The organism is Micromonospora sp. NBC_00617, assembly GCF_045161355.1.
Lineage (GTDB): Bacteria > Actinomycetota > Actinomycetes > Mycobacteriales > Micromonosporaceae > Micromonospora.
The window spans coordinates 6,974,175-7,031,845 of record NZ_CP107751.1 but is presented as its reverse complement, the minus strand read 5'-3'; the positions used below and the strand labels follow the sequence as shown (position 1 = coordinate 7,031,845).

General features: G+C 71.5%; 49 protein-coding genes and 1 tRNA gene (1 of these 50 only partly in view). 14 read left to right on the top strand and 36 right to left on the bottom strand.

What is annotated here, in order from left to right; genetic code table 11:
• Positions 1–515 precede the first annotated feature (515 nt).
• Complete coding sequence (locus OG505_RS32710; protein ID WP_405429871.1) at positions 516–812, top strand: DUF1540 domain-containing protein; 297 nt, start codon at positions 516–518, stop codon at positions 810–812.
• Between the two features lie 15 nt (positions 813–827).
• Here the strand turns inward: OG505_RS32710 and OG505_RS32705 are convergent, their stop codons facing one another.
• Entirely contained in the window at positions 828–2,834 is a 2,007-nt protein-coding gene (locus tag OG505_RS32705) for a protein meaA (RefSeq protein ID WP_405429869.1), read from the bottom strand.
• A gap of 151 nt (positions 2,835–2,985) precedes the next feature.
• Between OG505_RS32705 and OG505_RS32700 the strand changes: the two genes are divergently transcribed.
• Together OG505_RS32700 and OG505_RS32695 are read left to right on the top strand one after the other, a co-directional pair.
• Entirely contained in the window at positions 2,986–3,837 is an 852-nt protein-coding gene (locus OG505_RS32700) for an ABC transporter ATP-binding protein (RefSeq protein WP_405429868.1), read from the top strand.
• Positions 3,834–4,679 carry an ABC transporter permease gene (locus tag OG505_RS32695; protein WP_405429867.1) on the top strand — a complete coding sequence of 282 codons (846 nt, stop codon included), beginning with the start codon at positions 3,834–3,836 and terminating at the stop codon, positions 4,677–4,679. The genes OG505_RS32700 and OG505_RS32695 overlap by 4 nt, the downstream gene beginning before the upstream one ends.
• A gap of 40 nt (positions 4,680–4,719) precedes the next feature.
• Here the strand turns inward: OG505_RS32695 and OG505_RS32690 are convergent, their stop codons facing one another.
• The gene (locus OG505_RS32690; protein ID WP_405429866.1) at positions 4,720–5,568 is read right to left on the bottom strand and encodes a 3-hydroxyacyl-CoA dehydrogenase family protein; all 849 of its coding nucleotides are present in this window, start codon (positions 5,566–5,568) and stop codon (positions 4,720–4,722) included.
• Between the two features lie 75 nt (positions 5,569–5,643).
• Positions 5,644–7,086 carry a UDP-N-acetylglucosamine 1-carboxyvinyltransferase gene (gene murA / locus OG505_RS32685; RefSeq protein WP_405429865.1) on the bottom strand — a complete coding sequence of 481 codons (1,443 nt, stop codon included), beginning with the start codon at positions 7,084–7,086 and terminating at the stop codon, positions 5,644–5,646.
• Between murA and OG505_RS32680 the strand changes: the two genes are divergently transcribed.
• A complete protein-coding gene (locus tag OG505_RS32680) occupies positions 7,085–7,657 on the top strand; it encodes a cob(I)yrinic acid a,c-diamide adenosyltransferase (RefSeq protein ID WP_405429863.1) in 573 nt (190 codons plus the stop codon). The two genes, murA and OG505_RS32680, sit on opposite strands and share 2 nt — an antisense overlap.
• A 379-nt stretch (positions 7,658–8,036) precedes the next feature.
• On the opposite strand, the gene OG505_RS32675 is transcribed toward OG505_RS32680, so the two are convergent.
• From OG505_RS32675 to glyA, 13 genes are all read right to left on the bottom strand, one after another.
• Positions 8,037–8,492 carry a DUF2550 domain-containing protein gene (locus OG505_RS32675; RefSeq protein ID WP_405429862.1) on the bottom strand — a complete coding sequence of 152 codons (456 nt, stop codon included), beginning with the start codon at positions 8,490–8,492 and terminating at the stop codon, positions 8,037–8,039.
• A gap of 12 nt (positions 8,493–8,504) precedes the next feature.
• A complete protein-coding gene (locus tag OG505_RS32670) occupies positions 8,505–8,786 on the bottom strand; it encodes a F0F1 ATP synthase subunit epsilon (protein ID WP_405429861.1) in 282 nt (93 codons plus the stop codon).
• Between the two features lie 89 nt (positions 8,787–8,875).
• Positions 8,876–10,018 (bottom strand): LCP family protein, encoded by a 1,143-nt coding sequence (locus OG505_RS32665; protein WP_405429860.1) that lies wholly within the window; start codon positions 10,016–10,018, stop codon positions 8,876–8,878.
• Positions 10,019–10,238: 220 nt separating this feature from the next.
• Positions 10,239–11,675 carry a F0F1 ATP synthase subunit beta gene (gene atpD, locus OG505_RS32660; RefSeq protein ID WP_405429858.1) on the bottom strand — a complete coding sequence of 479 codons (1,437 nt, stop codon included), beginning with the start codon at positions 11,673–11,675 and terminating at the stop codon, positions 10,239–10,241.
• Entirely contained in the window at positions 11,675–12,610 is a 936-nt protein-coding gene (locus tag OG505_RS32655) for a F0F1 ATP synthase subunit gamma (RefSeq protein WP_405429857.1), read from the bottom strand. Before OG505_RS32655 ends, atpD begins: the two co-directional genes overlap by 1 nt.
• A 4-nt stretch (positions 12,611–12,614) precedes the next feature.
• Positions 12,615–14,267, bottom strand: a complete 1,653-nt coding sequence (atpA, locus tag OG505_RS32650) for a F0F1 ATP synthase subunit alpha (protein WP_405429856.1) — start codon at positions 14,265–14,267, stop codon at positions 12,615–12,617.
• Positions 14,268–14,384: 117 nt separating this feature from the next.
• Complete coding sequence (locus tag OG505_RS32645; protein WP_405429855.1) at positions 14,385–15,206, bottom strand: F0F1 ATP synthase subunit delta; 822 nt, start codon at positions 15,204–15,206, stop codon at positions 14,385–14,387.
• Positions 15,206–15,745, bottom strand: a complete 540-nt coding sequence (locus OG505_RS32640) for a F0F1 ATP synthase subunit B (protein WP_405429853.1) — start codon at positions 15,743–15,745, stop codon at positions 15,206–15,208. Before OG505_RS32640 ends, OG505_RS32645 begins: the two co-directional genes overlap by 1 nt.
• Before the next feature lie 28 nt (positions 15,746–15,773).
• A complete protein-coding gene (locus OG505_RS32635; protein ID WP_091405890.1) occupies positions 15,774–16,007 on the bottom strand; it encodes an ATP synthase F0 subunit C in 234 nt (77 codons plus the stop codon).
• A 66-nt stretch (positions 16,008–16,073) separates the two neighbouring features.
• On the bottom strand, positions 16,074–16,871 hold the full coding sequence (gene atpB / locus OG505_RS32630) for a F0F1 ATP synthase subunit A (RefSeq protein ID WP_405429852.1): 798 nt from the start codon (positions 16,869–16,871) through the stop codon (positions 16,074–16,076).
• Positions 16,872–16,882: 11 nt separating this feature from the next.
• Positions 16,883–17,119 (bottom strand): hypothetical protein, encoded by a 237-nt coding sequence (locus OG505_RS32625; protein WP_405429850.1) that lies wholly within the window; start codon positions 17,117–17,119, stop codon positions 16,883–16,885.
• A gap of 181 nt (positions 17,120–17,300) precedes the next feature.
• Positions 17,301–17,726: a hypothetical protein gene (locus tag OG505_RS32620; protein WP_405429849.1), complete on the bottom strand. Its 426-nt coding sequence runs from the start codon at positions 17,724–17,726 to the stop codon at positions 17,301–17,303.
• Positions 17,719–19,008 carry a serine hydroxymethyltransferase gene (gene glyA, locus OG505_RS32615; protein WP_405429847.1) on the bottom strand — a complete coding sequence of 430 codons (1,290 nt, stop codon included), beginning with the start codon at positions 19,006–19,008 and terminating at the stop codon, positions 17,719–17,721. Before glyA ends, OG505_RS32620 begins: the two co-directional genes overlap by 8 nt.
• Positions 19,009–19,043: 35 nt before the next feature.
• On the opposite strand from glyA, the gene OG505_RS32610 reads away from it, so the two are divergent.
• Positions 19,044–20,507 (top strand): SDR family oxidoreductase, encoded by a 1,464-nt coding sequence (locus tag OG505_RS32610; RefSeq protein WP_405429846.1) that lies wholly within the window; start codon positions 19,044–19,046, stop codon positions 20,505–20,507.
• A gap of 19 nt (positions 20,508–20,526) precedes the next feature.
• On the opposite strand, the gene OG505_RS32605 is transcribed toward OG505_RS32610, so the two are convergent.
• The 4 genes from OG505_RS32605 to prmC all read right to left on the bottom strand — a co-directional run bounded on the left by OG505_RS32605 (position 20,527) and on the right by prmC (position 24,956).
• Entirely contained in the window at positions 20,527–22,641 is a 2,115-nt protein-coding gene (locus tag OG505_RS32605; protein ID WP_405429844.1) for a transglycosylase domain-containing protein, read from the bottom strand.
• A 108-nt stretch (positions 22,642–22,749) separates the two neighbouring features.
• Positions 22,750–23,361 carry a phosphotyrosine protein phosphatase gene (locus OG505_RS32600; protein ID WP_405429842.1) on the bottom strand — a complete coding sequence of 204 codons (612 nt, stop codon included), beginning with the start codon at positions 23,359–23,361 and terminating at the stop codon, positions 22,750–22,752.
• On the bottom strand, positions 23,362–24,009 hold the full coding sequence (locus OG505_RS32595; protein ID WP_234588740.1) for an L-threonylcarbamoyladenylate synthase: 648 nt from the start codon (positions 24,007–24,009) through the stop codon (positions 23,362–23,364).
• Positions 24,009–24,956, bottom strand: a complete 948-nt coding sequence (prmC, locus tag OG505_RS32590) for a peptide chain release factor N(5)-glutamine methyltransferase (protein WP_405429841.1) — start codon at positions 24,954–24,956, stop codon at positions 24,009–24,011. Before prmC ends, OG505_RS32595 begins: the two co-directional genes overlap by 1 nt.
• A 72-nt stretch (positions 24,957–25,028) precedes the next feature.
• On the opposite strand from prmC, the gene OG505_RS32585 reads away from it, so the two are divergent.
• Positions 25,029–26,576: a diguanylate cyclase domain-containing protein gene (locus OG505_RS32585; RefSeq protein ID WP_405429839.1), complete on the top strand. Its 1,548-nt coding sequence runs from the start codon at positions 25,029–25,031 to the stop codon at positions 26,574–26,576.
• Positions 26,577–26,714: 138 nt separating this feature from the next.
• On the opposite strand, the gene prfA is transcribed toward OG505_RS32585, so the two are convergent.
• Complete coding sequence (gene prfA / locus OG505_RS32580) at positions 26,715–27,803, bottom strand: peptide chain release factor 1 (protein ID WP_405429837.1); 1,089 nt, start codon at positions 27,801–27,803, stop codon at positions 26,715–26,717.
• A 114-nt stretch (positions 27,804–27,917) separates the two neighbouring features.
• Positions 27,918–28,142, bottom strand: a complete 225-nt coding sequence (gene rpmE / locus OG505_RS32575) for a 50S ribosomal protein L31 (protein ID WP_007464546.1) — start codon at positions 28,140–28,142, stop codon at positions 27,918–27,920.
• A 275-nt stretch (positions 28,143–28,417) separates the two neighbouring features.
• Between rpmE and OG505_RS32570 the strand changes: the two genes are divergently transcribed.
• Positions 28,418–29,179 carry an AAA family ATPase gene (locus tag OG505_RS32570; protein ID WP_405429836.1) on the top strand — a complete coding sequence of 254 codons (762 nt, stop codon included), beginning with the start codon at positions 28,418–28,420 and terminating at the stop codon, positions 29,177–29,179.
• Entirely contained in the window at positions 29,176–29,313 is a 138-nt protein-coding gene (locus OG505_RS32565; RefSeq protein WP_405429834.1) for a hypothetical protein, read from the top strand. Before OG505_RS32570 ends, OG505_RS32565 begins: the two co-directional genes overlap by 4 nt.
• A gap of 180 nt (positions 29,314–29,493) precedes the next feature.
• Here OG505_RS32565 and OG505_RS32560 read toward each other — a convergent pair whose 3' ends face one another.
• From OG505_RS32560 to argS, 10 genes are all read right to left on the bottom strand, one after another.
• Positions 29,494–32,997, bottom strand: coding sequence for a phosphodiester glycosidase family protein (locus OG505_RS32560; protein WP_405429833.1), 3,504 nt, complete (start codon positions 32,995–32,997; stop codon positions 29,494–29,496).
• Between the two features lie 289 nt (positions 32,998–33,286).
• The gene (gene rho, locus OG505_RS32555) at positions 33,287–35,410 is read right to left on the bottom strand and encodes a transcription termination factor Rho (protein WP_405429832.1); all 2,124 of its coding nucleotides are present in this window, start codon (positions 35,408–35,410) and stop codon (positions 33,287–33,289) included.
• Between the two features lie 296 nt (positions 35,411–35,706).
• Positions 35,707–36,651 (bottom strand): homoserine kinase, encoded by a 945-nt coding sequence (gene thrB, locus OG505_RS32550; protein WP_405429830.1) that lies wholly within the window; start codon positions 36,649–36,651, stop codon positions 35,707–35,709.
• A gap of 65 nt (positions 36,652–36,716) precedes the next feature.
• A complete protein-coding gene (locus tag OG505_RS32545) occupies positions 36,717–37,961 on the bottom strand; it encodes an MFS transporter (protein WP_405429829.1) in 1,245 nt (414 codons plus the stop codon).
• An 11-nt stretch (positions 37,962–37,972) separates the two neighbouring features.
• Entirely contained in the window at positions 37,973–38,788 is an 816-nt protein-coding gene (locus OG505_RS32540; protein ID WP_405429827.1) for a polysaccharide deacetylase family protein, read from the bottom strand.
• Positions 38,789–38,948: 160 nt separating this feature from the next.
• A complete protein-coding gene (locus OG505_RS32535) occupies positions 38,949–42,242 on the bottom strand; it encodes an efflux RND transporter permease subunit (RefSeq protein ID WP_405429825.1) in 3,294 nt (1,097 codons plus the stop codon).
• A 118-nt stretch (positions 42,243–42,360) separates the two neighbouring features.
• Positions 42,361–43,410, bottom strand: coding sequence for a threonine synthase (gene thrC, locus OG505_RS32530; protein ID WP_405429823.1), 1,050 nt, complete (start codon positions 43,408–43,410; stop codon positions 42,361–42,363).
• A gap of 135 nt (positions 43,411–43,545) precedes the next feature.
• A complete protein-coding gene (locus tag OG505_RS32525) occupies positions 43,546–44,856 on the bottom strand; it encodes a homoserine dehydrogenase (protein ID WP_405434856.1) in 1,311 nt (436 codons plus the stop codon).
• An 8-nt stretch (positions 44,857–44,864) separates the two neighbouring features.
• Positions 44,865–46,250, bottom strand: coding sequence for a diaminopimelate decarboxylase (gene lysA / locus OG505_RS32520; RefSeq protein ID WP_405429822.1), 1,386 nt, complete (start codon positions 46,248–46,250; stop codon positions 44,865–44,867).
• A 4-nt stretch (positions 46,251–46,254) separates the two neighbouring features.
• Complete coding sequence (gene argS / locus OG505_RS32515; protein ID WP_405429820.1) at positions 46,255–47,928, bottom strand: arginine--tRNA ligase; 1,674 nt, start codon at positions 47,926–47,928, stop codon at positions 46,255–46,257.
• 97 nt (positions 47,929–48,025) lie between these two features.
• Here argS and OG505_RS32510 point away from each other — a divergent pair, with 97 nt between their 5' ends.
• The 4 genes from OG505_RS32510 to OG505_RS32495 all read left to right on the top strand — a co-directional run bounded on the left by OG505_RS32510 (position 48,026) and on the right by OG505_RS32495 (position 50,720).
• Positions 48,026–48,823 carry a DUF3105 domain-containing protein gene (locus tag OG505_RS32510; RefSeq protein ID WP_405429819.1) on the top strand — a complete coding sequence of 266 codons (798 nt, stop codon included), beginning with the start codon at positions 48,026–48,028 and terminating at the stop codon, positions 48,821–48,823.
• An 8-nt stretch (positions 48,824–48,831) separates the two neighbouring features.
• A complete protein-coding gene (locus OG505_RS32505; protein ID WP_405429818.1) occupies positions 48,832–49,500 on the top strand; it encodes a DUF305 domain-containing protein in 669 nt (222 codons plus the stop codon).
• Between the two features lie 363 nt (positions 49,501–49,863).
• Positions 49,864–50,556: a winged helix-turn-helix domain-containing protein gene (locus OG505_RS32500; RefSeq protein ID WP_405429817.1), complete on the top strand. Its 693-nt coding sequence runs from the start codon at positions 49,864–49,866 to the stop codon at positions 50,554–50,556.
• A 92-nt stretch (positions 50,557–50,648) separates the two neighbouring features.
• Positions 50,649–50,720, top strand: a tRNA-Arg gene (locus OG505_RS32495).
• Positions 50,721–51,197: 477 nt separating this feature from the next.
• Here the strand turns inward: OG505_RS32495 and OG505_RS32490 are convergent.
• The 4 genes from OG505_RS32490 to OG505_RS32475 all read right to left on the bottom strand — a co-directional run bounded on the left by OG505_RS32490 (position 51,198) and on the right by OG505_RS32475 (position 56,714).
• The gene (locus OG505_RS32490; protein WP_405429816.1) at positions 51,198–53,579 is read right to left on the bottom strand and encodes an ATP-binding cassette domain-containing protein; all 2,382 of its coding nucleotides are present in this window, start codon (positions 53,577–53,579) and stop codon (positions 51,198–51,200) included.
• Between the two features lie 80 nt (positions 53,580–53,659).
• On the bottom strand, positions 53,660–54,142 hold the full coding sequence (locus tag OG505_RS32485) for a helix-turn-helix transcriptional regulator (protein WP_374109285.1): 483 nt from the start codon (positions 54,140–54,142) through the stop codon (positions 53,660–53,662).
• A gap of 98 nt (positions 54,143–54,240) precedes the next feature.
• Entirely contained in the window at positions 54,241–55,200 is a 960-nt protein-coding gene (locus OG505_RS32480; RefSeq protein WP_405429815.1) for a DNA polymerase domain-containing protein, read from the bottom strand.
• Positions 55,197–56,714 carry an MFS transporter gene (locus tag OG505_RS32475; protein ID WP_405429813.1) on the bottom strand — a complete coding sequence of 506 codons (1,518 nt, stop codon included), beginning with the start codon at positions 56,712–56,714 and terminating at the stop codon, positions 55,197–55,199. Before OG505_RS32475 ends, OG505_RS32480 begins: the two co-directional genes overlap by 4 nt.
• 190 nt (positions 56,715–56,904) lie before the next feature.
• Here OG505_RS32475 and OG505_RS32470 point away from each other — a divergent pair, with 190 nt between their 5' ends.
• Together OG505_RS32470 and OG505_RS32465 are read left to right on the top strand one after the other, a co-directional pair.
• Positions 56,905–57,225 (top strand): winged helix-turn-helix transcriptional regulator, encoded by a 321-nt coding sequence (locus tag OG505_RS32470; protein ID WP_405434854.1) that lies wholly within the window; start codon positions 56,905–56,907, stop codon positions 57,223–57,225.
• 100 nt (positions 57,226–57,325) lie between these two features.
• On the top strand, positions 57,326–57,671 hold the 5' portion of the coding sequence (locus tag OG505_RS32465; protein ID WP_405429811.1) for a TetR/AcrR family transcriptional regulator. It continues 206 nt past the right edge of the window; the window shows 346 of its 552 coding nt (coding positions 1–346); its start codon is at positions 57,326–57,328; its stop codon lies beyond the right edge, outside the window.

Here is a 57,671-nt window from a genome sequence, read left to right as displayed (position 1 = left end):
ATTCCCGGGCCCCCACCGGGCCAGGGGGCGAGCCCACGCTCGTTCGGGGGCTGCAACGACCCGGCCCGGCCGGCCATTCCGATCCCGGTCGAGCCGGGCGGGGTGGTCGTGGTCCTGCGATCGTCAGGGTGTGTAACGACCCCCGGCCCGCCACGATTCCAGCCCAGGGATGCGGCCGGTCACACCCCAACGACCCCCAGAAACGGACATCCCGCCCAGCCACGGGTGGGCGGCGACCTTCGACTTCGGCCCGAACGACTGGGGTTACCTGCGCGCCAAGACACCGACCACGCCCGGCCCGCACCGGGACACCCAGGCTGATCGACACCAGATCGGCGATATCGCGGCATCCGGTCGGCGGGACACCCCCACTTCGCCGACACCGTGTCGATCACGCTGACGCGGGGTATCCGGCCCGAGCGCCGGGGCCACCGCTGATCGCTAGGCGGACATATCAGGCATTCGGCGAGCGACAAATGCCTAGGATCGGGACAAGAAGCCTAGAGGAGGTCGGCATGACCACAGCGATGGAGATGCCCCGGGTCCAGGAGTGTGTGGTCGCGGCATGTGCGTACAACCAGGGCGGTGACTGCCACGCCTTCGCGATCACCATCGGCAGCATGGACCACGCGCACTGCCACACCTTCGTCGAGTCGCCCATTCGCGGCGGGGTGGACGGCCTCACCGCCCAGGTGGGCGCCTGCCAGCGTTCCGACTGTCGGCACAACGAGCAGCTGGAGTGCCACGCGTCGTCCATCAGGGTCGGCCCGGACAACGACATGGCCGACTGCATGACGTACGCCAATCGCTGACCCGCGAAAGCGGGCTCAGGGCAGGTCGTTGACCTGCCGGATGACCGTCACCAGGTCGTCGATGATGCCGGTGAGGGCGAAGTCCTTCGGGGTGAAGACCCGGGCCACCCCGGCGGCCCGCAGGGTGTCGGCGTCGCTGGCGGGGATGATCCCGCCCACCACCACCGGCAGGTCCGCCCGGCCGGCGGCGCGCAGCCCGTCGAGGACGGCGGGTACGGCGGCCAGGTGTGAGCCGGACAGCACGGAGAGCCCGACCAGGTCGACGTCCTCCTCGACGGCGGCGGCAACGATCTGCCCGGCGGTCAGCCGGATGCCCTGGTAGACGACCTCGAAGCCGGCGTCGCGGGCGCGTACCGCGATCTGCTCCGCGCCGTTGGAGTGCCCGTCCAGGCCGGGTTTGCCGACCAGCAGCCGCAGCCGGCCGGTGCCCAATTCGCGGGCGGTGGCGGTGACGCGCTCCCGCACGGCCGCGAGGCCCGGGTCGCCGCCGCTGCCGGTGGCGCCAGCCAGGCCGGTGGGTGCCCGGTACTCGCCGAAGACCTGGCGGAGCGCTCCGGCCCACTCCCCGGTGGTCACCCCGACGCGCACGCACTCCAGGGTGGCCGGCATGAGGTTGGCGGTGGTCGCGGCGTCCGCGCGGAGCCGGGCCAGCGCCGCGTCGACGGCGTCGTCGTCCCGACCGGCACGCCATTCGCGTACGGAGGCGACGGCGGCCGCCTCGACCGCGGGGTCGACCTGTTCGACGGCCTCGGCGCCGGCTGCGGTCAGCGGGGAGGACTCGGTCTCGGCGTACCGGTTGACGCCGATCACCACGTCGGCGCCGGACTCCATCCGGCGGCGGCGTTCGGCCAGCGAGGCGACCAGCGCGCTCTTGAGATAGCCGGTCTCCACGGCGGCGACCACGCCGCCCAGCTCCAGCACCTTGTCCAGCTCGACGCGCGCTCCGGTGACGATCTCGTCGACGAGTGCGGTCATCACGTGCGAGCCGGCGAAGAGGTCGGGGTATTCGAGCAGGTCCGACTCGTACGCCAGGACCTGCTGCATCCGCAGCGACCACTGCTGGTCCCAGGGACGGGGCAGGCCGAGCGCCTCGTTCCAGGCGGGCAGTTGCACGGCGCGGGCCCGGGCGTCGCGGGACATCGTCACGCCGAGCATCTCGAGCACGATCCGCTGAATGTTGTTCTCCGGTTGCGCCTCGGTGAGGCCGAGCGAGTTGACCTGCACGCCGTAGCGGAACCGTCGCTGCCGAGCCTCGGTCACTCCGTACCGGTCGCGGGTGATCTCGTCCCAGAGCACGCCGAACGCGCGCATCTTGGCGATCTCCTCGACGAAGCGCACGCCGGCGTTGACGAAGAACGAGACGCGTTGCACCACGTCACCCATCCGCTCGGCGGGCACCTGGCCGGAGTCGCGGACCGCGTCGAGGACGGCGACGGCGGTGGCCAGGGCGAAACCAACCTCCTGTACGGGCGTGGCGCCGGCTTCCTGGAGGTGGTACGAGCAGATGTTGACCGGGTTCCACCGGGGCATCTCCCGCAGCGTGTACGCCACCACGTCGGCGGTGAGCCGCAGGGAGGCCGCGGGCGGGAAGATGTACGTCCCCCGGGACAGGTACTCCTTGATGATGTCGTTCTGGGTGGTGCCGGCGCAGCGGGCCAGCTCCGCGTCCTGTTCGAGGCCGACGGTGCCGTACAGGGCCAGCAGCCACATCGCCGGGGCGTTGATGGTCATCGAGGTGTTCATCTCGGCGAGCGGGATGCCGTCGAAGAGCGCCCGCATGTCCCCGAGGTGTGCCACCGGCACGCCGACCCGGCCGACCTCACCGGCGGCGAGTTCGTGGTCCGGGTCGTACCCGGTCTGGGTGGGCAGGTCGAAGGCGACCGACAGGCCGGTCTGCCCCTTGGCGAGGTTGCGGCGGAAGAGCGCGTTGGTGGCGGCGGCCGAGGAGTGGCCGGCGTACGTGCGCATCACCCACGGGCGGTCCCGCTCGGGCAACCGGCTCGCAGATGGCGTCTCATCCATGGCCGGAGTCTAAGTTACCGTTCAGTAAAACGGGTTGTGGAAAACCACACAGGTCCATGTCGCGGACGACCGGGTCCGAAGCGCTCGCGGTGGCGCTGACCCCCACACCCCGGGCACCCGCCGCTTGCAGCCAGGACGCACACTGGACAGCATGGATGACGAGCTGGCCATCTCCGTTCGCGGACTGCGCAAGGCGTACGGCGACAACGTGGCGATGGCGGGCGTGGACCTCGACGTCCGCCGGGGCGAGGTGTTCGCGTTGCTCGGCCCGAACGGCGCGGGCAAGACCACCACGGTGGAGATCCTGGAGGGTTACCGGCACCGGGACGCCGGCGAGGTCTCCGTGCTCGGCGCGGACCCGGCCAACCCGGCCGCCGGCTGGCGTTCCCGGGTCGGCATCGTGCTCCAGGGCACCGGCGAGTTCGACGAGCTGACCGTGGCCGAGGTGATCCGGCACTTCTCCGGCTTCTACCCGGGTGCGGACGACCCGGACAAGGTCATCGAGCGGGTCGGGCTGGCCGACAAGGCGAAGGCCCGTACGCACACCCTCTCCGGCGGGCAGAAGCGCCGCCTGGACGTGGCGCTGGGCATCGTCGGCCGACCGGAGCTGCTCTTCCTCGACGAGCCGACCACGGGTTTCGACCCGGAGGCGCGCCGCGAGTTCTGGGAGCTGATCCGCGACCTCGCGGCGGCCGGCACCACAATCGTGCTCACCACGCACTACCTGGACGAGGCGGAGGCCCTCGCGGACCGGGTCGGCGTGATCGCCGGCGGTCGGCTGGTCGAGGTGGCCGCACCGAACCGGCTGGGCAACCGGCAGGAGGCCCTCGCCACGGTCTCCTGGCGTACCCCGGAAGGGACGCTGGAAAGCGCGCAGAGCGCGACGCCGACGGCCTTCGTGGCCGACCTCGCCGCGCGTCACGGCGGCGAGGTCCCCGGGCTCACCGTGACCCGGCCGACCCTGGAGGACGTCTACCTCACGATGATCGGACACGCGCGATGACGACCACGACGAAGCCGGCGACGCCGGTCACCGCGAGCCACGGCCGCCGGCCGAGCGCCGGTGCGCTCGCCCTGCGCCAGGGCCGGCTGGAGATCACCCAGTTCCTGCGCAGCCGGGAGTCCGTGGTCTTCACGATGGGCTTCCCCATCATCATGATCCTGATCTTCGCGTCGATCTTCCATGGGACGATCGGTGGCGGGGTCAAGTTCACCCAGTACTTCATCACCGGCATGATCGCGACCGGCCTGATGACGGTGAGCTTCCAGAACCTCGGCATCTGGATCCCGATCGAGCGGGACCGGGGGGTGCTCAAGCGCTACCGGGGCACGCCGATGCCGAAGTGGGTCTGGTTCGCCGGGAAAGTGATCATGGTGGTGGCGATCGGGATCGCCGAGACCGCGCTGCTGCTGGCCGTCGCCGTGGCGCTGTTCGACCTCGACCTGCCCGGCACCGCCGCGAAGTGGTTCACCTTCGGCTGGGTCGCGATGCTCGGGGTGACCGCGTGCACCCTGTGCGGCATCGCCATCTCGTCGCTGGCCCGCACGGCCCGCAGCGGCTCGGCGGTGGTCACCCCGGTCTCCCTGGTGCTCCAGTTCATCTCCGGGGTGTTCTTCGTCTTCACCGACCTGCCCACCTGGATGCAGCAGGTGGCGGCGCTGTTCCCGCTCAAGTGGATGTGCCAGGGGCTGCGCGCGGTCTTTTTGCCCGAGAGCTTCGGCGCCCAGGAGCCGGGCGGGTCGTTCGAGCTGGGCCGGGTGGCGCTGGTGCTCGCCCTGTGGTGCGTGATCGGCCTGGTGCTCTGCCTGACCACCTTCCGCTGGACCACCAAGCGCGACGGCTGAACGGTCGACCGGGGCGGGCAGCCGCCCCGGTCGTCGCGACTCAGTACGTGTAGAAACCCTTGCCGGTCTTGCGGCCCAGGTCACCGGCGGTGACCATGCGCTGGAGCAGCTCCGGCGGGAAGAACTTCTCGTCCGCCGTGTCGGTGTAGATGTTCTTCGAGGCGTGCAGCAGCACGTCCACGCCGGTCAGGTCGGTGGTGGCCAGCGGGCCCATGGCGTGCCCGAAGCCCAGCCGGCAGGCGGTGTCCAGGTCCTCCGCCGACACCACGCCGGCCTCGACCAGCTTGACCGCCTCCACCACCAGGGCGGAGATCAGCCGGGTGGTGACGAAGCCGGCGATGTCCCGGTTGACCACCACGACCGTCTTGCCGATCTCCTCGGCGAAGGCCCGCACGGTGGCCAGCGTGTCGTCGCTGGTCTTGTAGCCGCGTACCAGCTCACAGAGCTGCATCATCGGCACCGGCGAGAAGAAGTGGGTGCCGACGACGGCCTCCGGCCGCTCGGTGACCGCGGCGATCTGGGTGACCGGAATGGCCGACGTGTTGGTGGCGAGCACCGCGTCGGACTTGCAGATCTTGTCCAGCGCACGGAACACCTCGTGCTTGATGTCCAGCCGCTCGAAGACCGCCTCGATGACGATGTCCGCGTCCGCCGCCGCCTCCAGGTCGGTGGTCGGGGTGATCCGCGCCAGCGTCGCCTCGACGTCGGACGCCTCGATCTTGCCCTTCTCGGCGAACTTCTCCAGCGACTTCCGGATGCCGCCGAGCCCCCGGTTGGTTGCCGCGTCGTCCAGGTCGCGCAGCGTCACCTGCCAGCCCGCCTGCGCCGCCACCTGGGCGATGCCGGAGCCCATCAGCCCGGCCCCGACGACCGCGAGTCGACCCGCCATCTGCTTCTCCCTCGCTGCGATTGAGTGCCTGCCTGCACCCTAGTCGGCGAGCCTGAACGACGGCTAAGTCGGTGGTCAGATCTCCAGCGACGGCTCGTCCGGGGCGGTGCCCCGCTCCACCGCCACACCGAGCGCCCGCAGGTCGGCCACGAAATCCGGGTACCCCCGATCGACGTGGTGCACGTGGGACACCTCCGTGGGCCCGTCCGCGCAGAGGCCGGCGATGATCAGCCCGGCGCCGGCGCGGATGTCGGTGGCCCGTACCGGCGCTCCGGAGAGCCGCTCCCGCCCCCGGACCACCGCGTGGTGTCCGTCGGTCTTGATGTCTGCGCCGAGCCGCATCATCTCGTTGGCGAACATGAAGCGGCCGTCGAAGATGTTCTCCGTGATCAGGGATGCGCCGTCGCTGACCGCGGCCAGCCCGATCGCCATGGGCAGCAGGTCGGTGGCGAACCCGGGGTACGGCAGCGTCACCACGTCCACCGCCCGGGGCCGGTCGTCCATGCGTACCCGGAAGCCGTCTCCTCGCGTCTCGACCAGGCCGCCGGCCGCGACGACCTTGTCCAGGGCGACCTCCAGGTAGGCCGGGTCCAGCCCGGTCACCGTCACGTCGCCGCGCGTCATGGCGGCACCGAACGCCCAGGTGCCGGCGACGATCCGGTCCCCCACCGTGGCGTGCCGCACGGGGTGCAGGCCGGCGACACCGGTGATCCGCAGGGTGGACGTACCGGCACCGGAGATCCGCGCGCCCATCTGGTTGAGCATCGTGCAGATGTCGACGATCTCCGGCTCCCGGGCCGCGTTGTCGATCATCGTGGTGCCCTGGGCGAGCACCGCCGCCATCACCAGGTTCTCGGTCGCACCCACGCTGGGGAAGTCCAGCACGATGTCGGCGCCGCGCAGCCCGTGCGGGGCCTCGGCGATGACGAAGCCGTGCTCACCGGAGATCTCCGCGCCCATCCGCGTCAGCCCGGAGATGTGCATGTCCAGCCCGCGCGAGCCGATCGCGTCGCCGCCGGGGTGGGCCACCCGGACGTACCCCCGGCGGGCCAGCAGCGGGCCCAGCACACAGATCGACGCGCGCAGCCGGCGGACCAGGTCGTAGTCCGCGTCCGCGCCCGGTTGCTCGGGTACGTCGATGGTCACGGAACGGGACCTGGCGATTCCGCCCCGTGCCACCATCGGGTCGACGGGGTCGTCCGCGTCGAACCGGACGTCACAGCCCAGCCGGCGCAGCACCTCCCCCATGATCGCGATGTCGGTGATCCGCGGGACGTTGGTGATCACGCTGCGGCCCGGTGCGAGCAGCGCGGCGGCCATCAGTTTCAGCGCCGAGTTCTTGGCGCCGACCACGTGCACGGTTCCGGTCAGCCGTGCCCCACCGCAGATCCGGATGACGTCGACATCGGGGATCGCCGGATCACCGGCGTCGCCGGGCCCCACCGCCGCCGGCCAGCCGGCAGTGGCGTCCGGCCGCGCGGGGATCGTCAAGTCCGGTATCCGTAGGCTGTGCGTCATGGCCGTCCACCTCACGCGCATCTACACCAAGGCCGGCGACGCCGGCATGACCAGGCTGAGCAACAACGAGCAGGTCCCGAAGACCGATCCACGGATCGCCGCGTACGCGGATGTCGACGAGTGCAACGCGGCGATCGGCGTCGCGCTCGCCCTGGGCCAACTCGACGAGGAACTGCGGGGCGTGCTGGCGTCGGTGCAGAACGACCTGTTCGACGTCGGGGCTGACCTGTCCACCCCGGTCGAGCCGGAGCCGGAGTACCCGCCGCTGCGGGTGACCGAGGCGTACGTCGAGCGCCTGGAGGGCTGGTGCGACGAGTACAACGCACGCCTGAGCAAGCTCGACTCCTTCATCCTCCCCGGCGGCACCGCGGGCGCGGCGCTGCTGCACGTGGCGCGGACCACCGCCCGGCGTGCGGAACGGGCGGCGTGGGCGCTGGTCAGCCACGATCCGGATCGGACCAGCCCGCTCCCGGCAAAGTATCTCAACCGGCTCTCCGATCTGCTCTTTATCCTGTCAAGAACGGCAAATCCGGCAGGCGATGTGCTATGGGTGCCGGGCGGCAATCGCTGAACGTCGACGCTGTGCAGGCGTGGGTTCCCCATCTGACCGCGCCCACGCGTCGGCGCAGCCGACTCCTCGGACGGGGCTGCCCTCCCCGGCGGAGCTGACTCCGGTCAACGCCTTGATGAACTCCGGTTCCTTGATGTCGGGGCGTCCTGACCAGCAGGACACCCCGACATCAGGAAAACCGAGTCGATCAACCCGCCCCGACCGCCCTGCAAGGCAGGACGCAGCTGCATCGGCAACGGCAGGTGCCCAAAAAGGCGCCAGAACGACGCACAGCGCCGCGGACGGGGTTTCCGGGGCAGCCCGCCCGGCGCAGGGATCAAGCCTGACCGCCCGGAGCCGGGCGGGCTGCCCCGGAAACCCACCACCGTAACCACGCGGGTCAGGCAGCCGGCCAGTCCTGGGAGGCCATACGCGGCGAGACCGCCCCCGGAGGGGCGGCCTCGAGCCAGGAGAGGAAACCGGTCACGGTAGATCGCGCCATGGCAATCTCCACCGGTGCGTGGTGACTGGTACAGCGGAGGATCACCCAGTCGGCCGGCATCGAGAGCCGCTCCTGCCCTTCGGGCAACCGGCGGCGCTCGACCGCGAGATCCTTGCGGAAGAGAACCCGCTTGGGACGGAGCGCGAAGCTGAACATTCGATACCAGCGCAGCTCGTCACCGGCGAACCGACCGAAGCCGGGTGACCAGCCGCGCCCGTCGAGCACGGTGGTGACCCGGACGCTGAGCCGGATGATGCCACCGCTGCGGGTCACCACGGCCCGCCGGACGAAGAGCACGAGAAGCGCGACGAGGATGACGGCGACGCCGATCCCGATGCCCTCGACGATCTCCATCCGCGGTGTGACTCAGCGGCTCTGCGCGGAAACCGGGGTAGCGCTCTCGGCCAGCACGGTGACGCCCTGGGCGCTCACCGAGAGGAAGCCGCCGGCCACCTCGTAGGAGACCTGCTCACCGCCGGCCAGCTTGATGCGGACCTGGCCGGGCTCGGCGAGCTGGCCGAGCAGCGGCGCGTGCCCCGGCAGGACACCGAGCTCACCCTCGGTGGTCCGGGCGACGACCATCTCGGCCTCACCGGACCAGACCTTCTCCTCGACGGCGACGAGCTCGACGTGAAGCTGCTGTGCCACGCTGTCTCCTTGCTGCGGCGACGGATAGCCGAAAGTCTAGTCGTGACGCCCCGCCACCCCTAACGCGGGTGGGGAGAGCTACGCCACGGCTACTTGGTCTTGTTCTGGAATTCGGGATGCTCCAGCAGGAACGGGTCCAGTTGTTCATTGTGCAGGGCGGTGAAGAAGTCCGACACGCCTGGCTGGAACTGCTCGCCCTTGTACTTCTTCCCTTCGAAGATCCCGCCGCCGGGGAGCTTGACCATCTGGATGGTGTCCGGGCGGATGTTCTTGAGGGCGAGCCCGAAGTCGACCACGCTGTTGCCCCGACCGTTGAAGATCAGCGACTGCCCGGCGGCGCGGAGCACCTTGTCGAGCTTGATCGGGTTGGCGACCACGTCGGCGCTGAACGCCTGGCCGACCATCGCCTTGACGAACTGCTGCTGGTGGCGCTGCCGGCCGTAGTCGGCGTCCGGCACACCGTTCTTCGGGTAGCGCTGCCGGACGTAGTCCAGGGCCTGCCACCCGCTGAGGTGGTGGGTGCCCTTCGTGTAGACCGCCTGCGGGCCGACGTAGCCCTCACCGCGCGTGTTACCGGGCCGGTGTTTGCCGTCCGGCTGCCTGTGCTCGGACCTCACCTCCCGCTCGATGTACATGTCGACGCCGCCCATCGCGTCGACGATCTTCTGGAAGCCAGTGAAGTTGATGATCGCGCCGGCGTCGAAGCGCTTGATGCCGGTCACGTTCTGCACGGTGGTGGCCAGCAGCTCGAAGCCGCGCGCCGCGTCGGGGTTGCCGTTGGGCACCCGGCTGCCGCGCGACATCGCCGCGTTGATCTTCGTCGTCTCGCCGGCGAAGTTGGCCTTCTTGAACTCCGGGATGTCGACGTAGAGGTCCCGCGGCAGCGAGAAGAGGTAGGCCCGGTCCATCGACGCGGGCACGTGCAGCACCATGATCGAGTCGGCCAGCGGCGCCGCCGTCGGCGTACGCGGGTCGATGCCAACCAGCAGCAGGTTGAGCGGGCCCTTGATCTCGCTCTTCTTCTCATTGGCGCCCGCTGCCTGGTCACCGAAGAGGTCGGCCTTGCCGACGGCGCCCTCGTAGCGGGCCACCAGCACCTCGGTGCCGACCAGCACCCCGCCGCTGAGCATGGTCAGCACCAGGCCGGACACGGTGCACACCTTGGCCCAGCGCGGCACGCCCCGCCAGATGGACGACTTGCGGCCACTCTTGCCGGCCTTACCCACGCGCATCTCCGTTCGTTACGCCCACGAAGAGGAGACGGGCGCACGTCGTCGAAAGGTTGCAGAAGTCAGCGCTCGTTCAGGTGAACGCGCGGACCGACCGTATCTCGCGTGCCGCCAATGCGACGACCACGAGTAACGGACCGCGACCATGGTAAGGCGTGAAGATGAACAAAAGACTGCCCCGGCATTGCCGGGGCAGTCTTTTGCGGTACGGATGAGCGGGCTGTCAGCCCTTCATCAGCTCCTCAGCCTTGCGCTCCAGGTCCTCGAGACCGCCGCACATGAAGAACGCCTGCTCGGGGAAGTGGTCGTACTCACCCTCGCTGATCTTGCGGAACGCCTCGATGGTCTCCTTGATCGGGACCGTCGAGCCCGGCACGCCGGTGAACTGCTCCGCCGCGTAGGTGTTCTGCGAGAGGAAGCGCTCGATCCGCCGGGCCCGGGCCACGGTGATCTTGTCTTCCTCGGAGAGCTCCTCGATACCGAGGATGGCGATGATGTCCTGCAGGTCCTTGTAACGCTGCAGGATCCGCTTGACCTCGGTGGCGACCTGGAAGTGCTCCTGGCCGACGAACTCCGGGGCGAGGATCCGGGACGAGGACGCCAGCGGGTCCACAGCCGGGTAGATGCCCTTGTCGGAGATCGACCGCTCCAGGTTGGTGGTCGCGTCCAGGTGGGCGAACGTGGTGGCCGGGGCGGGGTCGGTGTAGTCGTCCGCCGGAACGTAGATCGCCTGCATGGAGGTGATGGCCTGGCCCCGGACGGAGGTGATCCGCTCCTGGAGCTCGCCCATCTCGTCGGCCAGGGTCGGCTGGTAACCCACGGCGCTCGGCATCCGGCCGAGCAGGGTGGAGACCTCCGAGCCGGCCTGGGTGAAGCGGAAGATGTTGTCGATGAAGAGCAGCACCTCCTGCTTCTTCACGTCGCGGAAGTACTCCGCCATGGTCAGCGCGGACAGGGCGACGCGCAGCCGGGTGCCCGGCGGCTCGTCCATCTGGCCGTAGACCAGCGCGGTCTTGTCGATGACGCCGGACTCGGTCATCTCGGCGATGAGGTCGTTGCCCTCACGGGTGCGCTCACCCACGCCAGCGAAGACCGAGGTACCACCGAAGTTACGAGCAACCCGGGTGATCATCTCCTGGATGAGCACCGTCTTGCCCACGCCCGCGCCGCCGAACAGGCCGATCTTGCCGCCCTTGACGTACGGGGCGAGCAGGTCGATGACCTTGATGCCGGTCTCCAGCATCTCGGTCTTCGGCTCCAGGTCCGCGAAGGCCGGGGCCTTGCGGTGGATACCCCAGCGGTCGTCCGGGGTGAGGGTCTCACCCTCCTTGAGGTTGAGCACCTCGCCGATCGCGTTGAACACGTGGCCCTTGACCGCGTCGCCCACCGGAACGGTGATCGGCTCGCCGCGGTCACGCACCTCCGCGCCACGGACCAGACCGTCCGTCGGCTGCATCGAGATGGCGCGGACCAGGTTGTCACCCAGGTGCTGGGCGACCTCCAGGGTCAGCGTCTTCTCACCGCCGGACAGGTTCACTGTGACGTTCAGGGCATTGAACAGGGCCGGCATGGCGTCGCGCGGGAACTCGGCGTCGACGACCGGGCCGATGACCCGGACCACGCGACCCGTGGCCGTCTTGGTCTCTACTGGGGCAGTCATCACACTTCACTTCCCGACGCGGCCAGCGCGTTCGCGCCGCCGACGATCTCACTGATCTCCTGGGTGATCCCAGCCTGGCGGGCCGAGTTCATCTCACGCGTGTACTTCTCGATCATGTCTTCGGCGTTGTCGGTGGCGCTCTTCATCGCCCGCCGCCTCGCCGCCGACTCACTCGCCGCCGACTCCAGCAACGCCGCGTAGATCCGCGTGTTGATGTACCTCGGCAGGAGCGCGTCGAGCAGCGTCTCCGCCTCCGGCTCGAACTCGTACGCCGGCAGCAGCCCCACCCCTTCGGAGCGCGGCCGGTCCTCCACCTGCATCGGACCGATGACCCTGGTGACCGGGTTCTGGGTCATCAGCGAGTGGAACTCGGTGTAGACGATGTGCAACTCGTCGACGCCGAGCACCCCGTCCGCCCCGGCGCTGCCGTCGACGTCGTCCGCACCGGCGGTGAACGCCTTGATCAGCGTCTCACCGACCATTCGGGCATCCTCGAACGACGGCTGCTCGCTGAAACCGGTCCAGTTCGCCTCGATCGGCCGGTCGCGGAACCGGTAGAACCCGACACCCTTACGTCCGATGACGTAGAGCACCGGCTCCTTGCCGTCCGCCTTCAGTCGCGCGATCAGCGACTCGGCCATCCTGATCGCGTTGGAGCTGTAACCGCCGGCCAGGCCACGGTCGCTGGTGACCAACAGGACGCCCGCCCGCCGCACCCGCTCGCGCGGGGTGAGCAGCGGATGGTCGATCCGCGCGTTGGACGCCAGCGCCGTGAGCACACCGGTGATGGCCTGGGCGTACGGCAGGGACGCCTGCACCCGGGCCTGAGCCTTGGCGATCCGGCTCGTCGCCACGAGCTCCATCGCCTTGGTGATCTTCTTCATCGACTTCGCCGAGCGGATCCGTTGACGAAGAACGCGTACCTGGGCCGCCATCGGATCAGCTCTCGGCCGGGCGGTCGGTCGTGCCGTCGCGGAAGCGGGTCACCGTCTCGCGGTTCTCGTCACCCTCCAGCGGCTGGGCCGGCGCGTCGTTGACCTTGCGCTCGTCGGCCTTGCCGAGGAAGACCTGCTTGAACTCGGTGATCGCCGCGTCCAGGGAGCCGACGATGTCGTCGCCCCACTGGTTGTCGGCGATACCGGCCAGCACGCCCTCGTGCTTGTGCCGCAGGTACTGGAGGAACTCCGCCTCGAAGCGCCGGATCTCACCCACCGGGATGTCGTCCAGCTTGCCCTCGGTGCCGGCCCAGACCGAGACGACCTCTTCCTGCACCGGGTACGGCGAGTAGTTCGGCTGCTTGAGCAGCTCGACCAGCCGGACACCGCGGTCCAGCTGGGCCCGGGAGGCCTTGTCCAGGTCGGAGGCGAAGGCGGCGAACGCCTCCAGCTCGCGGTACTGGGCAAGGTTGAGCCGCAGCGAACCGGCGACCTTGCGCATCGGCTTCACCTGCGCGGCGCCACCGACCCGGGAGACCGAGGTGCCGACGTTGATCGCCGGACGGACGCCCTGGTTGAACAGGTCGGTCTCCAGGAAGATCTGGCCGTCGGTGATCGAGATGACGTTGGTCGGGATGAAGGCCGAGATGTCGTTGGCCTTCGTCTCGATGATCGGCAGACCGGTCATCGAGCCGCCACCCAGCTCGTCGGAGAGCTTCGCGCAACGCTCCAGCAGGCGGGAGTGCAGGTAGAAGACGTCACCCGGGTACGCCTCACGGCCCGGCGGGCGACGCAGCAGCAGCGACACTGCCCGGTACGCCTCGGCCTGCTTGCTCAGGTCGTCGAAGACGATCAGGACGTGCTTGCCGCCGTACATCCAGTGCTGTCCGATGGACGAGCCGGTGTACGGGGCCAGGTACTTGAAGCCAGCCGGGTCGGAGGCCGGCGAGGCGACGATGGTGGTGTACTCCATCGCGCCCGCCTCCTCCAGCTGCCCCTTGATCGAGGCGATGGTGGAGGCCTTCTGGCCGATGGCGACGTAGATGCAGCGAACCTGCTTCTTCGGGTCGCCGGTGCGCCAGTTGTCCCGCTGGTTGAGGATGGCGTCCAGGGCGACAGTGGTCTTGCCGGTCTTCCGGTCACCGATGATCAGCTGCCGCTGGCCCCGACCGATCGGGGTCATCGCGTCGATGGCCTTGATGCCGGTCTGCAGCGGCTCGAACACCGACTGCCGGGACATCACGTTCGGAGCCTGCAGCTCCAGCTCGCGGTAGCCCTCGTCGGCGATGTCGCCGAGCCCGTCGATCGGCTGGCCGAGCGCGTTGACCACGCGGCCGAGGAAGGCGTCGCCAACCGGAACCGAGAGCACGCGGTCGGTGCGCTTGACCCGCTGCCCCTCCTCCAGCTTGGCGGAGTCACCAAGGACGACGACGCCGATCTCCCGGACGTCGAGGTTCAACGCCACGCCGAGCGTGCCGTCCTCGAACTCCAGCAGCTCGTTGGTCTTGGTCGAGGGCAGGCCCTCGACGTGGGCGATGCCGTCGCCGGTGTCGGCGACGGTGCCGACCTCCTCGCGGGAGACGTCGGACGAGTAGGAAGAGACGTAGCGCTCCAGGGCGCCGCGGATCTCCTCCGTCGAGATGGTCAGCTCGGCCATCCTCTGCTTCCTTAAAATTCAGGGGCCCGGGATACCTAGTACCAACCGGTCCGAATGGCGTCTGTCAATCCAGGCGTTGGGCGGCGGCGCCGCTCAGCCGCGGGGCGGCGAAGCCGTTCAGCGCTTCGCGAGCGCGTTGCGGGTCTCGTTGAGGCGGCGCAGGATCGTGCCGTCGTACAGGTCGGAGCCGACCCGGACGCTCACGCCACCGAGAACGGCGGGGTCGACCGTCTGCTTGACGGAGACCTCTCGACCGTATATCGCGGTGAGGCTCGCACCCAGCCGACGCTCGTCCTCGTCACTCAACGGGGCCGCGACGGTCACGTACGCCACCTGCCGGTCACGCCGGTCGGCGGCAAGCTCGACCAGCCGGGTGAGCGCCCCACTGAAGGAACGTCCCCCGAACCCGCCGAGCGCTGCCTCGACGAGGCGGACGGTGACCGGACGGGCCTTGTCGGCGAGCAGCTCGCGGGCCAGGGTGGCCCGCTGCTCGACCGGTGCGACCGGGTCGGCGAGCGCGTTGCTCAGCGCCGACTGGCCGGCCACGACCTGACCGAAGCGGAACAGCTCGTCCTCGACCTCGCCCAGCTCGCCGGCGGAGTCGGCGCTGGCCAGCAGCGCCTCCACCCCGAGGCGCTCGGTGCCGTCGAGCAACTCCGACGGTGCCGACCACCGGCCGGCGACCAGCGACACGAGCAGGTCGAGCGCGTCGGCGCCGATCCGCCCGCCCAGCATGTCGCCGAGCAGCGCGCCGCGGTCCGCACCGGAACGAGCCGGCTCGGAGAGCGCCCGGCGCAGCCGCGGCTCACGCCGCAGCAGCGTCGCCACGGAGAGGATGGCGTCGGCGGTGGAGGCCACCGCCGACGGCTCCGCGCCGCGGACGTACGCGTCGAGGCGCTCGGCCGCGACCTTGTACGACTCCCGGCTGGCGGCCTGCATCAGCGGGCCCCCGTGCTCTCGAGACCGCTCAGGAACCGGTCGACGGTGCCCTTGCGCCGTGCCTCATCGGCCAGCGACTCGCCGACGATCTTGCTGGCCAGGTCCACCGCGATGGTGCCGACCTCCGCGCGCAGCTCGCGCACGATGGTGGCCCGCTCGGCGGCGAGCGCGTCCTTGCCGGCCTGGATGACCCGGTCGGACTCCTCGCGCGCCTTGGCGAGGATGTCCTGCCGGATGCCCTCGGCGTCGGCCCGCGCGTCGTCACGGATCTTGGCGGCGTCGGTCCGGGCCTCAGCGAGCTGGGCACGGTACTGCTCGAGCAGCTGGTTCGCCTCGGCCTGGGCGGCCTCGGCACGCTTGATGCCGCCCTCGATCGCGTCGACCCGAGCCTGGAACGTCTGCTCCATGCGCGGGAAGACGAACTTCATCAGTACGAAGCAGAGCACGGCGAAGGCGACCGTACCAACCACGATCTCCTGCCAGATCGGGATGATCGGGTTGTGGGTCGACTCACCACCCTCAGCGGCGAGGAAGAACATGGATGACCTCCCGGTCTGAAGGGCGGGATCAGCCGGCCCAGATGAAGCCGAAGGCGATGCCGAACAGCGCCAGCGCCTCGATGACGGCGAAGCCGATCCAGACGTACGGCAGGGTCATCCGGGACGACTCCGGCTGACGGGCGGTCGACTGGATGTAGGCGGCGAAGACCAGGCCGACGCCGATGCCCGGGCCGATGGCGGCGAGACCGTAGCCGATGGCAGCGGTGCTACCGGTGACCTCGGCGAGAACGCTAGCGTCCATTGGTGTGGTTCCTCCTGGTTATCACGCGTGACTCTCACGCGGGACGACAACGGTTTGGTGCGTGGATCAGTGCTCTTCGGCGAGCGCGCCCTGGATGTAGCTGGCGCTCAGCACCGTGAAGACGTAGGCCTGCAGGACGATGACCAGTGCCTCGAGCAGGGTCAGCGCCACGGTCATCACCCAGGAGACCACCGAGACCGGTGCCAGCCAGGCGTTGGCGTTGAGCATCGCGAAGCCGCCGAGCGTGAAGACCAGCAGGAGCATGTGGCCGGCGAACATGTTCGCGAAGAGACGGACGGCCAGCGAGAACGGCCGGATGATGAAGGTCGAGAACGCCTCGATCGGAATCAGCAGCGGCAGGATGTACCAGGGTGCCGGCGGGATCAGGGCGTGCTTGAAGTATTTGCCGAAGCCGTGGTGCCGGATGCCGATGTAGTTGAACAGCACGTAGCTGAGCACCGCGAGGATCGCCGGGAAGGCGATGTGCGAGTTCGGTGAGATCTGGAACAACGGGATGATCGCGAACGCGTTCGTCACAAGCACGAAGCAGAACAGCGTGGTGAAGTACGGAGCGAACCGCACACCCTGATGACCGATCATGTCGACCGAGATGTTGTTGCGCACGAAGCCGTAGATCGACTCGGCGAACCACTGCTTCTTGGTCGGCACCAGCTGCGGGTTCCGGTAGGTCGCCAGGAAGAAGATGATCAACACACCGACCGCGATCCAGATCATCAAGGTGAACTTGGTGATCCAGTACGAGTCGTGTGCACCCCAGGGCAGGATGCTGGGCAGGTAGAAGTCCTCCACGCTGGGTGGGAATGCCGCCTGGCCCGCTGCCAGGACGTTCGCCTGTCCGAACACCGCGTCCCTTCCTAAGTAGGCGTGCCGAGTCGGCGGACGACCAGGATGACTCCCCCGGCCATGCCGAGCACGACGCCGATCCCGGTGGCGACGCCACCGGTGTCGAGCCACTGGTCGACCAGCCAGCCGATGAAACCCCACACGAGCATGCCTCCGACGAGGTAGCTGAGCGCGGTCCAACCCTGACCGGCACCGGACGGATAGTCGTCCGGGTCACCGGCGGGGCGGGGGGTTTGGTCATCAGCCATGACGGGGCGAACGATATCAGCCGGGAAGACGAGGCTGTGCCTCACCCCCCGCACAACCATCGTTGTGTGGGCATCTCGTGGGCGCCGTCGTCTGTGGGCACGCTACTCCCCTTCCGCCCGTCGGAAAATGACCGGAGGCCGACACATTGCGGCGCGTCCGAAAGATGGGACGACCGTCGGGTCAGCCGTGCGCCCGACGCGCGTGCACCGTGGTCAGCCACCAGATGTGTACCGCTGTCCACACTGCCACCCCGGCGACGATGCCGAGGCAGAGAGGGATCAACCCGGCCCAGCCGGTCGAGGCCACCGCCACCAGCACGACACCCAACAGGGTGAACTTCAGCACGTACAGACCCACGCCGAGCGGCAGCAGCAGCTGCGGGTTGACCTGGTCGGCCCGGGCCAGCACCACCGTGGTCAGCGTGTAGCTGAGCACCGTGACACCCACCCCGGCCGCCGCGCCGACCGCCGCCGTCGCGCCGCCGGTCACCGCACCGACGACCGCCGCGACCACGGCCAGCGCCAGCGACGCGCCCAGCAGCACCGGCAGGTGCCGCAACCGCCACCGCCGGTCGGCGGCGGGCTCGACCACCCCGGGCTCAGCCACGGGGGTACGCCGGGAAGGCCGCGGCCAGCTCGGCCACCTCGGCGCCGATCCGGGTCAGCGCGTCGGCGCCACCCGGTGCGCCCGGGTCGGTGCGCACCGCGCGCGCGATCAGGGCGGCCACCTGCCGCAGCTCACCCTCGCGCATCCCCTGGGTGGTGACGCTCGGCGTGCCTACCCGGATCCCGGAGGCCACCAGCGGCGGCTGCGGGTCGTACGGGATGGCGTTCTTGTTGAGCGTGATCGCGGCGGCGTCGCACCGCGCCTCGGCCTCGGCGCCGGTCACCCCCAGCTCCCGCAGGTCGATCAGGGCCAGGTGGGTGTCGGTGCCGCCGGACACCGGGCGCATCCCCTCGTCGGCCAGCCCGGCCGCGAGCGCCTGGGCGTTGCTGACCACCTGCCGGGCGTACGTCTGAAACTCCGGCTGGGCTGCCTCGCGCAGCGCGACCGCCTTCGCCGCCACCGCGTGCATCAGCGGGCCGCCCTGGGTGAACGGGAAGACCGCCTTGTCGATCCGCTGGGCCAGCGACTCGCGGCAGAGGATCATGCCGCCACGCGGGCCGCGCAGCACCTTGTGGGTGGTGGCGCAGACGACGTCGGCGTACGGCACCGGGGACGGAATGGCCCGCCCGGCCACCAGGCCGATGAAGTGCGCGGCGTCCACCATCAGGTACGCGCCGACCTCGTCGGCGATCTCCCGGAACCGGGCGAAGTCGATCAGCCGGGGGTACGCGGTCGCGCCACAGATGATCAGCTTGGGCCGGTGCGCCCGGGCCAGGTCGCGTACCTCGTCGTAGTCGATCAGCTCGGTGTCCGGCCGGACCGGGTAACCGACCGGGTGGAACCACTTGCCAGAGAAGTTCACCCGGCTGCCGTGGGTGAGGTGCCCGCCGTGCGGCAGGTCCATCGCCAGCACCGTGTCCCCCGGCTGCACCAACGCGGCGTACGCGGCCAGGTTGGCGCTCGCCCCCGAGTGCGGCTGAAGGTTGGCGTGCTCGGCCCCGAACAGCTCCTTGGCGCGCGCGATGCCGATCTCCTCGGCCCGGTCCACCTCGGCGCAGCCGCCGTAGTAGCGCCGGCCCGGGTAGCCCTCGGCGTACTTGTTGGTAAGCGTCGAGCCGAGCGCGGCCAGCACCGCCGGCGAGGTCAGGTTCTCGCTGGCGATGAGCTGCAGGCCACCGCGCAACCGGTCCAGCTCGCCGAGGACCACCCCGGCGATCTCCGGATCGGTGGCCCTGAGCTGCGCGAAATCCGGCCCCCAGAAGGTGCTCGTCTCGGTCTCCACAGCGAACGAGTCTAGGGGGCCGCAGACTGGAAGCCGTGAGATGCCTCGTCACCGGAGCCACCGGATACATCGGCGGGCGGCTGACGCCGCTGCTGCTCGCCGACGGGCACACCGTGCGCTGCCTCGCCCGCAAGGCGGTGCGGCTGCGCGACGTGCCCTGGGCCGCGGCGGCCGAGATCGTCGAGGGCGACCTGAGCCGCCCGGAGACGCTGCCCGCCGCGTTCGCCGACGTGGACGTCGCGTACTTCCTGGTGCACTCGCTGGGCCGAGAGGACTTCGAGGCCGCCGACCGGGAGGCGGCGACCAACTTCGCGACTGCCGCCCGCGCTGCCGGCGTACGCCGGATCGTGTACCTGGGCGGGCCGGAGCCGGCGGCCGACGCCGAGGTCCCCTCGCCGCACCTGCGGTCCCGCGCCGAGGTGGGTCGGATCCTGCTGGCCAGCGGGGTGCCCACGGCGGTGCTCCGCGCCGCGGTGATCATCGGGTCCGGCTCGGCGTCGTTCGAGATGCTGCGCTACCTGACCGAGCGGCTGCCCGCCATGGTCACCCCCCGGTGGGTCCGCAACCGGATCCAGCCGATCGCGGTCCGCGACGTGCTGCGCTACCTGACCGGCTGCGCCACGCTGCCGCCCGAGGTCAACCGCGGCTTCGACATCGGCGGGCCGGACGTGCTCACCTTCAACGACATGATGCAGCGGTACGCCCGGGTGGCCAGTCTGCGTCGGCGGATCATCGTGCCGGTCCGCCCGCTCACCCCGTCGTTGTCCTCGCACTGGGTCGGGCTGATCACCCCGGTTCCGAACAAGATCGCCCGTCCGCTGGTGGAGAGCCTGACCCACGAGGCCGTGGCACACGAACACGACCTCGCCCGGTACGTGCCCGACCCACCGGGCGGCCTCACCGGCTTCGACGACGCGGTGGCGTTGGCGCTGGCCAAGGTGCGCGACGCCCAGGTGGAGACCCGCTGGTCCACCGCGAGCGGTCCGGACGCGCCGGCCGAGCCGCTGCCCACCGACCCGGACTGGTCCGGTGGCACCGCGTACACCGACATCCGGGAGCGGACGGTGGACGCGTCACCGGCGGCGCTCTGGCGGGTCATCGAGGGCGTCGGCGGCGAGCACGGCTGGTACTCGTTCCCCCTCGCCTGGTCGATACGCGGCTGGCTGGACCGGCTGGTCGGCGGGGTCGGGCTGCGGCGGGGCCGACGTGACCCGCACCGCCTCCAGGTCGGCGAGGCGCTGGACTTCTGGCGGGTGGAGGAGATCGTCCCGGGCGAGCTGCTGCGACTGCGCGCGGAGATGCGACTGCCCGGCCGCGCCTGGCTGGAGATGCGGGCGCTGCCCGCCGACGACGGACGCAGCCGCTACCAGCAGCGCGCGGTCTTCCTGCCCCGCGGGCTGGCCGGGCACGCCTACTGGGGATCGGTGGCCCCGTTCCACGCGGTGGTCTTCGGCGGCATGGCCCGCAACATCGCCCGCAACGCCGAACAGGCGCCCTGACCACCCCGCCCCGGACGGGTCAGTTGCCGGTGCGGGCCCCGGTGACCTGGAAGGCGGCGCGCTCGCTCGGCGGGACGAAGTCGCGTACCGGCTGGTCGCGCAGGGCGGCGCCGAGCACCTCCCCCACCGCGGTCACCATCCGGGCCTGCACCGCCTGACCGACCGCGTCACGCGGGTCGTCGGGGTTGGCCGCCATCGAGGCGACCGCCAACTGGGGGGTGAAGGCCACCACCGTCTCCGTCTCGTACCGGTCGGAGCTGCCGGTCTTGCCGGCCACCGGGCGGCCCAGCCGGGAACGCAGGTCGGGCGCGGTGGCACCGTCGCACTGCCCGTACATCGACTGGTCGCCCACCGGGCAGCGGGCCGCGTCGGCCGCCGCCCGCGCCACGTCGGTGTCGAGCACCTGTCGACAGTCCGGCTTGGCGGCGTCCACCGGCCGGCCGGCCGAATCGCTGATCGAGATCACCGGCAGCGGCGCGCACCACGTCCCCTCGGCCGCCACGGTGGCGTACGCCGTCGCCAGGTCCAGCGGGGTCGTCGCGGACACGCCCAGGGTGAACGGGCCCCAGTCCTTCGCGCCGTAGCGGGCCAGCCGCTCGTCGGAGTCGGCGCGCAGCACGATGCCGAGCCGCTCGGCCATCTCCACCACCCGGTCCGCGCCGACCCGTTCGGTGAGCCAGGCGAAGTAGGTGTTCACCGACCGGCCGAACGCGGTCCACATGGTGCGGGGGCCGTCCATCCACGAGGGGTTGGCGTTCGACGGGCACCAGCGGCCGTCGCAGCTGCCCTCACCGGTCGCCTCGAACCGGGTGAGCAGCTGGTTCGGCGCCGTGAACTCGGTCGACAGCGGCCGGCCGGACTCCAGCGCGGCCAGCATGGCGAAGAGCTTGAACGTCGAGCCGCCCTGGTAGCCGTCGATGGCCCCGCCGCCGGCGACGAGTTGGTTGACCGTGTTCGGACGGTTCTTCTGCCCGACCGGGTTGTCCGCGACGCTGTAGTTGCGGTTCACCGACATCGCCAGCACCCGGCCGGTGCCGGGCTGCACCACGGCGGTCGGCACCGCCCGCGCCTCGGTCGGACGGTAGATCTTCAGTACCTGCTCGGTGGTGGCCCGCTGCACCGCCGGGTCCAGTGACGAGACGATGGAGAAGCCGCCCCGGCGCAACGTGCGCCGCCGCTCGTCGGCACTCGACCCGAACGCCGACTGGCTGCTCCACCAGCGGGTGAACCAGTCGCAGAAGAAGCCCCAGTCGTTGTGCCCGTTGGGCACCCCCGTGCAGTCGCTCGGCGTCTCGCTGGGGCGCAGCTGCAACGGCTCGGCCTGCGCGGCCGCCGCCGCCTCGGCCGGCACCTGACCGGTCTCGACCAGCCGATCGAGCACGTACGTCCGTCGGCCCAGGGCGCTGTCGGCGTCCCCGTTGATCGGGTCGTCGCTGTCCGGCGAGCGGACCAGCCCGGCCAGCAGCGCGGCCTGGGCCAGGGTCAACTCGGCCGGCGAGCGGGAGAAGTAGCGCTTGCTGGCCGCTGCGATCCCGTACGCCCCGCCCCCGAAGTAGGCGATGTTGAGATAGCGGGTGAGGATGTCCTCCTTGCTCAGCTCCCGCTCCAGCGCCAGCGCGTACCGCATCTCCTGGAGCTTGCGGGCGGTGGTGACCTCGGTGGCCGCCTGGCGCTGCCGCTCGGTGAGCCGGGGGTCGCTGCTGAGCACGTTGCGGACGTACTGCATGGTCAGGGTGGAGGCGCCCTGCCGGGTCTTGCCGTCACGCTTGTTCACCGTGAAGGCGCGCACCACACCGCGCAGGTCCACCCCGCTGTGCTGGTAGAACCGGACGTCCTCGGCGGCCACGATGGCCTGGCGCATCACCGGGGCGACCTCACGCAGCGGAACGTCCACCCGGTCCTCCTGGTAGAAGGACGTGATCAGGGTGGTGCCGTCGTTGGCGTAGAGGTTGGAGCGCTGGGCGGTGGGCGGCGTGCGCAGATTGCTGGGCAGCTCCGAGTAGGGCGTGGACAGGGCGCTGAAGCCGATTCCGAAGACCAGGGCCGCGGGTAGGGCGGCTCCGGCCAGCACCAGACCGGCCAGCACACCGGCGATCACCACGGTCATCAGTTTGTCGAGTCGGGCCCGGATCATCAGCTCTCCCCGCAGGAGCCGGTCACGCTAGGACCCGTTCAGAATGACCCGGAACGCCCCCTTTCGCCCCTGGTTTCCCCCAAAACCCGGAGGAAACTCGCAGGTCGCTCAGGGCAGCAGCGCGGCGGCCAGCGGGTGGACCGTCTCCTCGATCTCGTCCGCGACCCGGGTGAAGCACTGGTCGCCGCGACCCCAGGGATCGTCGAGATCGTCGGTGGGCAGCGCCGAAGCGCCCAGCCGGTTGTCGTGCGCCGCCGCCACCAGGGCCACGCCCCGGGCGTACACCGCCTCCGGGGTCGGCTCGGCCGCCGGCAACGCGGCGGCGTCCACCGCGGCGAGCAGCCGGCCGAACTCACCCAGCACGAAGGTGCGGGCCGCCGCGTCCGGACGGAGCGCGACCACGTACTCCTGCTGGTCGGCCGTGGCCGTCAGGACCAGGTCGGCGGCGTCGATGTGGTCCGAGCGCAGCTTGCGCGCCGCGAACCCCTCGACGGCGCCGCCACGGTCGATGACCTGCCGCGCCGCCGGCGGGTTCATCTCCTCGCCCGCGTGCCAGCCGCCGGTGCCGGCGCTGTGGCTGTGCACCAGCTCCTCGGCGGCGGCCGGGTCCTGCGCACGCCGGGTCAACCGCTCCCGCACCGCGAGGGCGAGCAGTCGCTCGGCCATCGGCGAACGACAGATGTTGCCCATGCAGACGTGCAGGACGGTGAACGGGGGCACTCAGGCCCCCTGGACGTCGAGGAGGTCCGGCACGACGTCGCGCAGCTTCTCCAGCGGGATCGCGCCGGCCCGCAGCAACTGCGGCACCTCGCCGGTCAGGTCCACGATCGTGCTCGGCACCGGATCCGGGCAGGGCCCGGCCTCCAGGTACGCGCGCACCGAGTAGCTGAGCTGATCACGTGCCTCCTCGGCGGTCACCGCCGCCGGCTGGCCCGTCTTGTTGGCCGAGGAGACCGCCATCGGGCCGGTCTCCCGCAGCACCTCCAGGGCAACCGGGTGCAGCGGCATCCGCACCGCCACCGTGCCCGTCTTGTCGCCCAGGTCCCACTGGAGGCTCGGCGAGTGCTCGACCACGATCGTCAGCGCACCCGGCCAGAACGCCTCCACCAGGTCCCGTGCTGCCGTGGGCAGCGAGAAGACCAACCCGTCCAGGGTGTGGCGCGAACCGATCAACACCGGCGGCGGCATCTGCCGGCCCCGGCCCTTCGCGTCCAGCAGCGCCTTGACCGCGTAGGGCGTGAACGCGTCCGCGCCGATCCCGTAGACGGTGTCCGTCGGGAGGACGACCAGCTCGCCGTTCTTGACCGCCTCGATGGCCGCAGCGATGCCGCGGTCCCGATCGGCGGGCGATCGGCAGTCGTAGAGCATCACGAGGAGTCAGTCTGCCACGCCGGCCCGGACGCGGTGTGCTGGCCGTCCGCCCGTCGGGACGCGGTGGCGTAACGAGGGCGGCCGGTGAGGTCCGGATGTTCCGTGACGGCCTCGAACCGGCCGTCGGAGGCGAACAGCGCCGGCACCGCCACGTCGTGCGTGTCGTCATGCTCGACCCCGATGACGCCACCGGGGCGCAGCAGCGCCGCCGCCCGGCTGATCACCGGCCGGATCACCGCCAGACCGTCCAGGCCACCGAAGACCGCCTCCGCCGGATCGTGCGCGGCCACCTCCGGCGGCACCACCACCTCCACCGGCACGTACGGCGGGTTGCAGAGCAGCACGTCCACCCGTCCCACCAGGTGCGCCAGCAGGTCCGGAGCCGTCACGTCGGCCTCGATCACCTCGATCGGCCGGTCGCCCGCGGCGGCCCGCTCGGCGGCGTTGCGGCGCAGCCACGCCAGTGCCGCCGCGGACCGCTCGACCGCGATCACCCGCGCGCCGGGCAGCTCCTGCGCCACCGCCAGGGCGATCGCGCCGGTGCCGCTGCACAGATCCACGACCAGCGGCTCGGGTCTGCCCCGGCCCTGCTCGACACCCCAGCCCGCCAGCAGCTCCGTCTCCGGACGGGGCACGAAGACGCCCGGACCGACCGCCAGGTCCAGATGCCGGAATCCGGCCCGACCGGTCAGGTGCTGCAACGGCTCCCGACCGGCGCGACGGCCGACCAGCTCGTCGAGCCGGGCCAGCTGGGCGTCGTCCAGGTCGTCGGCGAGCGCCAGCCGACCCCGGGGCACCCCCAGCACGTACGCCGCCAGCAACTCGGCCTCCGCGCGCGCCGGACCCACTCCGGCGGCGGCGAGCGCCCGCGCCGCGCGGGCGAGCGCGGCGGACGGACGGGTACGGCCTGTCCCTTCGGGGGGGTGTTGCGGCAGAGTGGTCACGCGACAATCATGAGGCGTCACGGACGACGCCACGAACGGGTGCGTCAAGACGCACACGGCAGGAGGTTGTGGGTGGGCTGGCTCGACCGGGTCGAGGACCAGGTTGACACCCTCACGCAGGCGCGGGCTTTGCAAGAAGCAAGTCGCTCCGCGGAGTCGTACGCGTTGCTGGAGCGGGTGATCCGCACCACCACCGACCCGGCGGCCCGTGCGGACGCCCTGGTGCAGCGCCTCTCCGCGCTGATCAATCTCGGTCGGACGGCGGAGTTCACCCGGGCCATCGAGGAGGCGTCGGCCGCCGTTCGCGATCTCGCCGAGCCCTATCTGCACGGGCACCTCAACGCGCTGGCCGCGCTCGCCGCGCACCATCAGGGCGCGCTGGACCGCTGCGTCACCCACCTCGTCAAGGCCGCCCGGGCGCTCGGTGCCGTGGAGGACCCGGACCGGGACACCGCGTGGGGCTGGCACGACCTCGCGATGGCCTACAGCTACCTCAGCTTCCACGGCTACGCCTTGGGCGCGATCGAACGGGCGCGGCAGCTCGGGTTGACCGCCGGCATCCCGGAGGAGACGTTCGCCGCACCGGGCATCCGGCTGCGCAACGCCGTGGCCCTGGACCACAACGGGGACAGCGACGGCTGCCTGCGGGTGCTGCGGGACGTCGCTGCCGACCTGGTCCGGTTCGTCCGCAGCGGGCGGGCCGGCCGGCTGCGCCCGAGCAGCCTCGCCGCGTACGGATACTCGGCGGCACGTCAGGCCGCGCTCGGCGACCCGCTGGAGCCGACCGGCGAGACCCAGCCGTCCCACCTGCTCAGCCATGGCGGGGACAGCGCCCGCGCGCGGGACATGCGACAGCTCGGCATGGTCTGCCTGGCCGTCGCGGACGGTCGGCCCATCGAGGCGGTCGCCCGGCTGGACACCATCCGGGTGTCCACCGAGACACTCGGCGCGGCCGAGCCGGCCCGGCTACGCAGCATCGCGCTGGCCCGCGCCGGCGACCACTCGGCGGCGCACCGGGCGGACCGGCTGGCGTTCCGGCTCGCCGCGCAACGCAACGACCGGCTGCGGGACGTCTACATCGACGGCATCGCCGCCCGGATCGACCACGAGGAGATGCGTCGGGAAGCCGCCCGTTACGAGGGCGAGGCGCTGACCGACCCGCTCACCGGGCTGCCCAACCGACGCAGGCTGGAGCGGTACATCACCGCTGTCGTCACCCGGGGCGAGCGGGTCGTCATCGGCGTCTGCGACCTGGACGGCTTCAAGGCGGTCAACACCCGCCACGGGCACCACTCCGGCGACCTGGTGCTGCAACGCGTCGCCGGGGTGATCAACCGGGTGATGCGCCGGGGTGACTTCGTGGCCCGCTACGGCGGGGACGAGTTCGTGGTGGTGCTCCCGGAGACCGGCATGACCGAGGCCGCCGAGGTGGCCCGCCGGATCGAGGCGGCGGTCCACAACGAGGACTGGGAGTCCCTGGTGCCGGGCACCCCGGTCGGGGTGAGCATCGGCTTCGCGGAGGTCTCCGGCGGCGGCGGGCTGCGCGACGCGCTCAGCGTCGCCTTCGAACAGGCCGACCGGGAGATGCTGCGCGCGAAGTCCCGCCCCCGCGCAAGCTGACCCCCTCAGGGATCGCGGGACTCGGGGTCGATCAAGGACTTGAGGTGCCTGACAAAAGGCTCACGGTGCGACAACCGACCCACCAGGACTCCATGATCGACGGGAGACCGTGGGCCGGGGAGGCTGCCAGGGGTGCGGTTAGCGGCGCGTCAGTTCGGTGTCGCCGGCCAGCCGGGCGGCGCGGTCGGCCTCGGCCAGCGCGTCCAGCACCCCGTCCAGGTCGCCGGCGAGCGCCAGGTCCAGGTTGTACGCGGTGTAGCCGATCCGGTGGTCGGTGATCCGGTTCTGCGGAAAGTTGTACGTGCGGATCCGCTCCGAGCGGTCCACGGTGCGCACCTGGGCCTTGCGGGCGTCCGAGGCGGCGGCGTCGGCCTGCTCCTGCGCGGCGGCGAGCAGCCGGGCCCGCAGGATCCGCATCGCCTGCTCCCGGTTCTGCAACTGGGACTTCTCGTTCTGACAGGAGACGACGATGCCGGTCGGCAGGTGGGTGATCCGCACCGCCGAGTCGGTGGTGTTCACCGACTGGCCACCCGGCCCGGACGACCGGAACACGTCGATGCGCAGCTCGTTGGCGTCGATGGTGACGTCGACGTCCTCGGCCTCGGGCAGCACCAACACCCCGGCCGCGCTGGTGTGGATCCGGCCCTGCGACTCGGTGACCGGGACGCGCTGCACCCGGTGCACGCCGCCCTCCCACTTGAGCCGCGACCAGACGCCGTTCCCACCCTCGGGCACGCCCTTCGTCTTGATCGACAGCGACACGTCCTTGACGCCGCCGAGATCCGAGTCCTGCGCGTCGATCACCTCGGTGATCCAGCCGTGCCGCTCGGCGTACCGGGTGTACATCCGCAGCAGGTCCCCGGCGAACAGCGCCGACTCCTCGCCGCCCTCGCCAGCCTTGATCTCGACGATCACGTCCTTGCCGTCGTGCGGGTCACGCGGGATGAGCAGCTCGGCGAGGCGCTCCTCCAGCACCGGCAGGGACGCCGCGATCGCCTCGGTCTCGGCCGCGAACGAGGGATCCTCGGCGGCCAACTCGCGGGCCGCGGCCAGGTCGGCGCGCGCCTGCTCCAGCTCACCGGCGGCCTTGTGCAGCGGCACCAGCTCGGCATACCGGCGACCCACCCGGCGCGCGGTGGCCTGGTCGGCGTGAATGGCCGGGTCGGCCAGCCGCTTCTCCAGCTCCGCGTACTCGTCGAGGAGGCCGGCCAGACGCTCGCTGCTCATGCTGCGGATGCTCCTTCGAGGGTGCGGGCGCCGGCCGGGCCAGGCGAAAACCGGGTGGAACGCGGACGGCGCCCGCGTCCGGTGCGAAACCGGACGCGGGCGCCGAACGGGAAGTTACTTGGCCTTCTTGGCCTGAACCTTGGCGTACTTCTGCTGGAACTTCGCGACCCGGCCGGCGGTGTCGAGAACGCGCTGCTTACCGGTGTAGAACGGGTGGCAGGCGCTGCAGGTCTCGACGTGAATCGCCCCGCCCTTGGCGGTGCTGCGGGTCGTGAACGTGTTGCCACAGGAGCAGCTGACCTCGGTGGTCACGTACTCCGGGTGGATGTTTGCCTTCATCTCGCCTCGGTCCTCTCGTTGGTGGTCGCCGGGTCGCCGTCATCGCTCGTCGCGCCGTACGCGACGGGCTCGGGCGTGAACCGGAACCGGTGGCCGATTGACCAGTGTGCCATGGGCCTGAGCCGACCCGGCAAGCGGGCCGCACACCTCGTCCGGCATCGTCAACACATGCCTCCCCGTCCGCATTCCCGCCGCCCGGACGGGCATTCGTCCACCCGACGAACCGCCGTCGCGTGCCCCGCCGGGGGTACACCCGTCGAACCCGAGGGGCCCCGATGACCCGCCTGATCGCCACCCGGGGACTGCCCGCCTCGGGCAAGACGACGTTCGCCCGCACGCTTCAGCCGTCCGTCGTCCGGGTGAACCGGGACGACCTGCGCCGGATGCTGCACGGCGAGCGGCTCTTCACCCAGTGGGCCGAGGCCCAGGTGACCGTCGTGCAGCGGGCCCAGGTCGAGGCGTTGCTGCGGGCCCGGGCGGACGTCTGCGTGGACGACACCAACCTGCGCTCGCGGACGCTGCGCGACTGGGCCGAGCTGGCCGCCCGGCACGGCGCGGACTTCGAGGTGCACGACTTCACCGACGTGCCCCTTGACGAGTGCCTGCGCCGCGACGCCGCCCGGCCGGCCGCCGACCAGGTCGGCGCGGACGCGATCCGCCGGCTGCACGAGCGGTACCTGGAGGGTCGGGAGTTGCCGTTGCCGGTGCCGCAGGCCCGCACCGGGCGCCCCGCCGTCGTGCACCCGCCGTCGACCGAGCCACCCGAGATCGTCCTGGTGGACATCGACGGCACCGTCGCGCTGGCCGTGTCCCGCAGCCCGTACGACATGACCCGGGTAGGCGAGGACGAGCCGAACACGGCGGTGATCGCGGCGGTCCGGGCGATGCACGCGGCCGGGTACGGGGTGGTCTTCTGCTCCGGGCGGGACGCCTCCGCGCGGGCGGCCACCGAGGCGTGGCTGGCCGGCAAGTCCGGGTCCCCTACCTCGGCCTGCACCTGCGTGCCGTCGGCGACTCCCGGAAGGACTCGATCGTGAAGCGGGAGATCTACGACCGGGAGATCCGGGACCGTTACCGGGTGGCCGGCGTCTTCGACGACCGTGTCCAGGTGGTCCAGATGTGGCGCGGCCTCGGCCTGACCGTCTTCCAGGTAGCCGACGGCGACTTCTGAAGTGTAAGGAAGGGCACCTTATTAACGCCTCCGGTAGAGCAAGGGTCCCCTATTAACACCCGCCCCGCCCAGCGGGCCCGTCCGCGCCCCCGGCGTACGGGCGTGGACGCGGATGAACCCGAGTGTTAAAAAGGGCCCCTTCCTATGCAAAAAGCGATAAGAAGGGGCCCTTCCTTGCACTCAGTGGGCGGTTAGCCTGATGGCGGCGTTTGCGACGACGCCGTTGACGGTGACCATCAGGCGGATGGGGGCGCCGGGGCGTAGCGCGGTCAGGGTGCCGGTGGCCGGGTCGAAGCGGGCGGTGTGCCACGGGCGCACCCCGGTCGCCGAGCCGATGTGCACCCCGGGCGAGGCGGACCAGTCCGCGCTGACCGGTGCGGCCACCGGGACCGTACGCCCGCCGGGTTGGGTAAGCGAGGCGGTGACCGTCGCCGGGGCGCCGACCGCGACGCTGGCCGGGGCATTCAGCGCGAGCCGGTCGGTGTGCGCGTGGAACTCCGCGTCCACCCAGCGTGGCCCCTCGGCGAGCGGGTCACGACGGGCCCGGTCGGCCTCGGCCGGGGTGACCGGGTCGACCCCGAACTCCGTCCAGCCGGTGAAGCCGCCCTGGTCGGCGGGGGTCGACGGCGTCTTGCCCGAGTTGCCGTTGATCACATACGGCACCCCGTCGACCCGGTCGGCGTGGAAGGTGCCGACGTGCCCGCCCACGAACAGCGCGCCCTTGCCGGTACGGTGCTGGAAGTCGGCCAGCCACTGCTCCAGCAGCGCCGCCTCCTTGCGGTCACCGAGCTGGCTGGCCTGCGCCGGGCTCGGGTCCCGCGCCGGGTGGTGGTGCAGGACGACGACCGAGCCGACGCGCGGGTCGGTGGCCGCCGCGTCCAGCGTCTCGCGCAGCATCCGCACCTGGTCGAAGCCGCCACCGCGCAGCGTCCCGGTGGACGAGTTCAGCGTGACGAATCGGGTGCCGGCGTGGTCGAACACCCGCGAGGTGGCGCCGAACGCGGCCTCGAAGTTGCTGATCGGGGCGCCCATGATCTCGTGGTTGCCGGGGACGTAGTACCAGGGCAGCGCGTCGCCCAGCTCCTCGTCGAGGATGCGCCGGGCCAGCGCGAAGTCGGCCGGGTAGGCCGTGTCCACGAAGTCACCGTTGATCAGCAGGAAGTCCGGCCGGGCGGCCTTCACCTCGCGCAGCGTCCGCCGGGCCTGGGCGACCAGGTCGCTGTCCGGGTCGGCGGCGACGAACTGGGCGTCGGAGAGCACCGCGAACCTCCAGGGGGCGCGGTCCACCGTGCCGTCGCGGACCACCACGCGGTCGGTGCGCGGGGCCACTGCCGGCACGTCGATTGTCGGCGGCACCTTCGCCACCAGGTCATCGATGATCACTTCGCTGCGGTACTGCGCGGCGGCGTTGGTCTCGGCCACGTAGAAGCGGCGCACCCGTACCGGGTACTGCACCCCGGCCGGCACCGCGAACTCCACGTACCGCCAGCCGGTCCAGGTGATCAGCGGGCCGCGCAGCACGTGCTGGGTGTCCTGCGCGTCGTGCAGGTGCAGGCTCGGCCACTCCCCGGTGCCGTTGCCGTGGATCCACATGCCGAACGCCTGCGGCTGGCCGGGCACCTCGATCCAGGCGGGTGGGTCGGCGTACGCGGCCCGGGTGCCGGTGGACTGGCTGAAGTCGTACGACATCTTCAGGCCGGTGCCGGTGTGACCCGGCGCCGGCGCGACCGAGCCGCTGGCGCGGGCCTGGCTGAACCGCCAGGACGTCGCGTCGTCGAAGCCGGCGACCGGCACGTCGGTCAGCCCGACCGTGACCGGCAGGACGGTGCTCGTCCGTCCGACACGGACGGTCACCAGGGCGGAGCCGGTGTCGCGCAGCGCGGTGACGGTGAGGTTGCCGTCCCGGTTCGGCGTGATCCGCAGCAGGTCGCGGTCGTAGTCGAGGGTGAGGTCCGCCGGCTCGATCGGCGCGGTGTTGCCCTCGGTGTCGTAGCCGACCACTCCGACCAGGGCGTTGCCGTCCCGGCCGGTCAGCCCGATGCGTGGCACCGTGGCGCCGAGCCGGGTCAGCGGGCCCAGGACGGTCAGGCCCAGCGAGCCGGTCGCCCGCCCTCGTGCGACGGTGACCGTGCTGGTTCCCGGCGTGCCGGCGTGGAAGACCCCGTCGCGGTCGACGCGGCCGCGTACCGCCGGGGTCGCCCGCCAGGTGGGCGCACCCGCCGCCGGGCCGTACGTCTCGTCGTAGCCGGCCGCGGTGAGGGTGCGGGTCAGCCCGGAAAAGACCCGGTCGGGCCGGCCGCCGCGCACCGGGGAGACGCCCGGGGCGGCGGTGGGGTCGCTGGCCGTCTCGACCCAGTAGCCGGTGAGCCGGCCGCTGCCGTTCGGCGCGTAGATGGCCAGGCCGTTGGGCACCGCCCGTTCGCTGCCGTCGGAGGGGCCGTTCTCCACCTGCACGGCCGACGCGCCCGGCTCCCGGGCCAGCAGCGTGGACGATCCGCCACCGTCGAGGTTGAGCGCGTCCCGGGCGCCCAGCTCGGCTATCATCCGGCCCATCTCGGTCTGCGTCACGCCGCGGCTGTCGACCTGCCGACCGTCCACCGTCAGCATGATCATCTTTCGGCCGTCGGCGCTGAACCCGACAGCCGTACGCGGGGCGAGGGTCGCATCGGCGATGCTCTGCACGACGCCGTCGCGGACCAGGACGTTGCCGCCTCCGACCGCCGCGCGCAGGGCGCTCCCGTCGGACGACTTCGGTCGCCAGGTCACCGAGACCGGGTCACCGACGTGCAGCCCGGCCAGTGCGTCCGCGCCAGCGTCGCGGCCGAGCAGCACCGTGGTGCCGGCGACGACCGGGCCGCTGCCGGCCACACCGGCGACCGCGGCCACCCGGCCGCCGGTCACGGTCACCTCGACCACCCGGGCCGCGCCCTCCACGGCCCGCTGCCGGGAGTACGTCCCCCACAGCTCGGTGAACGCGCCGATGCCGTCGGCCTGCACCATGTTGTTGAACTGGGTCAACGCCACCGGCCCGGTGGGCAGGGCGGCGCTGCCGTCGAAGTTCACCTCGACCACCCGACCGATTCCGGTGGCGGTGACCGCCACGGCGTTGCGGTGACCGCCGACCGCCGACTGAATCAGCTCGCCGTCGCGGATGCCGACGCCCTGCGCGGCCCCCGAGTTGTTGATGTCGAAGAAGTCGCCGTTGACCGCGGCGACCGCCCGCGTGTCGTCCACCGCCTTGCGCAGCGGCTCGGCCCGGCTGACCGCACCCGAGTTGACGTAGTCGACCGTGGACCCGCCGGCGAGGTCGGTGGTGAGCGCGTCGGCGCGCAGCCAGCCATCGGCGTCGTACCTGTCGAAGGAGGTGAGCTGCACGCCCGGCGCGACCGGACGGCTTGCCTTCGTGGTCTCCAGGCCGCCGGCCGGCTCCAGCCCGCCAGCGGCGGCAGCCGCGGCGGTCGCGGCCGGGTCGGCGGCGAGGCTTACCGAGTCGGCCGGGTGGGACGACGCGGCCGGCGCGTCCTCGACGGCGGTGGCCGGGAGCGCGGGCGGCGACGCCACCGGCCGGGCGGCCCCGGACGGCGCCGGCGGCGCGGCGGTGGCCGGCGGCGACACGGCCAGGGCGAGCAGCGGCGTCAGCAGCAGGACACCGGTGCGACGGGCGGATCGTCTGCGGGTACGCATGGACGACAGTCAACCCGGCAATGAATAGAAGTTTCAAGACCTGTCGACTGAACCGAAGGAAAATTCCGCCAACCCCCGACTCCTGGCCCCCGCCGAACCCCCTCTGGTGGCGTGCGAGCAGGGCCGGCCGCAAACCTCTCGTTCCCCTTTGCTCTGCTTCAACGGACGCAACACAAAGCGCCCCGAAGTGTTGCGCCGGTTGAAGCAGAGCAAAGGACGGTGGGCGGGCACGACTAAGGGGCACGGCCGCGATGGCCGTGCCCCTTCGTCGTCGGTCAACCGGGAATGGTTACTCCCCCGGCGTCGACTTCGCGATCTGCATCAGGAACTCGATGTTGGTGCGGGACTGCTTGAGCCGGTCCAGCAGGAGGTCCATCGCCGCCTGCGAGTCCAGCGAGTGCAGCACCTTCCGGAGCTTGTGGATGATGGCCAGCTCCTCGGGCGCGAGCAGGACCTCTTCCTTACGGGTGCCGGACGGGTTGATGTCGATGGCCGGGAAGGTGCGCTTGTCAGCGATCTTCCGGTCCAGCTTCAACTCGGCGTTGCCGGTGCCCTTGAACTCCTCGAAGATGACCGTGTCCGCCATGGACCCGGTCTCCACCAGCGCCGTGGCGATGATGGTCAGCGACCCGCCGTTCTCGATGTTGCGGGCCGCGCCGAGGAAGCGCTTCGGCGGGTAGAGCGCGGTGGAGTCGATACCACCCGACATGATCCGGCCGCTGGCCGGCGCCGCCAGGTTGTACGACCGACCGAGCCGGGTCACCGAGTCGAGCAGCACGACGACGTCGTGGCCCAGCTCGACCAGGCGCTTGGCCCGCTCGATCGCCAGCTCCGCCACCGTCGTGTGGTCCTGCGGCGGACGGTCGAACGTGGCCGCGATGACCTCGCCCTTGATCGACCGCTGCATGTCGGTGACCTCTTCGGGCCGCTCGTCGACCAGCACCACCATGAGGTGGCACTCCGGGTTGTTCCGGGTGATCGCGTTCGCGATCGCCTGGAGCACCATCGTCTTACCCGCCTTCGGCGGCGACTGGATGAGCGCCCGCTGGCCCTTGCCGATCGGCATGACCAGGTCGATGACCCGGGTGGTCAGGATGTGCGGCTCGGTCTCCAGCCGCAGGCGCTCCTGCGGGTAGAGCGGCGTGAGCTTGTAGAACTCTGGCCGCCGCCGTGCCTCCTCCGGCTCCATCCCGTTGATCGTGTCCAGCCGCATCAGCGGGTTGTACTTGTCCCGCCGCTGGTCACCGGTGTTGCCACCCTCGCGGGCCGCACGCACCGCGCCGGTGATCGCGTCACCGCGGCGCAGACCGTACTTCTTGATCTGGGACATCGAGACGTACACGTCGTTCGGGCCGGCCAGGTAACCGGTCGTCCGAACGAAGGCGTAGTTGTCGAGCACGTCGATGATGCCGGCCACGGGGACGAGCACGTCGTCCTCGCCGACCTGCGGCTCACGGCCACCGGTGTCACCACCGGTCTCCGCCCGCTCGCCACGGCCGCGCCGACGGTCCCGAAAGCGGCTGCGCCGGCCACGCCGACCGCCGCCCTCGCCGTCGTCGTCCTCGTTGTCCCGCTCGACACGCTGACCACGGTCGTTGCGGTCGGCCCGCTCCGAACGGTCGCTCCGCTCGGCGCGCTCGCCCCGATCGTTGCGGTCGCCCCGCTCGGCACGCTCACCGCGATCGTTGCGCTCGGCACGCTCACCGCGATCGGTCCGGTCGGTCCGGTCGTTGCGCTCGGCCCGCTCACCACGGTCGGCACGCTCGCCCCGATCGTTGCGCTCGGCACGCTCGGCCCGCTCACCACGGTCGGCACGCTCACCACGGTCGGCACGCTCAGCGCGGTCGTTGCGCTCGGCGCGGTCGCGGCGGTTCTCGCCACGGTCGGACCGCTCGCCGGCCTCCACCTCGTCGGTGCGGGCCTCAGAGGGACGGCCCTCAGAGGGACGGCCCTCGGAGGAACGCGCCTCCGCGGCGCGCGGCTCGGAGGTGCCGGCCTCGGCGGTACGGGACTCGGCCGGGGCGGTCCGGCTGCGCCGGGTACGGCCACGGCCCTCGGTCGCGGTAGCCGGCTCGGCCGGCGTCTGGTCGGTGCTGCGGCTCTCGGCCGCCGGGCGATCCACGGTCTCCCGCACCTCCTCACGGGCCGGAGCGGCCGCAGCCGCGACCTCGGCTCGCGGTCGAGGGGTCCCGGCGGCGTTGCCGCCCTGCCGCTCGGAGATCGCGGCGATCAGCTCACCCTTGCGCATGCGAGCCGTGCCGGAGATGCCGAGCGACGCAGCCAGGCTCTGCAGCTCTGGCAGCAGCATCGCCGACAGACCGGTGCCGCTGCGCCGACGACGGGCGGGAGCGGCAGCGGTGGCATCGCCAGCGACGTTGGAAACATCCGACGTCACGTCGGTGGTGTCGCTCAATGGATTCCTTCCCTCGATAAGGCCGGGACTGCCCGGAGTCGGAGCTCAGGTGGCCGGGCGGCCTCGGTGCACCCGCCTCGCAAGGACGCGTCGCGGGAGTCTGTGACACAGCAGCCGGTGGTTTCCCGACTCACCAAACGTCGGTGAGCAGGTCTCGCCGCCTGCGGCGACCTGTGGAAACTGCGGTGCGGCGTGGGCCTTGGCAGGGGGTGACGGGCTGACCGCCGAAAGCTTCGGGGGTGCGCCGCCCCGCAGGAGATCGCGTGCTTCGCGGCTGTGCTAGGTCTAGAGCGTAATCAACTCTTCCGACCTGCGGCAACAGGGTCCCGCTCGGCGTGTCCAAGTCTACCCCGGGCGACCCGGGCACCGCTGACGTCTATCGGTAACTGCCAGATCTGCCAGTCTGTTCCCGCGTCGAGGCTCGGCGGCGGCGCGCTGAGCGCCAGCACGCTCGGCCCGGCCCCACTGACCACAGCCGCCACACCCGCCGCTCGCAACTCGCTGACCAGGGCCGATGTGCCCGGCATCCCGGGTGCCCGGTAATCCTGGTGGAGGCGGTCGACGGTGGCCGGCAGCAACAGCGCCGGGTCGGTGGTGAGCGCGTGCACCAGCAGCGCCGCCCGCCCGGCGGTCAACGCGGCGTCGGCGTGGGGCACGGTGGCCGGCAGCGCCGCCCGCGCGGTCGCGGTCAGGCCACGCTCGGCCGGCACGAAAACCGTGGGTCGTACGCCGGACGCGACCGGCAGGGACACCGCGCGAGCGCCGCCCGGCTCGGACCAGGCCACCGTGAAACCGCCGAGCAGACACGGGGCGACATTGTCGGGATGGCCCTCGATCTCAGCGGCCAGCCGGAGCACGCCGGGCTCGTCCAGCCGGTGCTCGCCGTCGGCCACCAGGGCACGGGCCAGCAGCACCCCGGCGACGATGGCGGCCGACGACGAGCCCAGGCCCCGCGCCTGCGGGATCCGATTGACGCACTCGACGCTCAGGCCCGCGGGCTGCCCGCCGAGAACGTCAAAGGCGGCACGCATGGCCCGCACCACCAGGTGCCGATCGTCGGCCGGCAGCTCACCGGCGCCCTGGCCGGTGACCGTCACCCGGACCCCGGCGGACGCGACCTCGGCGGCCAGGTCGTCGTAGAGCCCGAGGGCGAGCCCCAGCGCGTCGAAGCCCGGACCGAGGTTGGCACTGGTCGCGGGGACCCGGACCCGGACCGGCCCGGCGGTGAAGTTCGTCGGCACGCGCTCATGCTAGGGCCCGACACCGACGATCCGGTCCGGCGCCCGCACCATGGGACCGCCGGGTTTCAACCGACCGGGTCTCCGATCGGCTCGGCGACCGGGTCGGTCAGCGACAGCCGGCGGGTGGCGATCCACCAGCCGACCGCGTACACGAGGGTGACCAGTCCGCAGCCGGCCAGCACCACGCGTTCGTCCACCACGTCCACCACCAGGGCCACCGCCAGTTGACTCACCGAGATGGCCAGCGTCGCGAGCATCATGTCGGTGGCGAAGACCCGCCCGCGCAGCCGGTCCGGCACCTCGCCCTGAAGGGCGAAGTTCGACATCACCCAGTTGCTGCCGCCCGCGAAGTGGGCCACGAAGACCAGCAGCAGCACCAGCGGGAACCAGCGCACCACCGACGTACCCAGGTAGGACAGGCCGTAGAGCGACATGGACAGCGCGAGCCCGGGCAGCAGCCAGGACCGGTTGGTCAACACCCGCCGCATCAGGATCGGCCCGACCAGCGCGCCGGCTCCACGGACCGCGAAGAGCAGGCCCGCGCCCAGCGAACCGACCCCGTAAACGCCGGCGAGCAGCGGAAACACGGTCAGCACGCCGTTACCCAGGCCGACCGCCGACTTGACCGTGACCAGCGCCAGCACCCGCGGCCGGTGCCCGATGTAGCCGAGCGCCTCGCGGACCGCCGACCAGGTCCGCTGCGCCGGCACCTCCGGGTCGCGGGCCGCCTGCAACGGCCGGCGGATCCGGGTGGCGAGGCCCGCGGCCACCGCCAGGCCGACCGCCGCCACCCAGAAGCAGGCGTACGGGCCGGCAGCCGAGCTGAGCACACCACCCAGCGAGGCGCCCACCACCGTCATGGTGCCCCAGGCCGAGCCGGCCACGGCGTTACCGGCGGCCAGTTCGTGCGGCTCCAACACGTTGGGGAGCGCGGCCTGGGCGGCCGGCGAGTAGAACGCCTTGGCGACCGCGACGGCACCGATCGCCACCAGCGCCAGCCACGCCGTACCGCGGTCGCGGACGCCGAGGAGCAGCAGCACGCCGGCCAGCGCGGCCACGTTCGCGGCGATCATGATCTTCCGCCGGTCGAAGCGGTCGGCGATCGTGCCGGTGTACGGCAACAGCAGCGCCACGATGCCGGTGTCCACCGCCAGCACCAGGGCACCCCAGACCCCGCTGCCGGTCAGCTGCGGCAGCAGCACCAGCAGCGGCACCATGACGAACCAGTCAGCCCCGAAGACCACCAGCTCGGCGAGGAAGAGATTGCGAAAGCTCCGATTGCCGGTGAGGACCGCGAGGGTGGACGCCACGGAGCGGGACCCTACCCGGTCGGTGTGGGGACCACGGCGGGTCCCAGCAGCGCCGAAACGGTGACGAAGGTGTAGCCACGCGCCCGCAGCCCGGCGATCATGTCGGGGAGGCCGTGCAGCGCGACCAGACGTCGCCGGTCACCGACGTCGTGCCCGAGAACGATCGTCCCCGGCCGTACGTCGGCCACGATCCGCCGGGCGTGGCCGGCCGGGTCGTTGGGAAACTCCCGCTCCACCATCTGCAACGACCAGAGCACCAGCCGGTAGTTCAGCCGCGATGCCGCGTGCAGCACCGCACCACCCAGGTGGCCGTACGGCGGACGGACCAGCCGCGGCGGCCGGCCGGTCACCTCGGCGATCGCGTCGTGGCTGCGGCGCAGGTCGTCGTACGCCGCGGCGGCGTCCAGCCGGGCGAGGTCCCGGTGCGCCCAGCTGTGGTTGCCCACCTCGTGCTCGCCGAGCCTGTCGCGCACGAGGTCGGCGTGCTTTCTGGCCTGAGCGCCGACCAGGAAGAACGTCGCGGGCACCCGGTGCTGGGCGAGGGTGTCCAGCACCATGGGCGTCCACTGTGGCGCTGGCCCGTCGTCGAAGGTGAGCGCGACCAGCCGCTGCGTGGTCGGCCCCGACCAGATGACCGGCACCGCGCCGGAGCCGACGTCCTGCGGCCCGTTGCCGACGGTGGTGCTGGCCGGGCCGCCGGCGAGCGGCAACCGCCGATGGGTGAGCCAGGCATCGGTGGCGCCCGCCCCGGCGGCCGCCCCGGTCACCACGAGAGCCCCCCGGCGCAGCAGATCGCGCCGGGACCACCCGTGCGCACTCTCGGTCATCCACCCGCCCCGCTCGCCGTCACCTCACCATGTCCACCCTGGAGTATGCAAGATGAGATGAAAAGTGCACCATCCGTCGACCGATCGGAGTGTCCGCGGCGGCACAGCCGAACGCCCCCGGCAAGCGAGCCTGCCGGGGGCGTTACGGGTTGTCGTCCGACTACTCGGTCGGCTCGGTCGGCTCCGACGGGGGCAGCGGCGAGGTGCGGCTACGAGGCAGCCGCAGCACCTCGAACTGGTCCGTGCCGTCCACCAGCGCGCCCGACGGGGCGGGGCGTGCCGCCGCCGGCTGCGTGCCGTCGGCCGGCGTCGACACCGGTGCGCCCGTCGGCACGGCCACCTGGTTCGGGCCGTCCGGCTCGACGCCCTCCGGCCCGGTCGGCCCGGTCGCCGCCGGCTCACCGGATCGCCGCCGACGCTCCCGCAGCGACTCCTTGGTGTGCTCCACCATCGTGTAGAGCGTCGGCACCAGGATCAGCGTCAACAGCGTCGAGCTGAGCAGGCCACCGATCACCACGACCGCCAGGGGCTGCGAGATGAAGCCGCCCTCGCCGGTCAACCCGAGGGCCATCGGCAGCAGCGCGAAGATCGTCGCGACAGCGGTCATCAGGATCGGGCGCAGCCGACGCCGGCCACCCTCGACCACCGCCTCCCGGACCCCCATGCCCTGCGCCCGGTACTGGTTGATCAGGTCGAGCAGCACGATCGCGTTGGTCACCACGATGCCGACGAGCATCAGCACACCGATCAGCGCCGGCACTCCCAGCGGCGTCCCGGTGGCCAGCAGCAGACCGATCGCGCCGGTCGACGCGAAGGGAATGGAGATCAGCAGGATCAACGCCTGGGTGAGGCTCCGGAACGTGGCCACCATGATCAGGAACACGATCGCGATGGCGGCCAGCACCGCCAGGCCCAGGTCGCCGAAGGCGTCCGCCTGATCGGCGCTGACCCCACCGATGGCGAAGCTCGCCCCCGGCACGTCGATGCCGTCGAGCCGCTTCTGCAACTCCTTGGTGGTCGCACCCAGGTTCGAACCGGTCGCGGCGCCGGTCACCGAGACGCTGCGCTCACCATCGATCCGCGTGACCTGCTGCGGCCCCTCGGCCTGGGTGACGTCCGCGATGTCGTCCAGCTTCACCGGCCCGACCGGAAGGGCCCGCAACTGCTCCAGCGACACCGGGGCGGTCGCGTTCAGCCGCAGCACCACGTTCTGCTGGCGGCCGTCGAGCGCCACCTGCCCCAGCGGGGCGCCACGGAACGCCTGCGACACGAGCTGACCCACGGCGGCCTCGGTGAGGCCGGCCCGGCCGGCGGCGACCCGGTCGACTGTCACGTCGACCCTCGGCACCCGCTCGGCGAGGCTCGTGGTGACGTCCTCGACGTCCGGGACACCGGCCATCGCCGTCCGGGCCGCCTCGGCGGCGCGGGTCAGCACCTCCGGGTCACTGGCCTGGACGATCACCTCCAGCTGGCTGGTCGAGGCCTCCTGGCCACCGCCGAAGCTGACCTCACCCAGGCTGGCGCCGATCTTGTCGAACTCCCGGCGCAACTCCGCACGTACCTGCTTGGCGTCGGTGTCGCCGTCGAGAGCCAACGACCAGCTCGCGACGTTGTTGCCTCCGCCGCCCGCCCACGGGTTGTCGCCGCCACCGGCGGTCACCTGGTAGGTCTCGACCCCGTCGATTCGCCCGAGGACCCCCTCGACCTGCTTCGCCGCCGCGTCGGTGGCCGCCAGGCCGCTGCCCGCCGGCAGCTCCTGCCGGAAGCTGAGCGTGTCCTGACCGGAGTCGTCCAGGAAGTTCGTCTCCAGCTTCTGCGCCAACCCGAAGGTGCCGAAGAGCACCAGCAGGCCGAGCCCGACGGTGATCCAGCGGGTCGACCGCTTGCGGGTGGCGAACCCGATCACCGGCAGGTACGCCCGCTGCAACGGGTTGCGCAGCTCCTTCTCCTCGGCGTCGCGGCGCACCGCCTCGTCGTCGACGGTGCCGCCGCGCGGCTTGAGGAACCAGTACGCCAGCACCGGGATCACCGTCAGCGAGACGAGCAGCGAGGCGAGCAGCGCCACCGTCACCGTGATCGCGAACGGCGCGAAGAGCTGCCCGACGAACCCGCCGACCAGCGCGATCGGCGCGAACACCGCCACCGTCGTGAGGGTGGACGCGGTCACCGCGCCAGCCACCTCGCGGACGCCGGTGATGATCGCCTGGCGCTTCTCCTCGCCGTACTCCAGGTGTCGTTTGATGTTCTCCAACACCACGATCGAGTCGTCCACCACCCGGCCCACCGCGATGGTCAACGCGCCGAGGGTGAGCAGGTTGAGCGAGTAGTCACCGATCCACAGGGCGAGCAGCGCCACCAGCACGGAGAGCGGGATGGAGACCGCGGTGACCACGGTCGAGCGCACCGACAGCAGGAAGACCAGGATGACGATGACCGCCATCAGCAGACCCAGCAGGCCCTCGGTGGTCAACGATTCGATCGACTTCTCCACGAACGGCGCCTGGTCGAAGACCACCGTCAGCTCCGCGCCGGAGGCGTCCTTCAGGTCGGCCAGCCGGTCCCGGATCTCGTGGGAGATCTCCACCGCGTTGCCGTCCGGCGCCGCGGTGACGGCGATGCCGAGGCTGTCCTTGCCGTTGGTCCGGGTGATCGCGGTGGCCGGGGCGAGCTGCTGCTCGACCGTCGCCACGTCACCGAGACGAACCGGGGCCGCGCCGGGCGCGATGATGATGCCGCGCAGGTCGTCCAGGGTGGCGACCGGCGTCCCGACCTGCACCGGGAGCGCGAGGCCGCCGTCGGTCACCGCACCGACCGGCACCGACACGCCGTTGGTCTTCAACGCGGCGCCGATCGCGGTCGGCTGGACCTTCGCCGCGGCCAGCTTCTCGGGATCCGGGGTGACCACCACGATGTCGTCGCGGGTCCCGGTCACCTCGACCGTGCGGACTCCCTCGATGCCCTCCAGCTCCGGCACCACCGTCGCGCGCAGCTTCTCGGCGAGCGCCCGCTCGTCGGCGCCGCCGGCCGCGGCCAGCACCACCGCCGGCAGGTCGTCGGTGCTCCCCGCGATGACCTGCGGGTCGACGCTCTCCGGCAGCTGGGCGTCGATCCGGCTCAGCGCGGTCTGCATCTTGTTGACCACGTCGTCCAGGTCGGTGCCGAACTCGTACTGCACCTGGACCGTGGCCGACCCCTCGCGGGACGTGGAGGTGATCTTGTCCAGCCCCGGGATGCCCTGCAGGGCGTTCTCGATCGGCTCGGTCACCTGCGACTCGACGATCTCGGGACCGGCACCGGGGTAGGGCGCCACGATGAACGCGGCCGGGAACTCGAGCGACGGCAGCAGTTGCTGCTTCAGCGACGGCACGGCGAACGCTCCGAACGCCGTAATCACCACCGCGATGAGGGCGACCAGCCCTCGGTTGGCGAGGCTGAATCTGGCGAGCAGCGACATCGGCCTGGCTCACTCCTGGAAGAAAATGCGGGCGGGGATAGGTGAAAGTGTGCCGGACTCGATCACCTGGACCCCCGCCGCCCCCAGGGCGGCCCACCGCCGGTGGGTTGTACCGCTCTCAGGCCAGGTCGAGAGCGCGGGCCGCGGCCATCGGATCGTTGCCGATGGTCACCGGGGCGGGCGCGGTGGAGATCGCCCACTCCGGGTCCTTCAGGCCGTGACCGGTCACCGTGCAGACCACCGTCGAGCCGGCCGGAACCGCGCCCGCCGCAGCCTGCTGGAGCAGGCCGGCCACGCTGGCCGCGCTGCCCAGCTCGACGAAGACCCCCACCTCGCGGGCGAGCAGCCGGTACGCCGACAGGATCTCCCGGTCGGTCACCGCCGCGATCAGACCACCGGAGGCGTCCCGGGCGTCGAGCGCCTTGGTCCAGCTCGCCGGGTTGCCGATCCGGATGGCGGTGGCAATCGTCGACGGCTCGGGCACCACCTGGCCGGTCACGATCGGCGCCGCCCCGGACGCCTGGAAGCCGTACATCTTCGGCGCCCGCGTGGTGGTGCCGGCGGCGTGCTCCTCCGAATATCCCATCCAGTACGCGGAGATGTTGCCGGCGTTACCGACGGGCAGGCAGTGGATGTCGGGGGCGTCGCCGAGCGCCTCGACGATCTCGAAGGCGGCGGTCTTCTGGCCGTGCAGCCGGTCGATGTTGACCGAGTTGACCAGCGCGACCGGGTGATCCTGGGCCAGCTTGGCGGCGAGCGCGAGGCAGTCGTCGAAGTTGCCACTGACCTGGAGCAGCTTCGCCCCGTGCACCAGCGCCTGGGCCAGCTTGCCGAGCGCGATCTTGCCCTGCGGCACCAGCACCGCGCAGGTCAGCCCGGCCCGGGCCGCGTACGCCGCGGCGGAGGCGCTGGTGTTGCCGGTGGAGGCGCAGATGATCGCCTTGTTGCCGGCCTCGACCGCCTTGGAGACCGCGAGGGTCATCCCCCGGTCCTTGAAGGAGCCGGTCGGGTTGGCGCCCTCCACCTTCAGGTAGACGTCGCAGCCGAGCCGGGCCGAGAGCACGGGCGCCGGCAGCAGCGGGGTGTTCCCCTCGTGCAACGTGACGACCGGCGTGGCCGCGGTGACCGGCAGCCGATCCCGGTACGCCTCGATCAGACCCCGCCACATGTCGCTCTCCTCGTCTCTACCTCTGCACCGACCCGAGCATCAGGCCACCCTGGACCACGCTGCCGCAGCCGTCGATGGCACACCCCGGGTTACCCACCTGGCGGGACGGGCGGGCCGCCCCGGTGGTTCAACGACTCAGGCGCCGCCCTCGACCCGCAGCACACTCGTCACCGACCGGACGATGTCCAGGCCGCGCAGCTCGACCACTGTCGCGGCGAGCGCGGCGTCCGGCGCCACGTGGGTGACGATGACCAGCTCGGCGTCGCCGTCCCGGCCGGGCATGCCGCTCGCCGAGCCCTGTCGGACGGTCGCGATCGACACGTCGTGCCGGGCGAACACGCCCGCCACCGCGGCCAGCACACCCGGGCGGTCGGCCACGTCCAGGCTCACGTGGTAGCGGGTCAGCGCCTCGCCCATCGGCCGCACCGCCAGGGCCGCGTACGCGCTTTCGCTGGCCGCGCGCACCCCGGCGAGCCGGTTGCGGGACACCGCCACCACGTCGCCGAGCACAGCGCTGGCGGTCGGCGCGCCACCCGCGCCCCGGCCGTAGAACATCAGTTGCCCGGCCGCGTCCGCCTCGACGAAGACCGCGTTGAACGCGTCGCCGACGCTGGCCAGCGGGTGGCTGCGCGGAATCAGCGCCGGGTGGACGCGGACACTGACCGTCTCCTGACCGGCCGCGTCGACGCCCCGCGCCGCGATGCAGAGCAGCTTGATCGTGCAGCCCATCGCCTGGGCGCTGGCCATGTCCGCGGCGGTCACCTCGGTGATGCCCTCGCGGTGCACGTCGGCGGCGCCGACCCGGGTGTGGAACGCCAGCGAGGCGAGGATGGCCGCCTTCGCCGCCGCGTCGAAGCCCTCGACGTCGGCGGTCGGGTCGGCCTCCGCGTACCCCAGCGCGGTGGCCTGGTCCAGGGCCTCCGCGAACCCGGCGCCGGTCGCGTCCATCGCGGAGAGGATGAAGTTGGTGGTGCCGTTGACGATGCCGGTGACCCGGTTGATCCGATCGCCGTGCAGCGACTCGCGCAGCGGGCGCAGCAGCGGGATCGCGCTGGCAACCGACGCCTCGTAGTAGAGGTCGCCACCGCCCTCGGCCGCCGCCTCGTGCAGGGCCACCCCGTCCTCGGCGAGCAGCGCCTTGTTGGCGGTGACCACGCTCTTGCCGGCGCGCAGCGCCTCGACCAGCCAGCCCCGGGCCGGGTCGATGCCGCCGACCACCTCGATCACCACGTCGACGTCGTCCCGTTTGATCAGGCCGAGCGCGTCGGTGGTGAACAGGGCCTCGTCGACCGGAAGGTCACCGCGGTCGCGGCCGAGCCGGCGGACGGCGATGCCGGCGATCTCCAGTGGAGCGCCGATGCGGGCGGCCAGGTCGGCCGACTGCTCGTGCAGCAGCCGGACCACCTCCTGGCCGACCGTGCCGCAGCCGAGCAGCGCCAAGCGCACAGGTGACGTCATCCCACATCCAATGCCAGCAGATCGTCTTCGGTCTCCCGCCGGACGATCAGACGCGCCTGGCCGTCACGCACCGCCACGACCGGCGGTCGGGGCACGTGGTTGTAGTTGCTGGCCATGCTCCGGCAGTAGGCGCCGGTGCCGGGCACCGCGACAAGATCTCCGGGCTGCACGTCGGCGGGCAGGAATTCATCCTTCACCACGATGTCCCCGGACTCACAGTGCTTTCCCACCACGCGGGCGAGCAACGGCTGGGCGCCCGACGCCCGGGAGGCCAGCGTCGCCGAGTAGGACGCGTCGTAGAGCGCCGTGCGGATGTTGTCGCTCATCCCGCCGTCGACGCTGACGTACGTGCGGATGCCGTCGAGGTCCTTGACCGTGCCGACCTGGTAGAGGGTGAACACGGCCGGACCGACGATGGCCCGTCCCGGCTCGATCGACAGGTGCGGCACCGCCAGGTTCTCCGCCGCGCACTCCGAGTCGACGATCTTGCGCAGCCGCTTGGCCAGGTCCTGTGGGGTGGCCGGGTCGTCCTGCGTGGTGTACGCGATGCCGAACCCACCGCCCAGGTCCAGCTCGGGCAGCTCCACCCCACGCGCGTCGCGGATCTGCGCCTGCAGGGCGAGCACCCGGCGGGCCGAGACCTCGAAGCCGCTGGCGTCGAAGATCTGCGAGCCGATGTGCGAGTGCAGGCCGCGCAGCTCCAGCACACCCTCGTCGAGGATCTTGAAGGCGGCCGCAGCGGCGGCCCCGCCGGCCAGCGAGAAGCCGAACTTCTGGTCCTCGTGGGCGGTGGCGATGAACTCGTGGGTGTGCGCCTCGACGCCCACCGTGACCCGGACCAGCACCCGGGGCCGGACCCCCCGCTCGCGGGCCAACGCGGTGAGCCGGTCGATCTCGGTGAACGAGTCGACGATGATCCGTCCCACCCCGGCATCCAGCGCCCGGGTCAGCTCGGCGACGGACTTGTTGTTGCCGTGGAAGCCGATCCGTTCCGGCGGCATGCCGGCCGAGAGCGCGGTGGCCAGCTCACCTCCGGTGCAGACGTCGAGGTGCAGCCCCTCCTCGGCGATGATCCGGACCACCGCCCGGCAGAGGAACGCCTTGCCCGCGTAGAAGACGTCCTCGGTCGGGAAGGCCGCCCGGAAGTCACGGCAGCGCGAACGCAGGTCGGCCTCGTCGAGGACGTACACCGGGGTGCCGAACTCGGCCGCGATGTCGCGGACGCTCAGGCCCGCGACGGCGACCGCACCGTCCGCGCCGCGCGTCACGCTGCGCGGCCACAGCGTCGGCACGAGGGCGTTGACGTCGACCGGGGTACGCAGCCAGGCCGGCCCCTGGTTGCTGATGTCCGCGTGCAGCGCACCAGCCTCATGAGCGCGCATCGTGCTACATCCTCTCCGGGGCGGAGACGCCGAGCAGGTGCAGCCCGTTGGCGATCACCGTGCGGGTGGCGTCGTTGAGCCAGAGTCGGGCCCGGTTGGCGTCGGTGACGGGCTCGTCGCCGCGCGGCAGGATCCGGCAGGACGGCTCGTCGTAGAACCGGTGGTACGCCTGCGACACGCGCTCCTCAAGGTAGCGCGCGACCCGGTGCGGTTCCCGCAGCTCTGCCGCCGAGGCGACCACGGCGGGAAACTCGGCGAGCGCCTTGAGCAGCTCGTTCTCCTTCTCGTGGTCGAGCAGGTCGGGGCGGAACGCCGCGCCGTCGCCGCGGGTGAGCCCGACCTGGGCTGCCTGGCGGGCCGCGCTGGCCGTCCGGGCAGCCACGTACTGCACGTAATAGACGGGGTTGTCGCGGCTCGCCCGCGTCCACAGCTCGATGTCGATGTCGATCGGGGAGTCGCTGGAGTAGCGGGCCAGCGCGTACCGGGAGGCGTCCACGCCGATCGCGTCGACCAGGTCCTCCAGGGTGATGACAGTGCCGGCCCGCTTGCTCATCCGCATCGGTGCGCCGTCGCGAACCAGGTTGACCAGCTGCCCGATGAGGATCTCCAGGTTGCGCTCCGGGTCGTCACCGAAGCAGGCGGCCATCGCCTTCATCCGGCCGAGGTAGCCGTGGTGGTCGGCGCCCAACATGATCACGACCCGCTCGAAGCCGCGCTCGCGCTTGTCGAGGTAGTAGGCGCAGTCCGCGGCGAAGTACGTCCACTCGCCGTTGGACTTGCGCAGCACCCGGTCCTTGTCGTCACCAAAGTCGGTGGTGCGCAGCCAGGTCGCGCCCTCGGACTCGTAGACCCGGCCCTGCTCGCGCAGCCGGGTCAGCGCGAGGTCCAGTTCGCCCCGGTCGTGCAGGTCCTTCTCGTTGAAGTAGGTGTCGAACTCCACCCCGAAGTCGCGCAGCGAGGAGCGGATCTCGTCGAACATCAGCGCGACGCCCTCGACCCGGAACACCTCCTGGGCGGCGGCGTCGTCGAGGTTGAGCACGTCGGGCCGGCGGGCCTGCACCTCGGCGGCGATCTCGGCGATGTACGCGCCGCCGTAGCCGTCCTCCGGCGCGGGCTCGCCCTTGGCGGCGGCGAGCAGCGAGCGGGCGAACCGGTCGATCTGCGAACCGGCGTCGTTGAAGTAGTACTCCGTGCCCACCTCGGCGCCGGTGGCCCGCAGCAGCCGGCTCAGCGCGTCGCCGACGGCCGCCCAGCGGACCCCGCCGATGTGCACCGGGCCGGTCGGGTTCGCCGAGACGAACTCAAGGTTGATCTTCTCGCCGGCGAGCCGGTCGCTGCAGCCGTACTCCGCGCCGGCCTCGACGATCAGGCGGGCGAGCTGGCCGGCGGCGGCGGCGTCCAGCCGGATGTTCAGAAAGCCCGGGCCGGCGATCTCCACCGACTTGATTCCCGGCGCCCGGCCCAGCTCGTCGGCCAGAGCGGTGGCCAGCTCGCGCGGCGGGACGCCCACCTTCTTGCTCAACTGCAGAGCGAGAGTGGAGGCGTAGTCGCCGTGCTCGGGGTTGCGCGGTCGCTCCACCACCGTGCGCTCCGGCAGCGCGGCGTGATCCAGACCACGGTCGGTGAAGACGGCGTGGGCGGCGGTGAGGACGACCGAGGCGAGTTCTGCAGGAGTCACTCAACCATGTTATCGGGGGTAGACTCGACCACTCGGCGGCAACCCTGCGCGTCATCCGGCCCGCCACTCCCCTGACCGACCGACCTGACGAGGCACGATGAGCATCAGCACCCCGGGCGGCCCTGAGCGCCGCCCGACCGTGGTCAGCACCGGCAAGAAGCCGGCTGCGGGCCGGCCGGCGTCCGGCGCCAAGGCCGGCACAGGCAAGCCGGCCGGCACGCCACGGGCAGGCGGCAAGGGCCCCCGCAAGCCGGTCACCCCGGTCAAGGTGAGCCAGGGCCGGGCCTGGGGCCCGATCGCGCTCTTCGTGGCCGTGGGCGTGCTGGCCGCAGGCATCATCGGCTATGGCGCGTGGGCGTCGTTCCAGGGCTCCAAGCCGTGGGACAAGCGGGCCAACGCCATCGACGGCATCGTCAACTACCGCAAGACCGATCCGGAGAGCCTGAAGTACGAGGCGCACAAGTCCGGCCCGCTGACCTACAAGTACTCGCCGCCCGTGGGCGGGGTGCACAACGCGGCCTGGCAGAACTGCATGGGTGACGTCTACGACGCCCCGATCGCCAGCGAGCACGCGGTGCACAGCCTGGAGCACGGCGCGGTGTGGATCACCTACCGCCCGGACCTGCCCCAGGACCAGGTCGACAAGCTCGCCGGCAAGGTGCGCGGCGTCGAGAAGATGCTGCTGAGCCCGTACGAGGGCCTGGACAAGCCGATCTCGCTGCAGGCCTGGGGCTACCAGCTCAAGGTCGACAACGCCGACGACAAGCGGATCGACGAGTTCATCAAGGACCTGCGGGTGAACGCCTCCGTCGAGGGCCCGACCGCGCTGTGCAACACGGGTATCACCGCCACCGGCACCACGCCGCGTGAACTTCAGCAGCAGCCGACCCAGTAAGGACTGCAATGACTGCTCCCGCCACCACCGACAGCGAGCACGACGACGTCGTGGCCGCCCCGGACGAGGGCGGCCCGGCACCGGCGCGGCGCTACGGCCTCGCAGCGCTGGCCATCATGGTGGTGGTGGGCCTGCTGCTCGGGTACGCCGGCGGCCTGCTCACCCCTCGCCTCACCCGACCCGGTGACTCCTCGGTCGAGGCGGGTTTCGCGCGGGACATGACGACCCACCACGCCCAGGCGGTGGAGATGAGTCTGATCGCGTACCGGTCGGCGACGCTGCCCGAGGTGCGGCAGATCGCCGTCGACATCGCCACCGGTCAGCAGGGCGAGATCGGCGCCATGCAGACCTGGCTGCGCGAGTGGCAGCTGAGCCCGACCGGGTCGCAGCCGCCGATGTCGTGGATGTCCGACGGGGCCGCGGTCAAGGACGGGCTGATGCCGGGCATGGCCACCCCGCAGCAGATGGCCTCGTTGCGCGACGCCACGGGCCTCGAGGTGGACCGGCAGTTCCTGGCCCTGATGTACACCCACCACCTGGGCGGGATCCACATGGTCGACGCGGCGCTCGCGGAGACCGACAACGCCGAGGTGGTCCGCGTGGCCCAGACCATGAAGACCACCCAGCAGTCCGAGCTGAACAACCTCCGGCAGCTCCAGGCGCAGGCCAAGGGCTGATCGTCCGCACGGGCACACCGGGCCCGCGTAACCGCCGATGACCGGCGGGACGCGGGCCCGCGTCATGTCCGCCCCCACGCCACCCCGCCCGTCCCGCCCTGCCTCAAGATCCGCGCAGTATCCGGGATGTTGCTGTCTCCCGGTGCCGGGAGGCAGCAACATCCCGGAAGGAAGTTGTGCGGATCTTGGCGGCTCCAGGCCGCGTTCCACCCCATGCCGACCCACCCGCCATCCACTTCGTCGCACCGTCCGTCCCGTTAAGTCCGGTTTGGTCGATTCGAGCGGCACGGGCGATTACGTTGCTTAGAGAGTTTTCTCCGCACATATCGTGACCAGTTGTGATTCGGGCTCGTTGCCCAAGACGTGGGGGTTGCACTCAGAGACGCACGGCGCTCGGTCACCAGTTGGTGCCGACGCCACACCATCGGCGGTGACGGGGCGGTGGCAGCCGTCCGTCGCGGACAGCGGCAGGGCGAGCCGGGAACGCTCAGCCGCGAACAGGAACTCGAACTGATCGACACACTCCGGGGCGTCCACCCCGACGAATTCGGCCTGGACGAGGAGCTGTGGACGCGGCAGAGCCTCACCACGCTCATCCAGCGCCGCTTCGACCTCCCGCTCGAGGCGGGCGCGGTCGGGGCGTACCTGCGGGCCTGGGGGTTGGGTCCGCGGGAACCGCGCGAGCGGGCCTGCGGACTCTGCGTCAGCGCGGTCGAGCGCTGGGTACGCAGCGAGTATCCGGCGATCACCCGGACGGCCCAGGAGCACCTGGCCGAGGTCTACTGGATCGGCCGGGTCCGGCTGCGCGGCACGATGCCGGCGGCCGACGTGATCTCCGCCGTGTCGTCCCGGGGCCGGGTGCGCTTCATGATCACTACGCCGACGGTCGACCCGCCGCTCCCCCGCGACTTCGTGCTGCGACTCAGCGGCGAGGAGCAGCGCACCGTGCACCTGATCGTGGACGGGTCCTGGCCGCGCAACGAGTGGCCGCGCCGGCTGCCCCGACGGATCGTCCTGCATCCGCTGCCCAGCTGCGGGCGCGCGATCGCGGCCTGAGCACCGGATGGGCCGGTTACCGACACGATCGGCTCACCCAATACCGATTCGGCGTACGCCCGGGAGGTTTGCTAGTCTTCTCCAGTCGCTGAGCCCCCGTAGCTCAGGGGATAGAGCACCGCCCTCCGGAGGCGGGGGCGCAGGTTCGAATCCTGCCGGGGGCACGAGCTTTCGCGCTCCATGTCCGCTGAAAAGCGCGGACCTGGGGCGCTTGTCATTTCTGCTCCGGGGCCGAGCCCCGGACCCCACGCCCCGGCGCCGGCTCGCGTCGAACGGCGACGGCAGGTGCCTCCCGGGCGACGGCCCGCGGCCCCCAAGCGACGGCTCGCCCCCGGGCGACGGCCCGCGCTCCGAGCGACGCGGGCTCGCACCTCCCGAACGACGCGGGGCTCGCGCCCCCTGGCGCGGGCTCGCGCCTCCCGGGCGACGGCCCGCGCCTCCCGGGCGGCGCTCGCGGCCCCCGGGCGGCGCGGGAGCACCACACCGCCCCGGCCCACGACGCGCAGGCGGGCCAGCGTGAAATCGCAGGTTCCGCGATCTTGCAGTTTCGGTTGTCGTCATGGGCGGGATGTACCCTTATGTCGCGACCGAAAGTGCAAGATCGCGGAGCCGGGGGGTGCTGACGCACCCCCCGGCTTTGCTCAGCGGCCTACGTACGCCGCCAGGTGTTCTCCGGTGAGGGTGGCGCGGGCGGCGACGAGATCGGCCGGGGTGCCCTCGAAGACGATCCGGCCGCCGTCGTGGCCGGCGCCCGGGCCGAGGTCGATGATCCAGTCGGCGTGCGCCATGACCGCCTGGTGATGCTCGACGACGATCACCGACTTGCCGGAGTCGACCAGTCGGTCCAGCAGGCCGAGCAGCTGCTCGACGTCGGCGAGGTGCAGGCCGGTGGTCGGCTCGTCGAGGACGTACACGCCGCCCTTCTCGGCCATCCGGGTGGCCAGCTTGAGCCGCTGCCGCTCGCCGCCGGACAGGGTGGTCAGCGGCTGGCCGAGGCTGAGGTAGCCGAGCCCGACGTCGACGAGCCGGTTGAGGATGGCGTGCGCGGCGGGCGTACGCGCGTCACCGGCGGAGAAGAACGCCTCGGCCTCGCGCACCGACATCGCGAGCACCTCACTGATGTCACGGCCGCCGAACCGGTACTCCAGAACCGATGCCTGGAACCGCCTGCCCTCGCACTCCTCGCAGGTGGCGGCGACACCGGCCATCATCCCCAGGTCGGTGTAGATGACGCCGGCGCCGTTGCAGCCGGGGCAGGCGCCCTCGGAGTTGGCGCTGAACAGGGCCGGCTTCACACCGTTGGCCTTCGCGAACGCCTTGCGGATCGGGTCGAGCAGCCCCGTGTACGTCGCCGGGTTGCTCCGGCGCGAGCCGCGGATCGCGCTCTGGTCGACCGACACCACCCCGTCGCGGCCGGACACCGAGCCGTGGATCAGCGAACTCTTTCCCGAACCGGCCACACCGGTCACCACCACGAGCACGCCGAGCGGAATGTCGACGTCGACGTCGCGCAGGTTGTGGGTGTTCGCGCCACGCACCTTGAGCACACCCGACGGCGTCCGTACGGAGGTTTTCACGCGGGCCCGGTCGTCCAGGTGCCGCCCGGTCAGCGTGTCGCTGGCGCGCAGCCCGTCGACGGTGCCCTCGAACACCACCTCACCTCCGGCGGTGCCGGCGCCCGGCCCGAGATCGACGACGTGGTCGGCGATGGCGATCGCCTCCGGCTTGTGCTCCACCACCAGGACGGTGTTGCCCTTGTCCCGCAGGCGCAGCAGCAGGCCGTTCATCCGCGCGATGTCGTGCGGGTGCAGCCCGATCGTCGGCTCGTCGAAGACGTACGTGACGTCGGTGAGCGACGACCCGAGGTGGCGGATCATCTTGGTGCGCTGCGCCTCGCCACCGGAGAGCGTGCCCGAGGGCCGGTCGAGCGACAGGTAGCCCAACCCGATCTCCTCGAACGAGTCGAGGAGGTGTTGCAGCCCGGTGAGCAGCGGCGCCACCGACGGCTCCCTGATGCCCCGGACCCACGCCGCCAGGTCGCTGATCTGCATCGCGCAGACGTCGGCGATGTTCTTCCCCTCGATCTTCGACGAGCGGGCCTCCGCGCTGAGCCGGGTGCCGCCACAGTCGGGGCAGGTCGTGAACGTCACCGCACGGTCCACGAAGGCACGGATGTGCGGTTGCAGCGCGTCGACGTCCTTGGCCAGGAACGACTTCTGGATCTGCGGGATGAGGCCGACGTACGTCAGGTTGATGCCGTCGACCTTGATCTTGGTGGGCTCCCGGTGGAGCAGGTCCTGCAACTCCTTCTTGGTGTATTCGCGGATCGGCTTGTCCGGGTCGAAGTAGCCGCAGCCGCGGAAGATCCGGCCGTACCAGCCCTCCATGCTGTAGCCGGGGATCGTGATCGCGCCCTCGTTGAGCGATCTGCTGTCGTCGTACAGCGCCGACAGGTCGAAGTCGGTGACCGCGCCCATGCCCTCGCAGCGCGGACACATGCCGCCGAGACGGTTGAAGGTCGCCTTCTCGGTCTTCGTCCGGCCCGCGCCGCGCTCCACGGTGATCGCGCCGGTCGCCCGCACCGAGGGGACGTTGAAGGAGAACGCGTTCGGCGAGCCGATGTGCGGCTGCCCGAGCCGGCTGAAGAGGATGCGCAGCATCGCGTTGGCGTCCGTGGCGGTGCCGACGGTGGAGCGGGCGTTGGCGCCCATCCGCTCCTGGTCGACGATGATCGCGGTGGTCAGCCCGTCCAGCACGTCGACCTCGGGCCGGGTCAGCGTCGGCATGAAGCCCTGCACGAAGGCGCTGTAGGTCTCGTTGATCATCCGCTGCGACTCGGCCGCGATGGTGCCGAACACCAGCGAGCTCTTGCCGGAGCCGGAGACGCCGGTGAACACCGTCAGTCGTCGCTTCGGAAGCTCGACCGTGACGTCCTTGAGGTTGTTCACGCGCGCGCCCTGCACCCGGATCAGGTCGTGCCGGTCGGCGACGTGCGCCGCGGGCGGGTCGGTGGCCTTGCTCATGGTGTCTCCATCTTCTCGGACGGGCAGAGCCCCGGGGTCACGGCCGACGCGGCTCGCCGCGCCGACCCGACCCGTGGCAGTCACGCTAGGGGTGGCGGCGTGACCTGCGCTTCTCGATTCCTGACCGGTCTGGTCACCTGCTTCGCCGTGCATGACGGCAGCCCGGCCGTCGCGAGCGCCGCCTCCCGCCGGTAGGTGCTGGGCGGCACACCGACCAGCTCGGTGAAGCGGGTGCTGAAGGTGCCGAGCGATGAGCAGCCGACCGCGAAACAGACATCGGTGACGCTCAGGTCGCCGCGACGCAGCAGCGCCATGGCGCGCTCCACGCGCCGGGTCATGAGATAGCTGTACGGAGATTCGCCGTAGGCGAGCCGGAACTCCCGACTGAGGTGCCCGGCCGACATGTGGACGCCCCGGGCGAGCGCCTCGACGTCCAACGGCTGCGCGTACTCCCGGTCGATGCGGTCGCGGACACGGCGCAGCCGCGCGAGATCGCTCAGGCGCTGGCTCTCGGCGGATCGGCTGGTCACCTGGAAAATCGTGCCACAGACCCCCGACGACATGGACCGTCGAGGGCCGGGCGCCACCGATGATCGTGCAATCACGCCGGGCGCTCCGGGCGCGGCAGGGCGGGCGCGGCAGCCCGGGGGCGCGCGTACCGTCAGCCGGTTTCACGGCGGGCGCGGGCCCGGCGCTTGCCCTCGTGCATGGCCTGCACCCGGGCCACCGGGATGGTCCGGCCCTCCGCGACCAGGTCGGCGGGGAGCGCCTGCGGCGCCGGCATCAGCGCGGCCCACGGGTCGGTCCCGTCGACCAGCGGCGGCACCGTCCGGATGGTGAAGTCCGCCGGGGTCACCTCGGTCAGATCGGACCAGTCGACCGGGAAGGAGACCGGCATCCCGGGCCGCAGTCGCGGGCTGTACGCGGCGACGACCGTCGCCCCGCCGGCGCGGGTGGCGTCCACGAAGACCTTCCCGCCCCGGTCCTCCTTGATATACGCCGTCGTGGCCAGCGCCGGGTCGAGCCGCTCGGCGCGGACGGCGAGCGCCCTGGTGGCGGCGGCCAACTCCTCGGCGGTGGGATCACCCGTCACCGGGACGAAGACGTGCACACCCTTGGCGCCGCTGGTCTTGACGGCCCCGGCGAGGCCGGCGTCGGCGAGCGCCTGGCGGACCAACAGGGCAGCGGCGACGGCCGCGCGGAACCCGTCGCCCTCGGGTGGGTCCAGGTCGAGCACCAGGTGGGTCGGTCGGTGCAGGTCGGCCGCCATGGCCAGCGTCGGGTGGTACTCGACCGCCCGCTGGTTGGCGAACCAGAGCAGGGTGCGCCGGTCGTCGCAGAGGGCGTACGAGATCTCCCGGTGCGACGCCTCGGCCCAGACCGGCACCCGGCGGACCCACTCCGGGGTGTAGCGGGGCAGGTTCTTCTGCATGAACGGCGGCTGGCCGGGGCGGACCCGGATCACCGACAGCGGACGGTCCCGCAGCTGCCCGATGATCGGCTCCCGGACGGCGTCGAGGTAGTCGACGAGGTCGCGTTTGGTCGCGTCGTCACGGTCGGACAGCGGCTGGTCCAGGTTGGTCAGGGCCACGCCGTCACGAGTCTCGTCAGCCTCACTCACCCGATCACCCTCGCCGCCTCGGCCTCGTCGGTCAACCGGACGCGGCGCTTCGACCCGGAACGATCACCACGCCCGCCGTCGTCGACTGGCGTGTCGGTTTCGGGCCGTGAGCCGGCCGGCCGTCGGGGCAGCGTGCCCAGCGCCACCAGAAGCGCGGCGAACACCAGGGCGGCGGCCACGGCGTACGCGACGCGGTAGCCACCGGCCAGCGCGGCCACCTCGGCCCGACCGGCGGCCCGTAGGCCGTCGCTGTGAGAAGCGGCGAGGGTCGCCAGCGCGGCCAGGCCGACCGCCCCGCCGACCTGCTGGGTGGTGTTGGCCAGCCCGGACGCGAGCCCGGCGTCGGCGTCGGTCGCGCCGACCATGGCCAGCGTCGTGACCGCCGGCAGGGTCAGACCGCCGGCCACCCCGAAGAGCACCATCGCGGGGAGTACGTCGGCGAGGTAGCCGCCGTCGGCGGGCAGCCGGGCGAGCAGCAGGAAACCGACGGTGGCGAGGCCGAGCCCGATCAGTAGTACGGTCCGGGCGCCCCAGCGGGCGATCAGCCGACCGGCCAGGCCGAGTGACACCACCGCGATCACCACCGGGGTGGGCAGGAACGCCCAGCCGGTCGCCGCCGCGTCCAGCCCGAACACCAGTTGCAGTTCCACGGCGAGCAGGAACTGGAAGCCGAAGTACGCGGCCACCATGAGGAACTGCACGGTGTTCGCCGCGACCAGACCCGGCACGCGCAGCACCCGGGCCGGCAGCAGCGGGGTCGCCGCCACCTGTTGGCGTACGGCGAAGCCGCCGAGCAGCAGCGCGGCGATGGCCGTCGCGCCGAGGGTCCGCGGGCTGGTCCAGCCGTGCTCGCCCGTCCCCACGATGCCCAGTACGGCGGCCATCAGGCCGGCGGTGGCGAGCAGCGCGCCGGGCACGTCGAGGCCGGCCCGCAGGCCGATGCCGCGTTCGGCGGGGAGCCGGCGGACGGCGGCGAGCAGGATCGCCGCCCCGATCGGCAGGTTCACCAGGAAGATCGAACGCCAGCCGGCGAGTTCGGTGAGCAGCCCGCCGGCGACCGTGCCGACCGACGCGCCGGCCGCCCCGGTGAAGCTGAAGACGGCGATGGCGCGGGCCCGCTCGGCCGGCTCGGGGTAGAGCCGAACGATCATGCCGAGGCTGACCGCCATGGCCAGCGCCCCGCCGACGCCCTGGCCGAACCGCGCGCCGACGAGCAGGGCCGGCCCGGTGGCGACCGCGCAGGCCGCCGAGGCCACGGTGAACAGCGCGACTCCGACCAGGAAGATCCGGCGTCGGCCGAGCAGGTCGCCGAGGCGGCCGGCGAGCAGCAGCAGCCCGCCGAACGCCACCAGATAGGCGTTGACGACCCAGGCCAGCCCGGTGGCGGTGAAACCCAGGTCGCGTTGCACGGACGGCAGCGCCACCGACACGACACTGCCGTCCAGGATGATCATCAGGCTGCCGGCGCAGAGCACCAGCAGCGCTGGCCAGCGGGACGGGGCGACTCGGTCCACGAGGACTCCTCCTTGGTGCACGATTTGTTACTGACGCCATCGTCTGTGACCATGAGCGGGAGCGGAAGGAGGCACTGTTGTGTCCCAGAGGAACAGCGATGTGTCCGCCCCGGCCGAGGCGGGGTTCACCTGCGTCGCCGGGAACGTTCCCTTCACCCCCGGGCAGGCCCGGGCGTGCACCGTCCGCGAAGTGCTCGACCGCGTCGGCGGCAAGTGGAGCATCGGCATCCTGGTGGCGGCCTCGCACGGTCCGGTGCGCTTCACCGAGTTGGAGCGGCACATCGAGGGCATCAGCCGCCGGATGCTCACCCTGACCCTGCGCAACCTGGAGCGCGACGGCCTGCTGCACCGCACGGTCTATCCGACCGTCCCGCCGAAGGTGGAGTACACGGCCACGCCGATGGCGCTGGAGCTGTACGAGTCGCTGGTGGCGCTGACCAGTTGGGCCGAACGGCACCGCCGGGCCATCGCCGAGGCGCGGACCAGGTACGACGCCGAGCACGCCGGCTAAACCAGACGCCGGTGTGGGGAACGCCACCACTTTCGTCTGACCGATCGGTCAGGGCCTGACCGATCGGTCAGGCATGCTGGTTCACGGAGGTGGACCGGTGATGGCCAGAGCGGTGTCCGAGACGCACGGCGAGATCCTCGCCGCGGCGGCGCGACGGTTCGCGGTGACCGGCTACCGGGGCACCTCGTTGCAGGACATCGCCCGCGAGGTCGGCTGCTCCAAGGCCACCGTGCTCTACCACTTCGCCAACAAGGAAGCCCTGCTCGCCGAGCTGATGGCACCCGCGATCGGCGTGCTGCGCGACCTCGACGACCAGCTCACCGGCCGGACCGGCGCGGCCGCCCAGGAGGTCGCCGCGGCGGGCTTCGTCGACCTCGCGGTCCGGTTCCGGCGGGAGATCGCGGTGCTGCGCGGTGAATTCCCCGAGCTGCTGTGCCAGCCGGCGT

What these genes read in the sequence shown, in the direction of transcription:
- OG505_RS32710 (WP_405429871.1), top strand. Translation starts at nt 516, where the DNA reads ATGACCACAGCGATGGAGATGCCCCGGGTCCAGGAGTGTGTGGTCGCG.
- OG505_RS32705 (WP_405429869.1), bottom strand. Translation starts at nt 2,834, where the DNA reads ATGGATGAGACGCCATCTGCGAGCCGGTTGCCCGAGCGGGACCGCCCG.
- OG505_RS32700 (WP_405429868.1), top strand. Translation starts at nt 2,986, where the DNA reads ATGGATGACGAGCTGGCCATCTCCGTTCGCGGACTGCGCAAGGCGTAC.
- OG505_RS32695 (WP_405429867.1), top strand. Translation starts at nt 3,834, where the DNA reads ATGACGACCACGACGAAGCCGGCGACGCCGGTCACCGCGAGCCACGGC.
- OG505_RS32690 (WP_405429866.1), bottom strand. Translation starts at nt 5,568, where the DNA reads ATGGCGGGTCGACTCGCGGTCGTCGGGGCCGGGCTGATGGGCTCCGGC.
- OG505_RS32680 (WP_405429863.1), top strand. Translation starts at nt 7,085, where the DNA reads ATGGCCGTCCACCTCACGCGCATCTACACCAAGGCCGGCGACGCCGGC.
- murA (WP_405429865.1), bottom strand. Translation starts at nt 7,086, where the DNA reads ATGACGCACAGCCTACGGATACCGGACTTGACGATCCCCGCGCGGCCG.
- OG505_RS32675 (WP_405429862.1), bottom strand. Translation starts at nt 8,492, where the DNA reads ATGGAGATCGTCGAGGGCATCGGGATCGGCGTCGCCGTCATCCTCGTC.
- OG505_RS32665 (WP_405429860.1), bottom strand. Translation starts at nt 10,018, where the DNA reads ATGCGCGTGGGTAAGGCCGGCAAGAGTGGCCGCAAGTCGTCCATCTGG.
- atpD (WP_405429858.1), bottom strand. Translation starts at nt 11,675, where the DNA reads ATGACTGCCCCAGTAGAGACCAAGACGGCCACGGGTCGCGTGGTCCGG.
- OG505_RS32655 (WP_405429857.1), bottom strand. Translation starts at nt 12,610, where the DNA reads ATGGCGGCCCAGGTACGCGTTCTTCGTCAACGGATCCGCTCGGCGAAG.
- atpA (WP_405429856.1), bottom strand. Translation starts at nt 14,267, where the DNA reads ATGGCCGAGCTGACCATCTCGACGGAGGAGATCCGCGGCGCCCTGGAG.
- OG505_RS32645 (WP_405429855.1), bottom strand. Translation starts at nt 15,206, where the DNA reads ATGCAGGCCGCCAGCCGGGAGTCGTACAAGGTCGCGGCCGAGCGCCTC.
- OG505_RS32640 (WP_405429853.1), bottom strand. Translation starts at nt 15,745, where the DNA reads ATGTTCTTCCTCGCCGCTGAGGGTGGTGAGTCGACCCACAACCCGATC.
- OG505_RS32635 (WP_091405890.1), bottom strand. Translation starts at nt 16,007, where the DNA reads ATGGACGCTAGCGTTCTCGCCGAGGTCACCGGTAGCACCGCTGCCATC.
- OG505_RS32625 (WP_405429850.1), bottom strand. Translation starts at nt 17,119, where the DNA reads ATGGCTGATGACCAAACCCCCCGCCCCGCCGGTGACCCGGACGACTAT.
- OG505_RS32605 (WP_405429844.1), bottom strand. Translation starts at nt 22,641, where the DNA reads ATGATCCGGGCCCGACTCGACAAACTGATGACCGTGGTGATCGCCGGT.
- OG505_RS32595 (WP_234588740.1), bottom strand. Translation starts at nt 24,009, where the DNA reads ATGCTCTACGACTGCCGATCGCCCGCCGATCGGGACCGCGGCATCGCT.
- prfA (WP_405429837.1), bottom strand. Translation starts at nt 27,803, where the DNA reads ATGAGCAGCGAGCGTCTGGCCGGCCTCCTCGACGAGTACGCGGAGCTG.
- rpmE (WP_007464546.1), bottom strand. Translation starts at nt 28,142, where the DNA reads ATGAAGGCAAACATCCACCCGGAGTACGTGACCACCGAGGTCAGCTGC.
- OG505_RS32570 (WP_405429836.1), top strand. Translation starts at nt 28,418, where the DNA reads ATGACCCGCCTGATCGCCACCCGGGGACTGCCCGCCTCGGGCAAGACG.
- OG505_RS32560 (WP_405429833.1), bottom strand. Translation starts at nt 32,997, where the DNA reads ATGCGTACCCGCAGACGATCCGCCCGTCGCACCGGTGTCCTGCTGCTG.
- OG505_RS32540 (WP_405429827.1), bottom strand. Translation starts at nt 38,788, where the DNA reads ATGACCGAGAGTGCGCACGGGTGGTCCCGGCGCGATCTGCTGCGCCGG.
- OG505_RS32535 (WP_405429825.1), bottom strand. Translation starts at nt 42,242, where the DNA reads ATGTCGCTGCTCGCCAGATTCAGCCTCGCCAACCGAGGGCTGGTCGCC.
- thrC (WP_405429823.1), bottom strand. Translation starts at nt 43,410, where the DNA reads ATGTGGCGGGGTCTGATCGAGGCGTACCGGGATCGGCTGCCGGTCACC.
- lysA (WP_405429822.1), bottom strand. Translation starts at nt 46,250, where the DNA reads ATGCGCGCTCATGAGGCTGGTGCGCTGCACGCGGACATCAGCAACCAG.
- OG505_RS32510 (WP_405429819.1), top strand. Translation starts at nt 48,026, where the DNA reads ATGAGCATCAGCACCCCGGGCGGCCCTGAGCGCCGCCCGACCGTGGTC.
- OG505_RS32505 (WP_405429818.1), top strand. Translation starts at nt 48,832, where the DNA reads ATGACTGCTCCCGCCACCACCGACAGCGAGCACGACGACGTCGTGGCC.
- OG505_RS32490 (WP_405429816.1), bottom strand. Translation starts at nt 53,579, where the DNA reads ATGAGCAAGGCCACCGACCCGCCCGCGGCGCACGTCGCCGACCGGCAC.
- OG505_RS32485 (WP_374109285.1), bottom strand. Translation starts at nt 54,142, where the DNA reads ATGTCGTCGGGGGTCTGTGGCACGATTTTCCAGGTGACCAGCCGATCC.